This window comes from Sphingobacterium lactis, from assembly GCF_051951495.1.
GTDB classification, from domain to species: domain Bacteria; phylum Bacteroidota; class Bacteroidia; order Sphingobacteriales; family Sphingobacteriaceae; genus Sphingobacterium; species Sphingobacterium lactis_A.
In genome coordinates this window covers 1-57,671 of sequence record NZ_JBNHAS010000005.1, presented here as the reverse complement: position 1 = coordinate 57,671, position 57,671 = coordinate 1, and the positions used below count along the sequence as shown (strand labels likewise).

Here is a 57,671-nt window from a genome sequence, read left to right as displayed (position 1 = left end):
CACTAAGCTTCTGAAGATTATGTTTATGGTCTGTTGACATATACTAAAGTTAAGTGTTTCTTATAGTTAAAACGGTGCGAAATTACAGAATTTTATGGGACAACGTAATTTCCTGTTAAAAATTGTTAAAGGATATTGAATTTATCCTACAAAAATCGAAAAATAACTACATTTGTATTAGGTTTTAAATGAATAATGTTTACATTTGATTAAACCAAATCAAAGAAAAGAGGCTCTAAGTAATACCATGAAATTAGGATTTAGAAAATTAGCACAGTATATTCTAGTCAATATCGCCTTAGGGGCAACATTGCTGAGCTATACCTATGCTTCTCACGCTTCTAAATTTATCCTCGAAAATTCTCCAGTTAAGGATCTTGAAATTGTATCATCTACAGCTATTAACGTTGGAACTTCCAATTTATTGGCTGAGGAGAATGATAAAATTATCAATAACGTAAAAGTTTATTACAATCCGATCGCTGAACAGATCTCTGTGAACTTTAAATTGAGCAAAGATTATAACGTAGTGATCAAGGTAATGGATGCCCTAGGTAATGAAGTGTTAAACCTCCACAACGCTAACCTAGAATCTGGATTGCAAAACTTGAACTTCGATACCCAACAAAAACTTTCCGAAGGTTTCTACTTCGTACGTGTTGGCGCAGGTACTGAATCTGTCGTTAAACGCATTTCTGTCAGATAGTTTGATTAGTATTTAGTAGTTAGTATTTAGTATTTAGACGTATTGCGGCTAAATGGTATTGCTATTTACTACTCCGTGCGAAGCGAAGAGTCTTGCAACCATCACACCCTAGCCCGTCATCCCAAATCGAAGGTTTGGGAACTTTGAACTATACTGGAAATGTGATTAATTTATAACTATCTAATTTATTAATATTTTCAGATAACCGTAGGGTCGAAGCATGCTTCGACCGCATAACCTGTTCTATCTCATATCACATGTCTCCTATCTATCAGCGCAGCGTTCTATCAATAGCAACTATCTAGGTAGCACGTCTGGTAGGGGCGGTACTGAGTGAGTTTGAGGAAATGGGGTTTATCCCTGACGAAAACGAACGGTATGTCCGCCCGAATTTTTAAATAACTGATGATTGACATCAAACATCAGACACAGACCAATAAAGCAGAAAAGAATTGAGGTTATGCGGGCGATGCATGCATCGCCCATACAAACATCCGTGATTTTATTGTTTTTAAACCTCATAACCGTAGGGTCGAAGCGCGCTTCGACCGTTTAATATCTAATAAACTCTAATGCGCCAATAGGTCTTAATACTATCTACTAAATACTAAATACTCAAAAAAAACCTGCTTCGTTAAAAGCAGGTTTTTTTGTGTTCACTTATCTTTTGGAGATATCTACATAAGGTCTGTAGGTTTCGCCGATATAAACTTGTCTTGGACGGCCGATTGGCTCTTTGTTGTCGCGCATTTCTTTCCATTGAGCGATCCATCCTGGAAGACGTCCCAATGCAAATAATACGGTAAACATATCCGAATTAAATCCTAATGCACGGTAGATAATACCAGAGTAGAAATCTACGTTAGGGTATAATTTACGGTCGATGAAGTATTGATCGCTTAATGCTGCTTCTTCTAAGCGTTTTGCGATATCCAATACTGGATCATTCACACCTAATTTTTCTAACACATCGTCACATGCTTTTTTAATGATTTTAGCACGAGGGTCGAAGTTTTTGTATACACGGTGTCCAAATCCCATTAAACGGAAAGGATCGTTTTTATCTTTTGCTTTTGCTAAATATTTGTCGGCATCACCACCATCTTCTTTAATGGCTTCTAACATCTCGATAACCGCTTGGTTAGCTCCACCATGCAATGGTCCCCATAGGGCATTGATACCCGCAGAGATCGAAGCATATAAGTTGGCATTAGAAGATCCTACCATACGTACAGTAGAAGTAGAACAGTTCTGCTCGTGATCAGCATGAAGAATCAATAACTTGTGCATCGCATCGATAATCAATGGATCAAAAGTTTTCTCTTGATTTACTTCACCAAAAATCATGTTTAGGAAATTCTCGATGTAACCAAAGTTATTCTTTGGATAAACTACCGGATGTCCTAAAGATTTCTTTTGGATCCATGAAACGATTGTAGGCATTTTAGCCAATAAGTTGATAATCGTTTTGTTTTCTTCCTCTTCGGTTTGATTTGGATTTAAAGATTCTGGATAGAAGGATGACAATACACCAACTAAACAAGAAAGCTGACCCATTGGATGTGATTTGGACGGAAAACCAGTAAAGAAATTCTTCATGTCTTCGTGGATCATCATCTGGGCACGGATATCTGCACGGAATTTCTCTAAGACCTCTTTAGTTGGTAAATCACCATAGATTAATAAATAAGCAACTTCTAAAAAGGTAGACTTTTCCGCTAATTCTTCGATCGCATAACCTCGGTAGGTCAATACGCCCTTTTCGCCATCAAGGAAAGTAATCGCACTCTTAGTCGATCCTGTATTCTTGAAGCCAGGGTCCAATGTAATATATCCAGATTGGTCTCTTAATTTCGAAATATCTAGGGCTTTCTCATTCTCTGTCCCTGTGATAACAGGCATCTCAAAGGTAGATCCATTTAAGTTAATAGATGCAGTTTCAGACATAATAAAATTTCTAGTATTAAATGTTTTATAACAAACTCGTATTCTACAAATGTATAAAATTGATTTCTATTTTCAGATGCTAATTCCGAATAAAAATAACACGGAATCGTCATTTTAAGACAGTTTTACTCCCCATTTTGTACTTTAAACGTTTAGACAAGGACTTATCCTATTTTTGCACTTATTTAACCTATTTTTTTACTAAACCGCACATGTTTAGCCAGTTGCCCCGTCCCAATTATTAAAAAAATGTTAAATAGTATGGTATATCTACGAAAGTATCGTACATTAGTGAAAAGAAAGTAGCGCTATGGAAAAATTAACAATTCAGGAAGAGGAGGCTATGCTCTCCATTTGGCAATTAAACGGTGGTTTTATCCGTGAAATATTAGATAATATCAAAGGCTCCGAAATGCCTTATACTACATTGGCATCAACGATCCGAAACTTGGAACGTAAAGGCTATGTGAAGCCCGTAAAGTATGCTAATGCTAAACGTTACGAGCCTCTTATCAGTTCTGAAGAATACAAAGCGAAATTTATGAATTCCTTTGTAGGCGATTATTTTCGCAATTCTTATAAGGAGATGGTTTCCTTCTTTGTCAAAGAAGAAAAGCTTAGTCCGTCGGAATTAGAGGAGATAATGGATATGATCCAGAAAAACAAAAGCTAACACTATGGAAGCGATACTAACCTATATACTCCAAGTTAACCTCGTTATAGCTTTAGTCTTTCTAGGCTATCAATTGCTATTAAAAGGTCTGACCTTTTATAAATTAAATAGAGCCTATTTTGTTATCGGTGTCCTTTATGCTTTTGTCTATCCATTTTTGGATATCAAGGAGTGGTTTTCCAAGCAACTGGTTATTCCGACAGCAGAAGTCTTAACCTATTTGCCTTTTGATTTCCAAGAGAAACAAAACAGCTTCACCTTGACAGATCTGTTGTTAATTACAGCCCTGATTGGAGCAGCTATCTTTGCCGGGAAACTTGTCCTTCAATTAATCAGTTTATTTCGAATCCATTGGTATTCAAAGCCGGCCCAATGGCGCAATTTTTTATTCCGCAACGTGATATTTCCTATCACGCCGTTTTCTTTTTTCAATAAGGTCTATGTGCACCAGCAACAACATGAGGAGCTGGAGCTTAGCGATATCTTTAAACACGAATACATCCACGTGAAAGGCCAACACAGTGTAGATGTATTATTGTTTGAGTTGGTATTGATAACCTGTTGGTATAATCCTTTCGTATGGCTCATGCGCAGAGCAGTACGTCAAAACCTAGAATTCCTGACTGATCAACAGGTGCTAGATAAAGGAGTGGACCGACAGACTTATCAATATTCCCTACTGCATGTCAGCAAGCAAGGAGCGCATGTTGGTATCAGTAACCAGTTTAATTTTAAAACCCTAAAAAAGCGCATTATGATGATGAATAAGAAAAGGTCATCCAAATTGGAGTTGAGCAAGTATGCATTTATACTCCCTGTATTGATCATGGCAGGAATCACCCTTTCCGTAAACCAAGCGGAGGGTAAAATCGAAGATGCTGTCTACAACATCCAGAAAACAGATCTAACCCAATTGGTCCAAAAGGTGTCACCTATTGACCTGTCCTTGGAGGGGAATGCTGATACAGTCCGAGATACCATTAAAATAGTTAAAACTAAAAAGGCCATAGTAGTTGTCGATACTATAGGCAGCAATTCTGTTACTAGCAATAATCATGGTCAAGCATCTGAAAAGGAAGTCAAAAATGTTGTTATAGTAGCAACAAAAAACACTAGTTCCACTGATGAAGGTGGAAATAACGCGTCAACTCCAAAAGTGGATGTAATCAAAGGAAAAGGAATTGTAGTTGCTCGCGACACCATCATTAAGCCTAATGACCCAAATACGAAATCTGGTTTTTCTATAACTAAACTTGACGATAAAGGCACCCTTCAAAATATCATTCTTCGAGGTCATCCGGCCAAAGAAAAACCGTTGATGCTTTTGGATGGAAAAGAAATTGCCGATTTGTCAGTTATTAGCCCAAATGAGATTGAAAGTTTTGCAGTTTTGAAAGATAAAGCAGCCACAAGTCTTTATGGGGAAAAGGGAGCTAATGGCGTGGTTCTGATCACATCTAAAAAAAGGATTACCAATGTTACGGACAAATTAGTAGGTGAGGTTGTTGTAACTGGGTATAGGGCAACAGGCAAAAGCGATCCGATTAAGATTAATCGTAGAATCATCTATCCGGATGCGTATTCGAAATTCTTAGAAGATATGCCTAGCGTATCGGTTTATTTCCTGAATGGCAAAGCTGTAAAGGCAAGTAAAATTAGCGGATTAAGCCCTGATAAGATTAAGGAGATTGCTCATTTTCCGGACGATTCAGCTACGAAGATGTTTGGTAATGATGCAAAATTAGGTGCTATATCCGTTCTTTTAAAGTAGACTATTGCTGATTTTTTCATCTCGTATTTAGTGGAATTGATGAGCTATTCAACTGAAAGTCCTTCCACTAAATACGATTTGAACAATTAGACTATTTCAATTCTTTAAAAATCACGGGACTATTGCCATAGAGCGGCGTAGAACCGTCCCATTTTTCAATAAATTGTTGTTGTATTAAAAGCGGAGATAGGGTAGACTGTCTCAATTCATTGGCACGGGCTTCTGCCTCGGCCTGAACGATCATCTTTTTCGCATCGGCTTCCACCACCTTTAATTCATTTTCCGCCTGCTGTGCCTTTTGAATGGCCGCATTCTTGGCATTTATAGCTTGAGTAATAGCTTCTGGATATTGAATACCACTAGTGAGCTGTTCTAAATAAAATCCTTCTTTCTCTAAAAAGGCAATCATTTTCAATTGTACACCCTCTTCAAATTTTTCTCTTTTACTGATGATGGAGTCGGTGGTGTATTTATTGAACTCTATACGATACACATCCTTGATGTGGTTTACCAACGTGTTTGATAGGATCTCTTCAATTTGCTTACGGTATTTGATGAAAATCTTTGGCGTACTTCCGGGAGAAACTCGCAAAGAAATTGTCGGGTCAACAGTAAATACAGATCCATCTTTGGCATTCACTGTAAATTTATCGTAGTTAGCAGTCTGTACATAGGTCGGAAATTCATAAATGGATTCGGTAATTGGATTATACCATACCCGTCCGGTAACCAAACTTACATCTTGGACCCCTTTGTCGGAACCATATAATTTCACCTTAATTCCTTCATACCCCGCATCGATGCGTTCGGTACAACATACCCATACCATTAGGGCAACGAATAAGGTCGCACCTAAAGCAATCATGTTCTTCTTCATTTAATTGGTTTGTTAAAGATATATTCAAATAATTTATAGACTACTGCTATCAGTAGGATAACCAGGACCACACCTAGAAATACCCCAATATCCGATCGCTCACTTAACAATTGAAAAGCTTCTGTCGATCCTAGAATCAACAAGAATAAGACAACTGGAATGGCAATATATGGATTGATTTTCCCCATGGGTAATTTATTTGGAATGTTTTGAAAATATACGAAAAATTTGGCATATTTCAACTATAAAAAAAGGGTAAATTATTGCTAATTTCCCCCTTCAATAGTATTTTTTAAGAGTTTAGACCCTTTTATTTGGTGTTTAAATTAGTCATGGTCAATTCTATTCCAATATTGATGAAACTATGCACCATTTTGACGGAATGTTCAATCAGTGCTGGAAGTTCTTTTTGTTCTTCTGGGTCAAAAGGCCCTAAGACATAGTCTACCTGGCGACCTTTTTGATAATTATCGCTTATTCCAAAACGCAATCTCGGATAGGCCTGAGATCCTAAACTGGCTTCAATAGAACGTAAGCCATTATGGCCTGCTGCCGAGCCTTTAGGTTTAATGCGCAAAGAGCCAAAGGGGATAGCCAAATCATCAACAATGATTAAAACATTTTCTACAGGCACCTTCAATTCCTTCATCCAATAGTTAACCGCTTTACCGCTTAAGTTCATATAAGTCGTTGGCTTAATCACAAACACATTGTGACCACGCTGCTTAAACTCTGTATAATAAGCATGTTTTAAAGTTGACCAAAATGTGCCCGCTTGATTGGCTAACTCATCAGCAACCATAAAACCAATATTATGACGGGTATCCGCATATTCTTTGCCGATATTTCCTAATCCTACTATCAGATAATTCATGTCTGCAAAAATAGGGATTTGAAGCCATTTTGAACCATCCTTTCTCCTGAAAATCTATATTTTAATAAATCCTCTGTTGAAGGGGAGTTGACTGTAAGCCTTATTTTCTGAATATCTGCAATCTCATCTAAAAAAGTGACCAATGTTACTTTTTTATTCCTTAATAAAAGACAATTTTGTCTTAAATAGAAACATAACAATGAAAAAAATATTCTCGTATTCAGCAATCGCTCTAGCAGGTTTAATTATGGTATCCTGCGGTTCAGGAGATAAAAAAAGTGAAAGTACAATCGATCACAGTAACCACAATACAGAAGCTCCAGCCATGGAGAGTGCAACTACAGAAGCAGCACCAGCATCTGCTACTTCCAACACGGTTACAGTTGAAAGTAATGACCAGATGAAGTACAATGTCAGCGAATTAAAAGTTAAAGCTGGTGAGCCAGTGAGTTTGACATTGAAACATGTGGGTACCATGAAAAAGGAAGTGATGGGGCATAATCTAGTGGTTTTAAAAGCCGGAACAGATGTAGCGGCATTCACCGAATTGGCGCTTAAAGCAAAAGACAGTGAATACATCCCAACTTCTCAGGATATTATTGCTCATACCAAATTAATCGGTGGAGGAGAAGAGGATAAGATTGAATTTACATTAGAGCCAGGTACTTACAATTTCATCTGTACATTCCCTGGTCACTCTGCTATCATGAAGGGTAAGATCATTGCTGAATAAAAAAGGCTTTATGCCACAACATTGGTAATGAATTAAGGATAAGATTTAAGAATAAAGATTATGGAAACGTTAGAAAAGATTAAGATTGGCGATGTGGTTGCGAAGAACTTCAAGACTGCCGCTGTATTCTCTAAATATGGATTGGATTTTTGTTGTGGCGGTCAACGAAGCATCGAAGATGCTGCAGCAAAGAAGAACATTAAACTGGAGCCTTTGCTCATCGAATTGAATCAAGTGCTTAATGAGCCATCTTCTGAGCAGATTGATTTCAATTCATGGCCATCGGATCTTCTGGTTTCCTATATAGTGAAGACGCACCACCGTTATGTACGCGAGAAAACTCCAGTATTACTAGCCTACCTGAACAAAGTGGCTCGCGTGCATGGTGATCGTCATCCAGAGTTACATGAAATCAATAGACTCTTTGAAGAGTCGGCTGTGGATTTAGGTCATCACTTGCAAAAGGAAGAACAGATTTTATTCCCATTTATTGAACGTTTGGAGGAATCAAAATCAGAACAAGAAGTTCCTGCCGCACCAGCTTTCGGTACCGTGAAGAACCCGATCCAAATGATGCTTCATGAACATGAAGCAGAAGGTGATCGTTTCGAAAAAATTCGAGAACTAACCTCGAATTATACTGTACCTGCTGATGGCTGCAGTACTTATAAAGTAGCCTTTGAAATGCTGGAAGATTTTGAAAACGATCTGCACAAGCATATACACCTGGAAAACAATATTCTGTTTCCAAAATCCATTAAATTGGAAGAAACCTTGAATAATTAGGTTCCAGTCATGCGGTATAGCGCAGGGATTTACAACGATCAACGTTGAACATTTGTTTATATATTCTAATCGAGATGCAGGCGTCGGGAGATGTCTGCATTTTTTATTGGAATCTTTAGTAGAAGGCACAAAAAAAGAGGTATTGCTAACAATACCTCTTTTAATCTTTGGGTTAGAATTCCACTTTTGGAAAGTTTGCACTTTCCTACAAGCTTCTCTATCCTTATTTTTTACCGCCTTTAGCTGCTTTCGCTGCTTCTTGCTCTGCTTGACGTAATGCACGAGACATAACTACAGAAACGATAGTATCATCGCTGTTGTTCAATACTGTTGCATTCTCTAAGCTTACTTGTCTTACACGGTAAGATTTACCAACTTCTAGACCTTCCATCGGAATTTCGATTTCTTGAGGTAAGTTGTTAGGTAAAGCTTTAACACGAAGTTTACGTAATTTCTGAACTAGTTTACCCCCCATTTTAACACCTGGAGAAGTACCTACTAAAGCTACTGGAATGTTTACAGAAACTTCTTTGTCATCAAATAACTCCAAGAAGTCAACGTGTGTAACTACGTCAGTTAATGGGTGGAATTGAGCTTCTTGAACGATAGCTTTTGCTTTTTTGCCATCGATTTCCAATTCTACGAAAATCACTTCTGGAGTGTAAAGAACTGGTTTCAAATCAGCTGCGGATACCGAAAAATGCGTTTGCTCTTTACCTCCGTAAAGAACTGCAGGAACTTGTCCTTCGTAGCGCAATTCCTTCGATTCTCTTTTCCCTACGTTCTGTCTTGCAGAACCGCTAATAGCAATTGATTTCATTGTTTATGAATTTTAAAAATATGAGGTGCAAAGATATTGATTTGTTTTAATTAATTGAAGGATTTTTTGTAAATAATGTTTCCCCTTATTTCCTATCCCTCAGGTATTTCCTTGTTTTCTTACACCAACCACTATTTAAACCTTAAATGAAACGGAAATTACGCTATTTCCTTGTAATACGATAATGCTGAATTTATAACAAAGTCAAGTGCAAAAGTCACCAACAAACTAGTGTCACAATGTGAAACCTATGAAACAAGTGAATTCATATCCAAATTTTGCCTGTGTGAAGTAACTTTTTGGCTCAATACTAACTCCATATTGCCTCCATATTGCCTCCATATTGCTTCGATACTCTAAGGGAATTTCTTTGGATCTGATATGGATCTTGTTCGGATCTCGTTCGCTTCTAACCGAACGAGATCCGAAGGAGATCCGAACAAGTTCCGAAGGAGATCCGAAAGAGTGTCGAATCCAACCCCTAGCAAACCCCTAGCAAACCCCTAGCAAACCCTAAGGAAAGACGATGAGAATACAGACTAAAGACAACAGAAATAGATGGGAGATAGGAGACCGCTACGTATTAGATATGAGGCAAAAGGTGGTGAGATAACAGACAATAGACACCAGATTTTAGACCTATTGGCGGAAAAGAGAAATTGGATTTTGGATATCGGTCGAAGCATACTTCGACCCTACAGTTTTGGAAAGAATTGCCAATATTTTCACGATTGTTTGTAGGGGCGATGCATGCATCGCCCGCCATCTATTATACCCTCCGATCTGTTTTCTTTTGTCTGTTTTCTGTTGTCTAAAATTTAAAAAAACGGGCAGACATTCCGTTCGTTCTCGTCGAGGATAAATCCCCATCCTCAAACTCACTCAGTACTGCCCCTACCAGTCGTGCTAACTAGGTAGTTTCCTATTCTTCAAGTAGCTCGCCATGCGTAGGGGCAGCACTGAGCTCAGCGGAATGCCTAGGCCCTGCGGGCAGTAGTTAGTAGGGAGTATTTCGTAGATAGACCTATTGTCGGGATAGAGAAATTGGATTTTTGGATAACGGAACCACCTACCACAAAAAAAGCCATCTTATTAAGATGGCTTTTAGGGTTAAGAAATAGATCTTAAATATTATTTTACATCAAATAAGTCGGAAATCGATCCGTGCTCATTAACGTTTTTAATAGCACTTGCGAATAAATCAGCAGTAGAAAGCACTTTGATTTTGGTGCATTGAGCTGCTTTTTCAGCGTTTAATTGAATAGTATCAGTAACGATCATTTCAGATAGTACGGAGTTTTCAATGGTTTCATAGGCTTTACCAGAAAGTACTGCATGCGTACATACTGCACGAACAGATTTAGCACCATTTTCCATGATAAGGGCAGCAGCTTTAGAAAGTGTACCTGCAGTATCACAGATATCGTCAATTAAAACTACATCCTGTCCAGTAACATCACCAATGATGGACATGGATTCGATTTCATTAGCACGTTTTCTACGTTTATCACAGATTACAACTTCCGCATTAAAGAATTTTGCGAAGGTACGAGCGCGGTAAGAACCACCCATATCTGGAGAAGCAATCATTAAGTTCTCTAATTTCAAAGATTTGATATAAGGAACGAAAATGATAGCACCGTCCAAGTGATCTACCGGAATATCAAAGAATCCTTGGATTTGAGCTGCGTGTAAATCCATGGTCATGATACGGTGTGCACCCGCTGCAGTAATTAAATTAGCGATTAGTTTCGCGCCAATTGCAACACGTGGTTTATCCTTACGATCTTGACGCGCAAAACCGAAGTAAGGAACAACAGCTGTAATATAGTGTGCTGAAGCACGTTTCGCTGCATCGATCATCAATAGCATCTCCAACAAGTTGTCAGTAGGTTGATTGGTAGATTGAATAACGAAAACGTCACTTCCACGAACAGACTCGTTGTAGAATGGTTGAATTTCGCCATCGGAGAATTTAGACAAGGTCTTATCGCCAAGTGGCTTTCCGTAAGACTTAGAGATTTTTTCTGCAAGTTCTTGAGTGCCAGAACCTGCGAATAATTTTACGGTGTTGAATTGCAAAGGCATGGTGAAATGATTTATTTGGAGTTTTTGTTTTGATATTGTTTCCTGTCCTTAATCATATGTTAACGCGATTAGCTCTGTTAACTAATTGTAGCCGCAAAGTTATGTAAATGTTTTAAAATTTAAAATTACTTTGCTGAACCGTAGTTCTTTAATTTGAATTCCGCTTGGAAGTACTCATTTCTTTAATTCTTCTTAACAAAATGATAATCTTAAATTCTTATTCTTCTCCTTAAATTTGATTTCGTAAAGGTGTCAAGGTTTTTTAATTCCTATATCGTCATGAAAATTCCGATGTCAGAATTTATACCTCATCAAGACTATGTATATACCTAACTAAATTAATAAACGGTTAATTTTCAAGGCAAATTATTGATCGGAAATCTTTTTAAGTATATTAGAATCAGTTAGTTGTAGGAGATGATTTAGTTAAAGTTAAATTGACGTTTAAATTCGGAATAATGCGAGGGATCAATGCTATCAAACATGCGGAATTAATGCGATTAATACAGGAGGTTGAGGCAATTTATATAGAACATGATTTCAAAGATGACCTGGAGAAACTGAAGTTACAACATCATCATGTATTGGAATTATTTCAAGAATACCAAAGAACCTTAATCCGAATTGAGGACCTCATTCAACAGTACCAAAGCTGTGCTCACAATATCCGGAAGAATTGTGTATCACAACCTATTCGAAAACTCCGACTCGATCAGCATGACCCTGAACAACATCGCAAACTCATCCAAGGAATAAATGCTTCCTCCATGAAATAATCGAACCAGGATTATTTATTAGCTTTTGTTTTAATTCAATAAAAATTGTTTGGAATTTTCTCCTTGTTACAATTCCTTAGAATCCCTATCATGCTAAATGAAAACAAAAAATATAATTTATTTCTTTTGTTTATCAGAAAATGTTATTTCAATTAAAATATTGTCTCTTTAATGTCGTGTAAGTTTTCTGATATCCATAAAAATTATTTTCTGTCTACAAAATTAGCTTGGGAATAGATGTAATTCCTATTCGGTTTTTTGATCATAAAGTTGCTGTAGATGGCAATGAGTGAATTTTTTGTACAATTGTGTTGTCTATTTTATGATAACCAATAGATAAGCTAACACAGTATTATTCACAAAAAGTCAAACAAATGAAAAGAAGATTTTTACTTACTTTTTTCGGGGTGGCATTGTATGCATCCTGTTTGATGGCACAGCAAAAAGCGGTAACTGGAAAGGTTACTTCCGCCAATGGGGAAGTTCTTTCGAATGTTACTGTAATGGTTAAGGGGACCAATCGGGTTGTTCAAACGAATGCCGATGGTTCGTTTAGCATTCAAGCTGCGCCAGGCGAAACATTAATTTTTCGCCTGCTTGGTTCTGGGGAGAAGGACCAAGTGGTAGGTACAGGCAATGTCTACAACATTGTTCTACAAACTACCGATGAGAAGATTGATGAAGTCGTTGTCACCGCGATGGGAATCAAGCAACAGGCCAGAAGTCTGGGTTATGCCGCTCAGAATGTGAGCTCCAAAGAGATCACAGAAAGTAATCAGCCCAATTTAGTGAATACCTTACAGGGTAAGGTAGCAGGGGTTCAGGTCACGAATTCCGGAGGCTCGCCTGGTGCATCATCTAACATCTTAATTCGCGGAGGAAGTTCGTTGAGTTTAGAGAACCAACCGCTGATCGTAGTTGATGGTATACCTATTGACAATACGACCCCGGTATCTCAAGGGGGATTAACTGCTGGAACTGCACCGGCATCAAACCGCGGGATTGATATCAATCCGGAGGATATTGCTAGTATGTCCGTCTTGAAAGGTCCAGCAGCAGCTGCCTTATATGGATTGCGAGCAGGAAGTGGGGTTATTATCATTACCACTAAAAAAGGTGCTGGAAAAGGAAGAGTAACTTATGGCAATACCTTTTCTTTTGATAATGCCAATAAATTACCTGAATTGCAGTCTAAATTTAAGCAAGGGCGCTTGGGAGTATATGAAGACAATAGTTATCAATCATGGGGACCGGAATTTTCGAGTAATGAAACCATTTATGATAACTTAGGTCGATTCTTCCAAACGGGATTTGGTCAAAATCATGATGTATCCTTCAGTGGTGGATCAGATAAGACTACCTTTTACGCATCAGGAAATCTCCTTCAACAAGAGGGTATAGCGAAGAATACCGAATTTGGACGTCGTTCTTTTCGCATGAATGCCGATCATAAAGTTTTCGATAACCTAAAGATCGGAGCTAATATGACCTATATGAATACGGCAAGGACTTACTTCCCGCAAGGTTCTGAAAATGGTGTCATGGGTGCGATTTATTGGCCAAAGAATTTGGACATGACCAATTACCTGAATGACAATGGGACACAATTAGTAATATCTGAGGGTTCGGAAACCGCCATTGATAACCCATATTGGACCATTAACAAAAAACCAATCACTAGTAAGGTGAATCGGGCTATCGTTGTAGGTGATATTTCTTATGATCCGGTTGAATGGTTGAACCTAACCTATCGCTTAGGAACGGATTTCTATGGAGATACCTTCCAGAGTTTAACCACGCCGACTTCCATTACAGGTTTGACGGGATATTTAGCAACCGCAAAGACACAGAACCAAATTACGACGTCGACCTTCTTGGCTTCGGCAAAGAAATCAGCAGGCGATTTTAATTTCTCCCTTCTTTTGGGGAATAACCTAGAGTCTTCTTTCCGAGAAACAGAGACAGCAACAGCACGTAATTTTGTTGATCCGGATTTTGTGGGGATAAACAATACTGCACCTAAGGATCGTACAGTTGCCAATACCATTACGAGAAGAAGAATATTTGGTGTATTTGGTGATTTTACCGCAGATTGGAAAAACATTGTGTTCCTAAATTTCAAAGCTAGAAATGACTGGTCATCCACACTTCCAAAGGCAAACAATTCTTTCTTTTATCCAGCGATCAGTACCTCGGTCGTGCTGACTGATTTAATGAAGGAGTTATCTGGAAATGAAGATACCGGATTCTTAAGTTATGGTAAAATACGTGCAGCATGGGCACAAGTTGGAAAGGATGCACCAGCACACCGTTTGCAGACTACCTTGGGTACTTATATTAATGACTTCACCATCAATCCACGGGGTTTTATTGTCAACATGAATGATTTCTATGGTAACCCAGTTTTGAAGCCACAATTTGACAACTCATGGGAAGTAGGGGCAGACCTGCGCTTCTTAAATAGTCGAATAGGATTGGACGTAACATGGTATAAAAACGGTTCATCTGATCAGATTCTAGCGACACGTACGCCTCCATCATCTGGATCTTTCTTAGCCTTCTTGAATGGTGGTAGTATAGAAAACAAAGGATTTGAGGGGATTTTAAATGTGCAGCCTGTGAAGAAGCAAGATTTCTCATGGACATTTGATGTGAATTTCTCCACTAATAAATCGAAGGTAATTAGTTTACCAGGATTCTTGGATCGGGTTGAACTATCTGATGCGTGGGTAAAAGGAGATGCAGCACAAGGAGCAGCATTTTTGAATTCAACGTTATTTGGTATTAATGGTCGTGTTTGGAAAACAAACGATAAAGGGGAGTATCTATTGGATAACAATGGTAACCCACAAGTAGCTGCTAATTTAGAGATGATTGGTGATCGTAATCCAGACTGGATTGGCGGTATTACCAATAACTTCCAATATAAAAATTTAGGCTTATCCTTTATGTGGGATGTGCGTCAAGGGGGAGATGTATTCAATGCGACAGCCTATACCTTGGTGTTGTCTGGTTTAAGTCCAATGACTTTAGACCGTGGTACAGCCGTTATTCCAGGGGTAATCGAATCTTCAGGAGCTGTTAATGATAAAGCTATTCCAATGGGACAGGATTATTACCAAACTAAGTTTGCCAATAATTCTAGAAACTTTGTTGAAGATGGAAGTTGGGTTCGCTTGCGTTATGTGAGTCTGTCTTATAAAGCACCAGCGTCATTTACAGAGCGATTGAGGTTGTCTAATCTGCAATTTACATTGACCGGTCGTAATCTTTTGTTATTTACAGACTATTCAGGTGTTGATCCAGAGGTTTCAGGGTCAGGTGCAGGTGTTGGTGGTTCAGGATCCTTTGGTTTTGATAACCTAGGTGTACCAGCCACTCGCGGATTTGATTTAGGTTTAAAATTTTCATTTTAAGAGCCATGAAAAAGATTATAAGAAACAGTATATATACAGCACTAGCGGTTGCAGGGCTTAGCATGAGCTCATGTGACAAGTTTTTAGATGTTAATGATGATCCAAATAATCCTTCTAAAGTGGAGGCAGCGAGCCGTATTGCAGGGGCTATTTCAACGACTAGTGGTGCTGCACAGTGGCGTGCTACTCGTGAGCTCGCCGGAGTCATGCAATATGGTGGATTGCAAACCGCCTCTTCTGGAGGTTATGCAGCTGCCAATTGGCGATTTACAGCTAGTTATTTCGCTTGGCAAAATGCCTATGTAATCACAATGCCCAATGCGGTAGATTTGATCGTTTTAGGTGAAGAGGAGGGAAACCCACATTTTGTTGGTGTAGGTAAGACTTTATTAGCCTTAAACTTTGGGTTATTAACAGCGCAATATGGTGATATTGTGGTTGATGATTTTTACGATGGTAAAGGGATGATTTCCCTGGTGCCGAAGTTCAATACGCAAAAGGAGGTATATGAACGCCTTCAAAGTATGTTAGATGAAGCCATAGCTGCATTTGAGCGCACAGACAATAAGCGTGATCTTAATGTTAAGAATGGTGATATCATGTATCAGGGAGATGTTGCCAAGTGGAAGAAGTTTGCTTGGGCATTAAAGGCTAGGTATTATAACCATTTAAGTAAAAAGACAGGCTTATATGATGCAGATAAAGTAATCACGGCTTGTCAAAATGCCTTTAATGGCGATGGAATGGATGCAGAGTTCCCATACCTTGCAGATGGTTTATTGGTAGATCAAAACCCTTGGTCAAGTTGGGGAGGATTTGAATCGCTTACTAATCCACGTTATTTCGCCTGGACACAGTTCTTTGTGAATATGTTGACTTCCTTTCCGGTAACCAACAACCTATATCAGGATCCGAGGATTTCAAAAATCATGAAGCCAGCGGAATCTGATGGTCAATATAGAGGACCTGGTTCAGGAGCATTCATTAGCAATGGACAAGGTGTTTTAGCCAATGGAAGCCCTGGAGATGCTACGAAAACCAAACCGGAGGATTATGGACGTTTCAGTAAAAGTGGTTTTTACACCAATACAACTTCTCCATTCGGTTTTATCACCTATTCAGAAGTGAAATTGATTGAGGCAGAAGCACGTTTAAGAAAAGGGGATAAGCCGGGAGCATTAGCTGCTTATGAAGAAGGGGTAAAATCGAATATGCGTAAATTGGGCGTTTCAAGTGCAGACATCAATGCTTATTGGGCAGCCCAGGTAGCCGATAATTTATCAGGACACTTTGATCAGGTAAAGACAGGACTTTCACATATCATGCGTCAAAAGCATATTTCGCTATGTCTAAATCCAGAGACATGGATGGACATGCGTAGAATGGACTACAGCGCAGATATCTATGGGCCAAGTCTTAAAAGACCAGCAAACTTGAATACGACGATTTTTGATCCAGCGAACAACAGTCAATGGATTCAAGCAATGGTCTATGAAACAAATGAACAAAATAGAAATCCTGAAGCTGTAGGTGATAATACCGAGAAGTATAGGTTACTAACACCGCTGTGGATACATAAGCCGGAGTGATAGACAATAGATAATAGACAACAGACGATAGACTCGAGATAATAGATGAAAATTTCTAAGTCTAATGTCTGTTGTCTTATATCTAATTTCTCAACATAAAAAAAGCTCAGCAAAACATTTGCTGAGCTTTTTTTATGTTGCCCGACCAGGATTCGAACCTAGACAAACAGAACCAAAATCTGTCGTACTACCATTATACTATCGGGCAATCTTTCAATGATGTCTGGGGCGTTCCCCCTTTTGACGATGCAAATATACGTCGTCTTTTGGTTTATGCAAATAAAATATAGGTAATTTTTTTAGATATGCTGATTTTCAAGTGGATATTTTTTGCTTTTAAGGCTCATTAAGGGCAATTGAGGAGTAAAAACGGATTAAAGGTAGATTAAATTCTAAAGTAATTACCCGATTATTCATAGGAATCCTTATTTTCGAGCAGAAATATTAGATAACCTTCTGTTACAAGTATGAACTATAACAAGATTAATAACCTGTTGGGTTGGGCCTGTGGTATTATAGCAACCATCGTTTATCTCCTGACATTAGAAAAAACAACGAGCTGGTGGGATACAGGTGAGTTTATTGCTTCGGCTTATAAGATGCAAATTGTGCACCAACCGGGTGCTCCATTATTCCTAATGCTACAAAATGTTTTCTCCAATCTAGCCATGGGTGATAATACCAAAATCGCTTATTGGATGAACGTAGGTTCGGCCGTGTGTAGTGGATTAACAATTACCTTTTTATTTTGGACCATCTCCGCCTTGGCGAAGAAAGTATATGGACGAATCGTTAATAATGAAGGTCTTTCCAATACAGCAACCATCAATATTATGGGAGCAGCTGCTGTTGGAGCATTAGCTTATACGTTTTCAGATACATTTTGGTTTTCTGCTGTAGAATCTGAGGTTTATGCTATGTCCTCTTTATGTACTGCTGTGGTATTCTGGGCAATATTGAAATGGGATGCTCATGCAGATGAGCCTCATGCCAATAAATGGTTGGTATTAATCGCCTACGTCATGGGACTTTCCATTGGTGTCCATTTATTGAACTTATTGGCTATTCCAGCATTGGCATTAGTAATCTATTTCCGCAAGACTAATAAAGTAACGACTGCCGGTGTGGTGAAAACATTACTTTTAGGCGTCGTTATTTTAGGATTTGTCCTATGGGGTATCATTCAATACTTGATTAAATTTGCCGCACATTTCGATCGCTTTTTTGTAAACTCTTTAGGTTTAGGGTTTGGATCAGGTGTTACTTTCTTTGCGCTATTGGTATTAGGCGTTTTAGTTTGGGGTATTTGGTATTCGCATAAGAAGGTTAAACCAGTGATGAATATTGCCTTTATAAGTGTTGCTTTCATCATTTTAGGTTACAGTTCTTTCTCGATGATTTTAATTCGCGCGAAGGCTAACCCGACCTTAAATAACTCTGATCCTGATAATGCATTCTCATTCTTAAGTTACCTGAACCGTGAGCAGTATGGTGATGAGCCTTTGTTTAAAGGACGTTACTTTGATGCAAAGCCAACAGATATGTTTGAGACTGGGAAAGTGTACCGTAAGGATGCAGACCGTTATAATGTTGCTAGAAAGAAATACGATTATACATTTGATAAAACGACTTTATTCCCTCGTATTTATTCCGAGAAACATGAGTCCTTTTATCGCGACTATTTAAAACTTCCTCCGGGAACTTCGCCTACGATGGCTGATAACTTGAAGTTTTTCTTTGGTTACCAGATTGGCCATATGTATAGCCGTTATTTTATGTGGAATTTTGTTGGAAGACAAAACGATTCACAAGGTCAAGGCTCTTTAGTAGAAGGGAACTGGATTTCAGGAATCAAACCAATCGATAATTTATTAGTAGGTGGTCAATATGCATTACCAGAGTCTGAAAAAGAGAACGCTGGCCGCAACACCTATTTCTTCTTGCCTTTGATATTAGGTATTCTTGGTGCTGTATGGCACTTTAAAAAGGACCAGAAGGATGCTACTGTAGTGGCATTGTTATTCTTCTTCACCGGATTGGCGATTGTAATCTACTTAAACCAAACACCAATGCAACCCCGCGAGCGTGATTACGCGTTTGCAGGATCATTCTATGCTTTCTGTATTTGGGTTGGTATGGGTGCATTGTGGATTGCTGATTTCTTAAGTAAGAAAATCAATGCGAAAAATGCTGCTTTAGCAGGTACAGGTATTTCCCTTCTTTGTGGACCGGTATTATTAGCTAGTCAAAACTGGGATGATCATGACCGTTCGGAGAAATTCTTAGCACGTGATATGGCTAAGAACTATTTAGAGTCATGTGCTCCAAATGCCATCTTATTTACATACGGTGATAACGATACTTATCCGCTATGGTATGTTCAAGAAGTAGAAGGTTTCCGTACGGATGTTCGTGTAGTGAACTTAAGCTTATTGAGCTCTGATTGGTACATGAAACAAATGATGCAGAAGGTAAATAATGCCGATGCATTACCGATTAATATTGATCCAGAGTTGATTAAGGATGGTGTTCGTGATGTGATTTATTACCACGATTTACAACTTCCAGGTCATATTGATATTCAAGATTTGATGGGTTTGATGTTATCAGATGATCCTCAAGCAAAGATTCCTTTGCAAAGTGGAGAATCAGCAAACTTCCTACCTACGAAGAATATGCAATACAAGGTTGATAGACAAGCGGTTCTTGCGAATAAAGTTGTTCCAAAAGAGTGGGAAGATGCGATCGTAGATACCATGCAATGGACTTATGGTGGTAGCATTGTCAGTCGTGCGGATCTTTCCATTATGGCTATTTTAGCAAATAACAATTGGAAGCGTCCTGTTTACTTCACGACAACTACACCTGAAGAGAACTATATTGGTTTAGATAAATATTTGGTGTCAGAAGGTTTTGCACTTCGCTTAATGCCAGTAGCTATTCCTTCGGAAGGTGATGTGAATACACCAATCGCTGATGTGGAAGGTACCTACAATAATATAATGAACAAATTTACATGGGGTAATATTGCACATGCTAAATATTTAGATCCAGATTCTTACCGCTACATCAGTATGTATGCTGGAAGTATTTTTGGGGAAACTGCACAGGGTTTAATCGGTATTGGTAAATCTGCTGAAGCTAAGAAATTAGTAAATAATGCTTACGAAAACCTGCCTAAGCGTACCTATTTAATGTCGGAAGTATATGGCTATTCGAGCTTAATCGATGCGATGTATAAGACCGGTGAGAACACGAAAGCAAATGAGATTGTGAAGCGCAACTTGAAGTTTGTTCGTGAAAACATGGCTTACTACATGGCTGTTGCAGAGAGCAAGCCAAATCTGGAAGGTCGTAACATGCGATTCGCCATGGCTTCCTTACAGAACTACCAACGCATCTTAACAGATGCGAATCAGAAGGATCTGTTAGCAGAAACAAATCAAATCTTCAATTCCTATAAGGGATTATTTGAAGGAGGAAATTAAAAATATATTTTAAACAAGAAGAGCTACAACATTGTAGCTCTTCTTGTTTTGTAGAAATTAGCGCAAAGGGTGGGGTAATTTCAAGCTTAAGAAGTCCAAGTATTGGGGGAAAGGATTACGATTTTTGGAAAAAATGCCTTAAGTTTGCCTAAATAAATCCTTAGATGAAACAATCGATATTATTAGATGGTCCTAAGTTTCAGATAACACTGAAGCGATTGTCTCAGCAATTAATTGAAAATCATGGTGATTTCAGCAATGCAGTTATCATTGGTATTCAACCTCGAGGGACCTATTTAGCAGAACGTTTAGTAGAAGAGATCAAATCCATGACCGGGGTAGATGTACCTAAAGGTATTTTGGATATTACTTTTTATCGCGATGATTTCCGGATGAAGGGAGCTAGCCCATTGGCAGCAAACAGTACGGTAATCGACTTTATCATTGAGGGCAAAGATGTGATCCTAGTGGATGATGTGCTATGGACAGGAAGGACAATCCGTTCTGCCATGGATGCTATCCAAGCATTTGGACGTCCAAACCTCATCGAGTTGATGGTCTTAGTAGACCGTCGATTCTCTAGACAGATTCCTATTCAACCGGATTATATCGGTATTCAAGTCGATTCCATCGATTCCCAAAAGGTTATCGTCAGTTGGAAAGAAGTGGATGATCAAGACAGCATTGTTTTGATTACCGAGAAAAAATAATGATTATATTTTGTTTAACACATGTCAGCATCTGAACAACTTAGTACCCGTCATTTATTAGGCATAAAAGATTTAAATAGCAACGATATCCAATTGATCTTGGATACAGCTGCGAATTTTAAAGAGGTCCTTAATCGACCAATCAAGAAAGTGCCTTCCCTTCGGGATATTACCATTGCCAACGTATTCTTTGAAAATTCAACCCGTACCAGACTTTCTTTTGAATTAGCCGAGAAGCGTCTGTCTGCCGATATCGTTAATTTTGCAGCATCTTCTTCATCCGTAAGTAAAGGAGAGACCTTAATTGACACGGTAAACAACATCTTAGCCATGAAAGTGGATATGATCGTTATGCGACATCCCTATGCTGGAGCAGGTGTTTTCTTGAGTCGTCATGTCGATGCGCAAATTGTCAATGCTGGTGATGGTGCGCATGAGCACCCTACGCAAGCTTTGTTGGACTCTTTCTCCATTCGTGAAAGATTGGGTGATGTAGCTGGTAAAAAGGTGGCCATTATTGGTGATATCTTACATTCCCGTGTTGCCTTATCCAATATCCTGTGTTTACAAAAACAAGGAGCAGAGGTAATGGTTTGTGGACCAACAACCTTGATTCCAAAATACATTGCTTCCCTAGGAGTGAAGATTGAACATGATTTAATGAAGGCTTTAAATTGGTGTGATGTGGCAAATATGCTTCGTATTCAATTGGAGCGTCAGGATATCGCATATTTCCCTTCTCTACGAGAATATTCCATGTTATATGGTTTGAATAAACAAATCTTAGATTCCTTGGATAAGGAAATTGTCATCATGCACCCAGGACCGATAAATCGTGGAGTGGAAATTACATCGGATGTAGCAGATAGTGATCATTCCATTATCTTAGATCAGGTGGAAAATGGGGTGGCCGTGAGAATGGCAGTTTTATATCTCCTAGCTGGACAAAGAGGATAAAAATGAATAAAATATCATAAAGAGAACGAGATTGCTTAAAACAGTCTCGTTTTCTGCTTATATGGGTTCTTGTAAGAATTTTCTAGAACAAGATACGAGGGCGAAAATAATAGCGTTTTAAAAGCGGAAATATTTGATTTTAAATTCAGCGAATCAGCCTTAGGAATACATACTGTTAAATTACGTTAAAAAGGGGTGGTTATTAACAGGTGTTAACAACTTTTGCGGAAAACATTGAAGTTATCCATTAATTTCGTAAGTTGAAGTAAGTAGTGTTCCATTCCCAAAAAATGGGGTGAACACATATCATAGAAGAGCAATCAATAAAAGGAGTATTCGATCGTATGTATAAAAAAATTTACCAGGTAGGTGTGGCGATGAGCTTATTGAGTACACCAGCATTGGCACAACATTCAGCTTGGCAGGAGGTAAATAAGGCTTATAAAGAGGGCTTAGAATTATTTGAAAGAGGGAAATTTAGTTCTGCATCTAAGCAGTTTGATTTAGCAGAACAAATCCGTACCAAATCGACCTTACAACTGGATGAGACAGAAGAGTTAAGTTTATTAAAGGAGAATGTACGTTATTATCAAGCGGTTTGTGCGATTGAGTTAGGTGAATCTGATGCAGAAAATCAATTTCTGAAATTTATACGTGATTATCCGGCGAGTGCCAATTCTAAAGCTGCTTATTTCCAGATAGGGAAATCATATTATGCAAAAAAGGATTATCCAAAAGCGATTGAATGGTTTGAGAAAATCGACAGCAAGAACCTAGCAGGTGCTGAGAACTTAGAATACCGTTTTAAGTTAGCCTACGCTAAATTCATGACTGGTGATTATGAAGCCTCAAAACCAGTTTTTACAGAGCTTAAGGATCAACGTAGTCCTTATCAGGAAGCTTCTATTTACTATTATGCTTACTTAAGTTACTTAGATCAAGAGTACAAGACAGCTTTGAATGAGTTTGAACGCCTAGAAGGTTCTAAAACTTATGAGAACAGTTACCCATACTACATCACCGCGCTATATTTCTTAGATAAGCGTTATGACGATGTACTTAATTATGCACTTCCGAAATTAGCATCTACAAAACAAGAGAGCGAAACGGATATGTTCCGAATTGTTGCAGCTACTTATTTCATCAAGGGAGATTTAAACAAATCGAAAGAATATTACGATAAATTCCAAGCACAAGATCAAGGAAAGACGCAAAACAACCAAGATAGCTACCAGATTGGTTATATCAACTATAAGTTAGGTAATTACGAAAAGGCTATTGAGGAATTCAGTAAGCTGGAAGAACCAGATGCTTATTATCAAAGTGCGATGATAAGCTTAGGGGATGCTTATTTGAAAACGGGCAACAAACAAGGTGCTCGTAATGCTTTCTTTAAAGCTTCAAAATTGGAGTTTGATCCAGAATTAAAAGAAGAAGGTTTATTCAATTACGCTAAACTATCTTACGATTTAGAGTTCCACCAAGTTGCATTGGATGCGGTTCAAGAATATATCAAGACTTATCCGCGTACGAAACGTAATGAAGAGGCAAAGACTTTATTAGCTGAGGTATTATTAAGTACCAAGAACTACCGTGCTGCGGTGGATGTACTGGAAGACTTAAAGAATCGTGGTAAAGAAGCCAATGCAGCTTACCAAAAAGTAACTTATTATCGAGGTCTAGAATATTATAACGAGCGTGCATTTGAGAATGCGATCTCTATGTTTATGCGTTCAGAAAGTAATCGTTATGATGAGGAAATCTATGCCTTATCCGTTTACTGGAAAGCAGAAGCAATGTACGAGGTTCGTAAGTACAAAGAGGCTGTTGCTAACTTTAACAAGTTCTTAGCTTTACCAGCAGCTCGTAAAACAGATGTTTACAACTATGCGAACTATGCTTTAGCGTATGCAGCATTCCGTAATGATAATTACAGTACATCTGCCAATTACTTCGAGCGTTTCTTAGCTGGCGGTGGTTCAGATGGTATAGATTTGAATACGCGTAACGATGCTATGGCACGTGCGGCGGATTCGTATTTAGCGATCAAGAATTACAGTAAGGCAGCAAACTATTACGATAGATTAATTGCTTCTGGTGCGCAGAGTCAAGATTATGCGCTTTTCCAGAAAGGTATCCTATTAGGGTTACAAGGTGATAACAATGGTAAAGTCGCTACTTTGCAATCGGTTATGGTGAAATATCCAAAATCAAACTATGCAGATGATGTGGCGTTTGAAGTTCCATACACCTATTTCTTAATGGGGCAGCATGATCAAGCGATTGCAGGTTTACAGAAAATGGTGGAGCAATATCCAAGAAGTTCTTATGTTCCTAGAGCATTGGTGACTATTGGTTTGGTTCAATACAATAAAGATGAGAATGATGCTGCATTGAAAACCTTCCAACGTGTGGTTAATCAATATCCAACTACAGACGAAGCAAAACAAGCATTAGGATCTATTGAGAATATTTATTTGGATAAAGGAGATGCTTCAGGGTACATCCGTTATGCAACTAGTACAAATATTGGTGATTTGAGTACGGCTGAGCAGGATGCACATACTTTTGCAATTGCTCGTACTTTATTTGACCGTGGAAACTGGCAAGCAACAGTAGAGGCTGTGAATGCTTACTTTGATAAATTCCCTAAGCCAATTCAAGAGAAACACGCTCGTTTTATCCGTGCTGAGAGTAATGCTAACCTAAGTAAAGACAAGGAAGCTCTTCATGATTTCAATATCATCATGAACGACTGGACTTCAGCTTATACTGAACGTACTTTAATTTCTGTTTCTAAATTGCACCTACGCAATAAAGCTTATAACGAAGCGGTACAGGTATTGAAGAAATTGGAATTGACCTCTGAATACAAAGAAAACTACGGTTGGGCGATCAACAACTTACTAGAAAGTTATTTCAATATTGGTGATTATACAGAAACCTTAACCTATGCTAATATCATTAAGAAGTATGAAAAAGCTTCTGAGGAAGATATTGCAAAAGCACACTTATACGCAGCTAAAGCTTACTTAGCAACTAGTAGAGGTTCTGAAGGTATGAAAGAGTTGAACTTAGCAGCTTTGAAATCGAAAACAGAGACTGGTGCTGAAGCTCGCTATTTAGTGGCTGAACAACAAGTGAAGAATAAGAATTACGACGGAGCAATTAAGTCTGCGTTAGATATTTCCAACTCGTTCTCTTCCTATGATTATTGGGTTGCTAAAGGATTTATCTTGATGGCACAAGCATACGAAGGTAAAGGCGATAAGTTCCAAGCGAAATCTACTTTGGAAAGTATAATAGAAAACTATGAGACGAAGGATGATGGCATCCTTGACTCAGCGAATAAAATGTTGGAGAAATTAAAATAAGAATAGGAAAAGATGAAGTTGAATACAATTTTTAAACAATCTACCATATTAACCTGCTTATTGGGATTAGGCTTTGCAGCGCATGCACAAGAGCCTGACCGCCCAGTAACATTAGATTCTTTTGATATCGTTCGCGATTACCGCCCTATTCTTGCTGATGCAGTAAAAATTCGCCGTAGTCCTGATATGACCAATAAAAGAGAATACATGCCTAAGCTAAACTATGGCAATGTTCCTGATAAGAAATTGGATATCAATACTGGTCTTAAGGAATTGAAGATCATGGAAACTCCATTTTCTCAAATCTTCGACTTAAAAAGCAATTATGCCAAATTGGGTATTGGTAATTTTAATACCATCCTTGGTGAAGCTTATTTTGCAGTGGAAGATTATGAGGATATCCGTTACGGAGGTTATGCAAAACATTTAAGTCAAAAAGGAAACTTAGATGATCAGAAATTCTCAAGACAAGAGGTAGGTATATTTGGAAGACGTATTTTTCCAAGATTTACGGTTAATGGTTTAGTAGGTTATAACGGTTTTGGAACACGCTTTTACGGTATTCCTACTGATATTACAAACAAACCATTAAACCCTACTCGTGAAGCACAACGCTTCAATGACATCTTTCTTTCAGGAGAATTGACTAGTAATTTTGATCCAAATAATGAAGATGCATTCAGTTACTCTTTAAAAGCAGACGGGTATATCTATAAAGATAAATTCGATGCTAAAGAGAATTCTGTTGCATTGTCGGGTTATTTAAATAAGCGCTTAAAGGCGTTTAATGTTGGGGCAAATGTAGCAGTAGATATTAATTCAATCGCAGGTGCGAGTACTCCAGATGGAAAAATGAACAATTCATTGGCTCATCTAAACCCTTACATTCGTTTCAAAGGTGAAAACTACAACATTACCTTAGGTGCGAATATTGTTTCTGAATTTGGTGATAGCTCTCGTTTTAATATCTTCCCAGAAGCAGAGATTGATTTCGCTTTAGTTCCTGAATACTTCTACATTTTCGGGGGTGTTAAAGGTGGAGTTGATAAAGGCTCTTTCCGTAACTTCACGAAGATTAATCCTTATTTAGGTCCTGATTTTAATATTCAAAATACTGTAGAACGTATGAACATCTACGGTGGTATTAAAGGAAATGCTGGAGCTACATTTGGATATAAAGTAAAAGGTTTCTATAGAAAAATTGAAGGATTACCATTGTTCGTAAATAACATGGAGACACCTTTTACCTTTGACTTGGTATACGATGGTGATGGTGACAAGGCTGTTAAACACGTCGGTATTGAGGGAGAAATTAATATGCGCCTTTCAGCTTTGGTTAACTTAGGTGGTCGATTGAATATTGACAACTACACCATGGTGAAACAAGATGAAGCATGGCATATGCCTAAAATGCGTTTGGCTGCAAATGCTCGCTTCAACATTTCAGAGAAATTATATATTGATGCAGAAGCTTTATTCCATGGAGTAAGTTATGCAAGAGAATATGAATATTCCAATGCTACTACTCCAACAGCATATAGCAAATCAAATGTTGCTTCATTCTTTGATTTGAGTGGTGGTGCTGAATACAAAGCGACCAAACAATTGGGCATCTTTGTTAAAGCGAATAACATTTTGAATACAGATTACCAACGCTACTTATATTATCCTAAATTAGGCTTCAATATATTAGGTGGTATTAATTTTTCATTTTAAGGTCTACAAACTTTAAATTTGCACGGAAATAGGATTCATGGATTTAGGTAGATATATTTTTCAGGTATTAAAGCATAGAAATGAAGTATATGTGAAGGGTTTGGGTGTTTTCAAGCGAATTCACACGTCTTCAGTATATGATGAACAGAAAGCTGTATATCTGCCACCATTAACTTACTTGGAGTTTGACTCTAAAGCGGTTGATGGGGTTGACCTTGCAGATTATATACAACAGGCAAATCAGGTTTCGCGTACGGATGCTGAAGCATTGGTACAAGAGGCAGTTCTGAATCTATTTGATCAGATCAGAGATCATGGTCAAGCAAGCTTACATCATTTAGGCCACTTAATTCGTCATGGAAATTCTTTAGTCTTTAAAGCGGAGGATCTAAGTGGATTTCAATTGCAGCCTGTTGATGGTGGTGAGGTTCGCCCAACTGTAGAAGAAGAAGTTGTAGCACAGCAAGAGGAAGAACCAATTCAGCCAGAAGAGGTGATTGTACCTCCGGTAGAGACAGAACCTATTGTTGAATTGACAGAGGAAGAAAGTCCAGTAGTAGAGGAGGCGTCTGTTCCAGAAACTCCACAAACGGATGATGTTGCTCCAGTAATGGGTAATCCAGAAGAGGAAAATAATGCGGAGACAAGCTCAACGGAACAGGTAGAACCTTATTATTTCGAGGAAGAACCAGTTAAGTCAAGTAAAGCAATTTGGTATATCGCTGCGGCATTGATCGGTTTATTGATAGTAGGAGCTTTATATTATTTTAATCGTCCTGAGCAAGGAGAGGTATTGGACCTTACAAAAGATAAGAATAATCAACAGACGCTTCCGTTGGATTCGAATCAGGTAAAGATTGATTCCATAGCAGCGAATGATAGTACCTTGAAAAAACAAGACAGTATTCCTGCTGCTGATACCGTTGCAAAGGCACCAGCTAAAAAGTTATTGATCCCTGAAGGGCATCATTATTATATCATTATTGGTAAGCACAGTACACTAGCTAAAGCTTATGAGCAAGCAGAAGCATTTAATAAGGATGGAATACCATCAGTACGTGTTATTCCAAGTAAACTAGCTAAAAATAAGAAAACCGTAATTTGGGATTCTTATCCTACTAAGGCACAAGCTGATTCAGCAAACGCCATAGTGCAGAAAAGATATGTATCCGATGCATGGGTGCAGAAAATTAATTAAATCAATCAAAACAGCATAAACTTTTAATATCTATCATGTCATTAGTACAGAACCCAGGACTAGCAGATTCTTTAAATCAAGTTCAACAACAGACCGTAGCTTTAGCTACCCACGAAGATCTTAATTTACTTCAACTTTTAATGAAAGGTGGATGGATCATGATCCCCATCATTTTATTGTTTTTCTTAGGCTTAGTAATCTTCTTTGAAAGATACATTACCATCTCAAAAGCTGGTAAATCTGAAGGTGGATTATTGTCTCAGGTTAAAAGCAATGTATTAGCCGGTAAATTGGATGCTGCAATGGCCGTTTGTCGTTCTAGTAACTCCGCATTATCAAGAATGTTGCAGAAAGGATTGACTCGTGTTGGACGTCCGATTAAAGACATCGAAGGTGCGATTGAAAATCAAGGTAAATTAGAAGTTTCTCGCTTGGAGAAAAACATCAATATCTTAGGTATTATCGCTGGTATTGCACCAATGCTTGGTTTCGTAGGTACGATCTTTGGGGTAATCCAGATCTTCCGCGATGTGGAAATCGCTGGTGGTATTGATATTGGTTCTGTATCTGGAGGTCTTTATGTAAAAATGATTGCATCGGCTTCTGGTTTGACCATTGGTATCTTGGCCTATATTGGTTACCATATTTTAAATATGATGGTAGAGCGTTTGATTCTTCGTATCGAAACTGATGCCATCGAGTTTATCGATCTATTGGATGAGCCTAGCTTATAATAGGTATTCCATTAATCTTTAAATTTTAAACACATGAATTTACGTAATAGAAGAAATAAACCCTCCGCTGAAGTACATACCGCTGCGTTGAACGATATCATGTTCTTCTTGATGTTGTTTTTCCTATTGGCTTCTGCGGTTTCAAATCCACAAGTGGTAAAGCTGTTATTACCGAAGTCTTCTTCGGGAGAGCAGTCTGTGGCTAAAAAAACAATGACCATTTCCATAACAAGTGATTTGACTTATCATGTGGACAAACAAGCTGTTCCTTTGGAAAGCTTAGAGTCGATGATTCAATCCAATATGGCAACAGGTGAGGAGTTAACCATTATGTTATATTCTGATGGTACAGTTCCTGTTCAAAACATCTTGCAGGTCATGGATATTGCCAATAAATTAAAAATAAAATTAGTCCTGGCTACAGAGCCTAAAAAGGATTAATAATTGTTCGAATTAAACGATTGATAAAATAAATAGTCGTAAGTAAGAGGATTAGGATATGTATTATCATCAAATTCAGGAAGAAAATAATCTCCCAAAGGCATTAGGAATCTCATCAATAGTGATGGCCGCTTTAGCAGCCATTGGATTCTTTATTGTTTTTACCCAAGATATTCCAGAATACGGAATGGGTGGGATTATTGTCAATTATGGTACCTCAGCAGAAGGTATGGGTGACGATTATATGAGTGTGGATGAGCCTTCGATGGATGAGAATGCCAATAATGTGAAGCCTGATAAAATAGATCCTACCTCAACACCTGTTCCAACGCCTTCTCAGCAAGTAACGGATCAATCGGTGCAAACTCAAGATATGGATGATGCACCTGTTGTCAAAAAGAATGAGAAGCCTGTACAGGCGAATGCTGTAGAAGCAACGACAGAAAAGAAAAATGCTACCCCTGCTGTTAATCCAAATGCTTTGTACAAAGGCAAGAAGAATAATGCACAGGGTACTGGTGATGGTACAGGAAGTACACCTGGTAACCAAGGTTCAGAATTAGGTGATCCATTGGCATCAAACTATGGTGAAGGAGGTTCAGGATTTGGTAATACCATGCTGGACCTTAAGAATCGTCGTTTCGAAGTTCGTCCAAATGTTGAAGATAATGGACAACAAACGGGCGTTGTAAAAGTAGAATTTACGGTCGATAAGAGCGGTCGAATTATCTCAGCAAGACAGGCAAAAGGTACTACCATTGCCGATTATCGTCTTGTTGAAAAGTGCCTAAGTGCCGTTCGCCGAGCACGATTAAATTCCTTGGCTAATGCTCCGGACACCCAAACCGGACTTATTACCTTCAGATTTAGAGTAAGATAATCTTTTTCAGATATGAAAACATATGCAGCGGTAATCGAGTATTTATTTGCTCGATTACCAATGTTTACCCGCGATGGCGCTTCGGCTTTCAACCCAGATGTCGATAAAACACTTTTGCTTTGCGAAGCATTAGGAAACCCCCACAAAAAATTCAAGTCTATTCATATTGCCGGTACCAATGGTAAAGGCTCTAGCTCCCATATGTTGGCTTCTGTACTTGCCAATTCTGGTTATAAGACTGGATTATATACTTCGCCACATTTGGTGGATTTCAGAGAGCGTATTCGAATTGATGGAAACATGGTGCCGGAGCAACATGTGGTGGAATTTGTTAATACGCATCGGGAATTAATAGAAGATCTAAAACCATCCTTTTTTGAAGTAACCGTGGCAATGGCCTTTGATTATTTCGCGCAACAGCAAGTCGATATTGCCGTAATTGAAGTAGGACTTGGTGGAAGATTGGATAGTACCAATATCATCTCACCGGAACTTTGTCATATTACCAATATAGGCATGGATCATATGAATATTCTTGGTAATACCTTGGTTGAAATAGCCGGAGAAAAGGCAGGGATTATCAAACAAAATACACCTGTCGTCATATCTGAAAAACAAACAGAAATACAGCATGTGTTTGAAGATAAAGCAAAGAGCTTAAATGCGGAGCTTATGTATGCTACTGACCGCTATGCTGTGCTTTCCTCAGAAAGACTCGCAGAAGGGCTTAAAATAACGGTAGAATCAAAAGCTAATCATACTAAGGATACCTGGTTGTGCGATCTTACAGGTTCATATCAAACCAAGAATATCTTGGGTGTACTAACCTGTATAGATGAATTAGGAAAATTGGGTTTCCAACTTCCTAAGGAAAAAGTACAATATGCCATAAGTCATGTTCAAGAATTAACCGGCTTACGTGGTCGCTGGCAAACCTTACAAACAAATCCTTGGGTGATCTGTGATACTGGACACAATGAGGATGGAATAAAAGAGGTTCTAAAGAACCTAGCGAGCCTACAATTTAATCAATTGCATTTCATCTTTGGGGCTATGCGTGATAAGGATTTATCACATATACTGCCCTTACTGCCCAAGGATGCTAAATATTATTTTGCTGCTCCTGATATGCCAAGAGCAATGCCTGCCAATCAATTGACAGAACTAGCAAATAGCCATGGATTAAATGGTACTTATTATTCCAGCATAGAAGCTGCATTTGATGCAGCACAAGATCTATACAAAGATGGAGATCTTATCTTTGTTGGTGGCAGTACCTTCGTTGTTGCGGAGTTGTTGACTAATCGTTTTTAGTCAACTCTCCACGAATTGGTTGTTGAATCCAATAAGCAACTTCTTCTTGACTTTCGAATTCTCCCTGTAGGTACATTAGCTTCGTCACAGCGGTCTCAAAGGTCATATCATAACCATTGAGTATACCAATGGCTTGTAGGCCTTGTGATGTCTCATAACGACCTAATTCTACAGAACCCACCTTACATTGGGAAATGTCTAAGATATTCTTTCCAGATTTAATAGCATCAGCCAATAAATCCAAGAACCAAGCATCAGTCATGGTATTTCCTGAACCAAATGTTTCCATAACGATACTGCGTACATCGGAGTTTAGAACCGCTTGAATAGTTTCGGCACTTATTCCTGGAAATAACTTCAATACCCCAACACGGTTATCGATATGGTAATGACAGATAAAATCCTTATCGGTATTGTCTAATAATACTTCTTCATTATATCGGATATGTATTCCTGCTTCTGCCAATACTGGATAATTCGGTGAGCGGAACGCCTCGAATTTATCGGAGTTGTATTTAAAAGAACGGTTTCCACGGAACAACTTATTATCAAATAGAATACATACCTCCTGTACCAAAGAACGACCATCTTTCTTACCAGATGCAATTTCTAATGCAGTCATTAGATTTTCTCGTGCATCAGTACGTATTTCTCCAATTGGCAATTGTGATCCTGAAAACACTACAGGCTTCTGCAATCCTTCCAATAAAAAGCTTAACATGGATGCTGAATAAGCCATGGTATCCGAACCATGCAAAATGACAAATCCATCATAATGTGCATAGTTATCCCGAATGATTTGTGCCATCTCTAACCAAATGCTTGGACGCATATTGGATGAGTCGATAATTGGCTCAAAGGAATGCACGGTTAACTTGTAATTTAAGCGACTTAAATCTGGTAGATTCTTTTCGATTAATTCAAAGTCAAATGGGATAAAGGTGCCCGTCTCGGGGTCTTTTACCATGCCTATGGTACCACCAGTATAAATGATGAAGATGTTATACATGGATTATATATTAAATACTTTAATGGAATTATTGGTTGTTATTTCTGCTAATTTCTCCATGGAAATCTCATGTAAATCAGCTACTTTTTGTGCAATATGAAATAAGTAACTGCTCTCGTTTTCTTTTCCACGGTAGGGAACAGGGGCTAAATATGGCGCATCTGTTTCTAAAACCAAGTGTTCAAGCGGAACCTCTTTCACGACAGCATCTAAGCCGGCCTTTTTAAACGTTACGACTCCGCCTATACCTAATACAAAGTTTAAGGCGATAGCTCGTTTAGCCTGCTCTAAAGTGCCCGTAAAGCAATGGAAGATGCCAAATAGTCTTCCATCTTGTTCAGCATCCAAGATTTCAAATACCTCATCAAAAGCCTCACGACAGTGAATACTAATTGGAAGACCTAAATCCTTAGCCCAATTTATCTGCCTGCGGAATGCTTCCTGTTGCCATGCAAGCGTGCTTTTATCCCAATATAGATCAATTCCAATTTCCCCAATAGCATAGATTTTATGCTTTGGAATCTCTTGTTCAATGCTGTCCAAGACTTGCTTATAATCTTCACCTACACTGCAAGGGTGTAAACCTAGCATAGCAAAACAGTTTTCAGGATAAGCTTTAACCGTATCCATTACTTGAGGAATGGACTCTAAATCTACGTTTGGTAAGAAAAGTCGATTGACAGAATTTTCAAAACAACGATTCATCTGTTCCGCTAAATTTGGAGTTCCTGCTTGATAATAGATATGGGTATGAGTATCGGTTAAAGTAAAACTACCGATTACATTTTCTGCTTGCATGGTGCCAAAGTTAATATATTGTTAGTTAAACTACCTCTATAGAATGAAAAATCGCAGTTCTTTTAACAAAAACTGCGATTTATTATAAATATTGCAAAATTTTATTCTTTGTCCAATAGATTATGGAGTTGGAACTGGCATTGTAGGTTGTGCTGGAGTAGGTTCCTCTTTAGGACCTGCAATAACTTCTACAACATCAACATCAAATACTAAAGGTGCATAGGCTGGAATTAAATTTCCTTGCTGACGCTCGCCATATCCTAATGAAGAAGGAATAATGAAAGTAGCTTTAGAACCTTTTTTCAATAATTGAAGTCCTTCAGTCCACCCTTGAATTACTGGAGTATGACCAATACGTACGCGTAATGCTTCGTAAGGTCTCATTGGATTGAAAACATTATTTTTCTTAGCCACCTCAGGAAGGTTAGTATCAAATACTTTTCCATTAGTTAATGCACCAGTGTAGTTTAATACTACCGTATCACCAACTACTGGGTTGTTTCCTGTACCTTCGTTTTTAACTACATACTGTAAGCCAGAAGCAGTTTTCTTAGGTGTCAATTTGTTTTTCTCTACATAAGTAGCAATTTTACCATCTTCAGCTTTCTTCATGCCTTCCATTTCAGCCAAGTAGTATTTGTTTACTTGATCGTAAAGAGCTGAGTCAGTTAAATTACCTTTTTTGAAGTGTTTTTTGACTTTGATAGTAAATTGAATGTATTTATCAGCAAACTCTGGTTTTGGTTGACCAGTTTTTGCTGCCATTGTATCTAAGTTCAAACGGAAAACGGCACTATCGCCTTCTCCTAACATTTTCAAAATAGAGTTATTATCACCAGCATAACCACCTTGCATCATAGAATCAGGAATTACGGGTGCAATTTGCGACATACCTAAATCATAAGTACTAGCTAATAAAGAGTCGCGATCTGTTTCAACGATCATATCCATTGCTAAGATATCACCTCCAACAGCTTTGTCTGTTCCAGCGTCCTTGATGAATTTATATTCAAGGCCACCGTCACCTTTTTTAAAGTTTTGGCAAGATGCAAATACAAAACTTGCTAATGCCGTTAATACTAAAATCGATTTTTTCATTTTTCTATTTATAACGCTTAAAATATGCTATGTTAAATACGCTTTATATTCTGGAAGAATAGATTTAAAGCGGTTGACCACTTCACTCAATTCCTCTGTAGAATTGCCGCCGGCAGCATTTAAATGCCCACCACCATTGAAGTGTTTCTTGCAGATCTCATTACATGGAATATCTCCAATGGAACGCAAAGATAATTTAATTAATTCAGTTCTATCAACAAATAAACCTGCCAATCGAATACCTTTTATCGATAAAGCATAATTTACTAAGCCCTCTGTATCGCCAGTGGTCACATTAAACTTCGCCAAATCCTCTTTACTCAGTGAGAATAAGGCCGTATGATACTCTGGAATAACCTCTAAACAATTTAATAAGCTGTAACCTAAAAACTTTAAACGATTTTCCGTACTGCTATTGTATATCTGCTCATGGATTTCCCAGTTTCGTGCTCCAGCTTCTAATAATGCCGCAATGATGTGGTGAACCTCAGAAGTTGTTGATTTAAATCGGAAAGAACCAGTATCTGTCATGATACCCGTGTACAAACAAGTTGCTATCTTCTCGTCAATCGCTGCTTTATCTTCAAAGACCTCAGCAATAAATTTGAATACCAACTGTGCTGTCGCTGCAGCATTAGAGTCCCAATAACATACTTGTGCAAAATCTTCTGGCTCTAGGTGGTGATCAATCATCCACTTAGGCGCCTTTGCATCTCTGATAACAGGTTCTAAAATGTTGGTTCTGGAAAGCGCACTGTAATCCAAACAAAAGATGATGTCTGCAGTATCAAACAATCCTTGACAATAACTTGGATCTTGTGTATAGAATAACAATTCCTCACGACCCGGCATCCAATCTAAAAATGTAGGAAAATCAGACGATAATATCACATGTACATCATGACCTTTCTTCTTGAGCCAATAATATAGACCCAAAGATGAACCTAAGGCATCGCCATCAGGTTTATGGTGCGTGGTAATGATTATCTTTTTAGGTCTGGATAGTTCTACTAAATATTCTTCTCCTGTCAACATACGTCTTTTGTGATTGCAAACCTAATGAAAAAAAATCGGCAATGAAAACTTTTTTAAAGCCTCAAAAGCAATGATTTCTCCATTTATTTATCTGCTAAACTGATTGAATATGAAATGCTTAATATCTAAAGGCATAAAGTTTAAAGTCTCTACGTGTACAAATCAAGAAATTTCCTGAATTGTAATTGATTTTTCCGTCATAAAATAATGGCTGTGCCTCCACTGGATATCCATCAACTATACCTCCAGTCTCTGTAAACAAGTAGATCAAGTTGGTACCCTGAGGAGCTATCCCCATTTTACTCAAACCTGAACCTGCAGGGAAATAATATGGACTATTTTCTATCTTTTTGGTAAACGTATAATCGAATAAAGGCTTCACCGTATTGCCTAATTCCAATACTTGAAGGTAAGAACCATCCAAGATAATTAGCTCTGGACTGCTAGTGCCCGCTAAATTGACAAAGTCCGCATGATAATTCTTTTCCCATTTACCTTCGTAAATCACTTTGCTGGAACCATCTTTTTTAATTTCATAAACTTTTCCAGTGTCGTCTGTAGCATAAAATACAGTCTCTGTCTCTCGTTTTACAACAGCTATTGGACTCACAAATACTACATCACCGGGGATATCAATTTCCTTGGTTTTATTACCTCCCTGATCAAAGAAATAAACTCGACCATAGGTAGTGCCAACCACCAATTCATTATCTACTAATTGTAGCGGACCTGTGATTTCTCCTTCAAGATTTACATCGTCCCAACCATCAACTTTTCCTCCCTCCATGGTAAATGCCATAAGCTTATTCTTTCCAGGAACGATGATATGTTGCTCACTTCCCCAATCGATATAACTTGGCTCATAAATAGGTTCTGCAGACAAACCCGTTGAAAAACCTCGAACCATCTTACCTTGAGGATCGAAGCGATATAAACGTCTACGGTCAGTAGCCAATAATAAACTGCGGTCAGGCAATTGTTTTACTGATCCAACGATACGTCCAGAGAATACAGTTGACCATAATTTATTTCCACTAGGATGTATAGCATGTACCGTATGGTCTTGCTCTTGGGCTAAAATAAATTGTGCCGTGTCCGAATGTTCAAAGACATATGGACCATTAATCAATCGGCTTTCCATACTATAAGTCCAATCCGCATTGACACCTAAGCGATTTTTACTCTTGTAGATGGCATAAAAACGACTAAGAAAATTTCCGGAATTACCAGCTAATTGTAATGACCAGGAATAAAATTCCTGATAACCATATTCATCCTTATTACGGAAATTCCTGCTATAACTATTGTTCAGTGAGTTGATCAAAAAGTTACTTGCATTCTTGGTGTTGATGAAGAAAGTAACATTCGCTTCATTGCCTTGTATTTGCTCATAGTTTTTAAAGCCAATTCCTCCAATTAATAAATCCTTTCTTTTCCATTTTCTAATGTACTCCTGAATAGTGGACTGTTGGTTCGCTAGGACGATTAGATCATTGACACGGACAAAATAAGGTCGAGAGAATGCTTTTAAACCCTCACCATAAAAACGGTAAGGAATCTGCGCATAACGGAATCTATAAATGCTATCTCCTGCAGATTCTGCCATGGAATTTAACACAGAATCAAATCTGCTGCTGTCTTGAATGCTAATAAAACCTAAATAATCTGAATTTGTCTGTTCTACAACTGCAAAGTCAGATCCTAAAGCAGCCTGTATATCAGTTAACAACTGTGGCTTTTCTTTATTTATTACTTGCTCCTGATCACTTAACTGCTTTGCACCATCTTGTTTTGCATGCCATGTTTTCAAATCACTTGCCCAGGAGGCCTTATCTGAAAAGGAATATTCCACAAACATCATACTGCTTGACGGAAAATAATTGTACAAGCGTTGAACGGTCTTATGCTGCTTAGCAAAAATGGAGAGATACTCACTATCTGCATCCTCCAGTTCGCTTTCTCCCGAAAGCATCAAAGCATCTTGCTTATAATTGATATTCCAAACTGTTTGTCCCTTAAGATTGATAAACTGTTTTAAGAAATCACCAGCTTTGTTTTTCTTATAGTTGGAAACCATGCCATTTAAGTTCTGCTGTGGTAAGTAAACCGTAAATGGAGAGTTTCGATTAGAATGGTCGTTAAAATAACTGATCTGTTTTTCTTCTAGTTTAGGCTGCTTCTTATCCAATACTTGGAACATTAAACTTTTGGAATAACTACCAAAGAATATATTAGCCTGATAAGCAACATAAAAGATAGAATCCTTAGTTTCTGTATTAGCAGAATCAGTTTTCAAGGCCTTAAACGAATATAAGGCAGTACCAGCAGTATCTGTTTTCTGTACTTGTAAGGTAGAGGAAAGACTGGTTAGAACCTGATCCAGCTCTTCATTTTTCACCTTTTCCATTAATGGAATGCTGAAAAGCAATTGTGTTTCTTCCTTTCCGGGATGTAAGGATATAAAAATATCCGAACCAACTAAATAGCTGTTCAGGTTTTTATTCCTTAGAAGTTGTTGTTTCAGGTTGCGTAATTGATGGATTTCCTGATGACCAAGCATCGCTTCGAATATTTCGAAATCCTTAAATATATTATCTGTAGTTTCATCATTCACGAAGGAAGCGATCAGATAGGTATCCTTCGGCAAAAACGCTATAGGCTTGACAGATTCTTTCTTTTCTTGATCCAATCCACTAAAATAATAGACCGAAGCCACAATTACCGCCACTAATAGCAGGATGGAAACAATTATTGTATTTCTCATGTTAGAAAAACTTTTCGATTAAAAGTTTAAAACTCAATATATACAAATTTGCAAAAATAGGAGTGCTTTTTAAGAAGTTATTTTATACATTTATAATCGAAAAATAAACTATTCTTATTTTAAAGGCAAAAATGAACAAACAAATTATTCTAACAGCCTCGTTTTTCGGATTGTTAGCCGTCATTCTAGGTGCTTTTGGTGCACATGGATTGGAAGGTAAGATTTCCGATAAACAGTTGGAAACTTGGCATACAGCAAATCAATATCAATTTTATCATACCCTAGCTTTATTGTTCCTTTCAACATTTTCAAGAGCAAAAAGCCAATCAATTAAAGTATCCTACATCATGTTTACCCTAGGTATTCTTCTGTTCTCCGGATCATTATACCTGTTAAGCACCAGAAATCTCCTTGGTATTGAAAATCTCTCCCTCCTTGGACCAATTACCCCACTCGGTGGTGTCTGTTTCATAATTGGATGGATAGCTTTATTTATCGCAGCAATGAAAAATCGAGCCTAAAGCTCCGTATAAAAACAGAACAGCTCCAAATTGAAGATTTGGAGCTGTTTTGTTTTATGGTATTAAGACCGCTTCGCTGTTAGATAGGATTTCTAACACATTAAGAATTTGGTAATCCATAGGTCTTTCTACTAACTACTCAATACTATTTTAAAACGGACAGACATTCCGCTGCGCTTAGTGCTGCCCCTACGTGTGGCGTATTATTAATCGCCTAATAACCCATTATATAGGTAGCACGGTAGGTAGGGGCGGTACTGAGCGAGTTTGAGGAAGGGGATTAATCCCCAACGAAAACGAGCGGAATGTCCGCCCGATTTTTTGAAGATAACAGATAATAGACTTCAAACGTTTGAGGTTTTTAGATGTTGTAAATATAAGCGGTCGAAGCATGCTTCGACCCTACGTTTTGGGTGGTTAGGAACGATAAAAATCACGATTGTTTGTAGGGGCGATGCGTGCATCGCCTGCATTACAATATTCTTCCCACAGGTCCATTAATACAATTCTGATATTAGGACGTTTGGTTTCTTCGGCAAGCTTCAGATGACCCCAACTTATAGGGAGGAGAACTGAGACTCTTCGCTTCGCTCTGTGTTGGAAATAACGAATTTGGTAATCCACCAAAAGCTCTTTCTACTAAATCCTACCCACAGTTCTCATGCTCTCCTCTCAACTCTGGGCCGGAAAGGACTTAACCTCATATCTATCCGTCGCCCGCTACGTCTGTTGTCTGTTGTCTTTTGTCTGTCGTCTCAAAACTTACCCTTTATTTCCGTACTTTTGTTATATGTCTCAAGCAGAATTATTGCCCACTGATCGTAACACTTATTTTGTCGAGGTAATCTTACCATTAGCTATTGCTAAGAACTACACCTACCGTATACCATTAGAGCTTAATGCTAAAATAGGAATAGGTAAGCGTGTCATTGTTCAATTTGGTAAGAACAAGATTTACTCCGCCTTGATCAGCAGTATTGGAACGGAAGCCCCACTGCAATATGAAGCTAAATATATCCTGGATATTGTGGATGATGATCCCATCATATTTCCAAATCAATTGGAAATGTGGAATTGGATTTCTGAATATTACATGTGTTTTGTGGGGGATGTCATGCAAGCAGCATTACCTGCTGCACTGAAAATGGCTTCCGAAACCAAAATAATGGCAGCCAATGACCCTACACTTGATCGATCATTAGTGACTGATAAAGGGTATATGATTCTTGAGGCATTAGACCTTGCAGGTGAATTAACCGTCAATGATGTCATCAAAATACTAGGCCAAAAAACAGTATTCCCCTTATTAAGAAGTTTATTTGATAAAGGATACATCTTGATTTCTGAAGAAATAAAAGAACGTTATAAGCCGAAAACCAAAGCATTTCTTCGATTGGCATCCATGTTCAATGATCCGGATGGTAAACGAGATTTATTGGACTCCCTAAACCGTGCGCCTAAGCAACAAGATGCAGTATTGGCATTTATGCAATTGCAGAAAAGCAAATCTGATATCAGTCGGCAAGATGTGATGGAAGCATCTGGTTGTGGTACAGCAGCTATCACGGCTTTAATAGATAAAGGGGTATTTGATGTCAAGGAGAAAGTCGTAAACCGATTCGAAGGAACCGATGTATTATTATCACCAGATTTTAAATTCAGCCCTGCTCAGCAAACTGCATACGACCAGATTAAAGCAGAATTTGAACAAAAAGATGTTGTGCTCTTTCATGGAGTAACTGCTTCTGGGAAGACCCAATTGTATATTCGACTAATTGAGGAAGCATTAGCTCAAGGAAAGTCTGCTTTATACCTATTACCAGAAATTGCCTTAACAGCGCAAATTACAGAACGTCTAAAACTACACTTCGGAGATAAATTGGGCGTATATCACTCCCGATTCAATGATAATGAGCGTGCTGAAGTGTGGCATCGTGTCAGAAAGGGAGAGTTCCAAGTCGTTATTGGTGCTCGATCCTCTGTATTCTTGCCTTTCTTCGATCTTGGATTAATCATAGTAGATGAAGAACATGAAAATTCTTACAAGCAATATGATCCAGCTCCAAGATATCATGCCCGTGATACAGCCATTTATCTTGGACATCAACATCATGCGAAAGTATTATTAGGTTCTGCTACTCCTTCTGTAGAGAGTTATTATAATGCTAAGGCCGGTAAATACGGCTTGGTGGAACTCTTGGAACGTTATGGTGATGCAAAACTACCCGAAATAAAAATTATTGATATCGTAGAGGCGGCCCGCAAGGAAGAAATGTTCTCCTACTTTTCTGCTGAACTCCTTCAAGCTATTGCAACAACAATTAAGAATAAGGAACAAGTTATCCTTTTCCAAAACAGAAGAGGACATACACCTTTTCTGCAATGTGGTACTTGCGGCTATGTGGCGAAATGTGTCAATTGCGATGTGAGTATGACGTATCATAAAACCAGTAACCTCTTACATTGCCATTATTGTGGATTTTCCGAAGAGATGCCTCAAACATGTCCTGGTTGCGGTATGCCAAATCTCCAAAGTAAAGGTTTTGGAACAGAAAGGGTAGAAGAGGAACTGGAAATTCAACTACCTGATCTTCGTATCGGTCGACTGGATCTGGATTCCACAAAAGGAAAACATGGTTTCGACCGTGTAATTGCTGCTTTTGATAACCAGGAATTTGATGTCCTCATTGGAACCCAAATGGTTACCAAAGGCTTAGATTTCGGAAATGTCACCCTCATTGGTATTATCAATGCAGATGGTATGATTAATTTCCCTGACTTTAGAGCATATGAACGTGCCTTTTCTTTATTTTCCCAAGTTGCGGGACGTGCTGGTAGAAGACAAAATCCTGGAACTGTAATTGTCCAAACATACACCCCTAATCACCGTATCTTAGAGCAAGTCAAAGAACACGATTATAATGGGATGTTTATTACGGAAGTCACGGAGAGAAAGAACTACCAATACCCGCCATTCTATCGTTTAATAAAGTTAGATATAAAACATACGGATCAGGATTTGGTAAATGATGCAGCAAATCGATTAGCAAGCTTACTTCGTCAACAGTTAGGTGCTCGAGTTTTGGGGCCTGAACCACCATTGATTTCCCGTGTAAGAAATAATTTCATCCAGACCATTACCCTTAAAATTGAAAGGAAAAATATTTCTATCAGTAAAGTCAAAGATCTCATTAAGCAATCTATCTTACATTTCGATCTCGATAAGAAGAATAAAGGCGTGAAGATTCAAATTGATGTCGACCCTTATTAAAGACTTGGTAAAATTTAGAAATAATATTATAAATCTATTCTGTCCCCATGTGCCATGGGCTGAGAAATCACTATAAATTCCAAGTCTTCATTGGAAAGATTACTGATTCGGTGTTTTTCCAAAGGTTTTACATGGAATCCCTGCTTGGCTTTCACCTCATAGTGCTTGCCTTCTTTCTCGAATATGGCTTCACCTTTTAGGATATAGAAAAATTGTTCCGATTTTTCATGATAGTGAAGTCGTTCGGCTGTCTTGGCGGGCATTCGCTCCTCAATCACACTTAAACCCATGCTTTTGAGTAAATGCCATCCATCACATTGATCCCCCCAAGTATAATGTTCAACCAGGTTCTTACGAATTATGCTCATTTTGTTTAATTATGTATTTGATCGGACTGAATATCTGAACCCTACTCAAATATCCTTAATTCTTTAGGGATAAGCAATATGAGCCAATAAGTTCACAAAAACTTAATAAACAATAACTAATACAATTTTCTTCTAAACCTAGTTCCCCTGGAATATTACCAGGCTTGGTCGCCTACTAAAGGAACAAATCGAAAAGTATCCAATTCTATCCGCTCGAAATCATTTTCACCTACGCGTAAAATGGTCACCATCTTTTGGAATTTTTCATCGCCGACTGGAATAACCATTAATCCGCCTAGCTTTAATTGTTTGAGCATTTTTTCCGGTACAAAGGGTGCACCAGCAGTCACGATGATTCGATCATATGGAGCATGTTTGGGAATCCCCATTGAACCATCACCTAGATAGAAATGCGGCTTATAGCCCATGTATGGTAAGACTTGAATAGTACGCTGGTATAAATTCTCTTGTCTTTCGATGGTGAAAACTTCTGCACCCAATTCCAATAAGATGCAGGTCTGATAACCTGAACCTGTGCCTATTTCCAATACCTTATCTCCCTTGTTAATATGGAGTAATTGACTTTGATAAGCTACTGTATAGGGTTGTGAAATGGTTTGTCCATCACCAATCGGAAAAGCAATGTCACGATAAGCTTGATTCCAAAAAGTCTCATCGAAAAAGAAATGCCTTGGCACTTTCCCTATCGCTGCCAACACCCGCTTGTCCTCTATACCACGCTTCTCCAGGTGTCGAACCAACTGCTTTCTCGCTCCTTGTTCCCGATAATTATCAATGAATTTATACGCCATACCTTCCAAAAATACCCTTATTTTGCCATATATGTATGCCTAATTTGCAATTCATTCTGTCTCAATATCCTTGCATTTTTATTCGCCTTAACGCTTTCAAATGTCCCATTATTTAACTATCAGAACCGAATTTTAGCCTTTACCCATTATTCCTTTTTAAACTATATTAACTTAATTTTTCGTACTTTTAGTCTGATAATACAACATGCCTATAACTCTACTTTCTTCTTATTTGGAAGAATAGCCATGTAAATAATCACAGATTAAAAAATATTCGAAAAATGAAACAGATCAGCCTTCTTTTTTTCTTTATAACCTTGAATTTCCAATTGATCTTTGCACAGCAAGCATCTCCTAAGGATGATGATGTAACCAAAGTATTGGCAATAGGTAATAGCTTCTCAGAAGATGCTATTGAAAATTATTTATATGACCTAGCAAAAGCAGATGGTAAGAAAATGGTCATCGGTAATTTATATATCGGTGGGGCGCCCTTGGAATTACATTTAAAGAATGCTCATAACAATGTTGATGCGTATTCCTATAGAAAAGTAGGTGAGGATGGCGTCAAAACTACAACACCAAAGGTAAGCATTGAAAAAGCCTTAGCTGATGATAATTGGGATTATATCAGCTTACAACAGGCAAGCTCCTTTTCCGGTCAATATAATGTGGTGATGGCTTCCCTGACAGATTTATGGACCTATGTCTTCGCGCATATGAACCCAGATTCTAAAATGGTTTACCACCAAACTTGGGCTTACCAGCAAGATTCAAAACATGAAGGCTTTAAAATCTATGGTCAAAACCAACAAACCATGTATGATAGCATCATGAATGTCACCAAACATATTGATAAATCTGGTGACTTTGAATTTGTGGTACCTTCAGGTACAGCTGTTCAAAATGCTAGAACCAGTTCCATTGGCGACCATATGACACGTGACGGCTATCACCTGAACTTAGATTATGGCCGTTTCACAGCTGCTTGTGTGTGGTATGCCAAACTGTTTAATGCAGATCCTAGAAAGAACCCCTATAAACCAGAGAAACTAACTGATGAACAAGCGAAAATTGCAAAAGAAGCCGCTTGGAAAGCAGTGAAAAAACCTTTCAAAGTTTCTAAGGTTAAAAAATAACGAAACATCATTTTCATATACCACAAAAATAGCTCGGCATCACCGGGCTTTTTTATTTATTTTAGCGACATGAGTACTGCATTTTACCAAGCCAATGTAAAAAAGGCTAAAGAAAATATCCAAAAACTGGAAAAAACCATTAATCGTAATTCTTTACTTCGTCTTGCCATTATTCTAATTGGTGGAATCGTAATTTTTCAATTGTTTAAAATCAATAATGTTTTTGTGGTTCTCGGAACCATTATGTTGATTATGCTCCTATTCGTGTATTTGGTTTTTCGCCAAAGTAGAGTAGAAAGACAATTGCAAGAAGCCAGGATCTACCTGAAAGTAAATGAGAACGAAATAGCCATCAAAGAAGGTAATGCGAATATGTATGCCGATGGGGCAGAGTTTGATGATGGGAAACATCCTTATGTTTCCGATTTAGATATTTTTGGCAGCAACTCCTTATTTGCTTTAGTAAACCGTTGCTCCAGTAAAGACGCTGTGCTACAACTGAAGAATTGGTTTGCATCTCCTGCCAGCAAAAAAGATATCTTGGAAAGACAAGAAGCTATTCAAGAACTAAAAGAAGATCCAGAACATTTGCAAGCATTTCAAACAAAAATGCTCTTTAACCTGGGGTCTAAAATTAACCTGAGTTCCTACATAGCAAGTTATTTTCACGATCAGAGTTTCAAGTTTGGTAATGCCGCCTTGAAAGCCTATGTAAGCATCGTACCTTTTATCTTCTTAGCCGGAATCCTATTCTCCATTTTTGTACACAATATCGGTTCCTACTTGATTTTCCTTGCTATTGCGCATTTGTTGTGGACCATCGCTATGGCGGGTAGAATCTCTCAATTCTCCAATAAAATCGATAAAGTAGGTGCTTCCTTATTAGGATTTGCAGATGGTATTAAACTCATTGAGGATAAAACCTTCCAAGCCACACTGTCCAAGAATATCCAACAACAGATTAAAGTCGAAAAGCAAGATAAAAAGCTCTCCAGCATTATTGCTGAACTAGGCAAGCTTATTGACAAGTTGGATGCTCGTAATAATATGCTGGTTGGAGCCATCTTGAATATGCTATTTCTATGGGATTTCAAACAAGTCATGGCCATTGCGAAATGGAAAGATCAATATGAAGATTCTATCCTTAATGGATTTGAGGCCGTTTCTGTCTATGAATGTTTAATTTCCTTAAGTGTTCTTAGCTATAACAATCCTGAGTGGGCTACTCCTGTTATTCTGGACAACTACGCTACAGATAAAATCGTAACAGAGGCAATTGAGCATCCATTGATTAAAAAGGATCGTTCAGTAGCCAATGATTACAATGCTACCGATCACCAGATTGCTCTAATTACAGGTTCCAATATGGCTGGTAAAAGTACCTTCCTCAGAACTATTGGAATAAATGCTGTTCTGGCTTATACGGGCGCTGTGGTCTGTGCAAAATTCCTAAGGCTTCCTATCTACAGCTTGGTAAGCTATATGCGTATTAAAGATTCCCTAAATGAAAGTACATCGACATTTAAAGCCGAATTGGACCGTATGAAGTTTATTCTGGATCAAGTAAGCAATCAAAAAGATACTTTTTTCTTGATTGATGAAATGCTAAGAGGAACAAATTCAGTAGACAAATACTTAGGGTCTAAAGCAATCATAAAAAAATTAATTGGTTTAGATGGTCGTGGGATGTTAGCAACTCATGATTTGCAGTTAGCTGATTTGGCGCAACAATATCCACAAGTCATTAGAAATTACCATTTTGATATTCAAGTCCGCGCTTCAGAAATGCTTTTTGATTATAAACTAAAGGATGGAGCATGTACCATTTTTAATGCGTCAATGCTCTTAAAGGGCATTGGGGTAGTCGTTGAAAGCGAAAAAGATGCTTAACTTTGCGCCTTTATTACAACAATGACTATTCAAGAACGCATCGATCAAAGCGAAACTCGTATTACCATGACCGTGTTTCCTTTCCTCACCAATCACCACGACACCCTATTTGGCGGCAAAGCCATGGCGATGATGGATGAGGTTTCCTTTATGTGTGGTACTCGCTTCTGTAGAAAACAATTAGTAACTGTATCAACCGACAAAATCGACTTCCATAAGGCAATTCCATCAGGAAGTATTGTTGAAGCTGTCGCTCGAGTGGAAAGTGTAGGACGTACTAGCTTAAAAATATTCGTAGAAATATTCCTAGAAAGCATGTATAAAGATGGTCGTGAAATGGCTATTCAAGGTAGATTTACCTTTGTAGCATTGGACGACGACAAGAAACCTATTCCAGTATTGGAAGGTTTGGATGTAAATTAATACTTTGATTTTTTCCTATTGAGCTTTTGCTCTTTCATATTGAACTGGCCATGCAATGGGTACATCCAAATCTTTGGCCCATTGCAAGACCAGATGTGGATTCCTTAAGAAACTCCGTCCAATAAGGACAAAGTCTGCAGCGCCTTGTTCCAAGATCTCCTGCGCTTGTCCTGCATTCGTGATAAGCCCAACTGCGCCTGTTAAGATGCCCGTGGCTTTTTTTATAGCTGAAGCAAATGGTACTTGATACCCCGGACCTACATCTATTCGCTGTTCCCGAACAGCTCCCCCAGAGGAAATGTCCATCACTTCTACACCTAAGCTTTGTAACCTTTTTACGAGCTCAATACTTTGGTTTTCATCCCATCCTCCAGCTGCCCAATCAGTCGCCGAAATACGAACCCACAAAGAATGTGTATCCCCTAAAACGGCTTTTACCGAACTAACAATTTCTTCTAAAAACCGAATTCGATTATCAAAGGAACCTCCATAATCGTCCGTTCGGAAATTGCATAATGGCGATAGAAATTGATGAATGAGGTAACCATGAGCCGCATGCAACTCAATAATTTGAAAACCTGCTATTACGGCTCGTCGCGCCGCATCCTGAAAAGCTTGAACCAAATCTTTGATCTCAGCAATCGTTAATTCCTTCGGTGCATGTTCATCTGGATAGTAAGGAATAGGAGAAGGAGCGACTGTCTGCCAACCATGCTCCTCATTCGGTTTAAACTGTTTTTTACTAATCCATGGTTTATCCGTACTTGCCTTTCGACCAGCATGTGCTAATTGGATCCCCGGAATGGAACCCTGACTCTTAATAAAGGCAGTGATTGCTCTTAAGGGCTCTATTTGTCCATCTTCCCATAACCCCATATCGCCATAGCTTATTCTGCCCTCTGGTCGCACGGCTGTAGCTTCTTGGATCACAGCCCCTGCACGTCCTATCGCAAATTGTCCCAAATGGGCCAAATGCCAACTGTTCGCATAGCCATGCACTGCCGTATATTGACACATAGGTGAAACCACCATGCGGTTTGGAATAACGAAGTTCTTTAAGGGAAGTGGTTCAAATAACATAATGGATTTTTTATTTCTTTATCTACAAACGCTTTGACTATATAAATGGTTGGCGCTTAAATATACTGATGTTATAAATTTAAGGTTATTTCGACAATATTTACCCGAACATCAAAAGATACTGATAGATCCGTGACCAGTGATAATATACCTGTTGATGCTGTTCTTTAAATAGATTTAAATAAAAAAACCAGCCTATGGGAAAGACTGGTTTTATTTGCTTTATTTTTAAAATGAAGCTTATTTGGTAAAAAGATAAAATTGCTATCTCCGTAAGTAAACAGCTTTTTATTCGTTCCGAATGACTGGACTTAGATCCTGTCGTTCTTCGTCTGTAAATAATCGATAATGAATCTTAAAGGTTTTGCCTAATGGAGTCTCTAATGAAAATCCTCCTGGGCCAAAGCCATCCAACACGTCAAGCGTAAAGTGGGAGTACTGCCAATACTCGAATAAATCCCGGTCAACCCAAAATTCAAATCCTTCCACCAATCCGATCATGGCATCATTCATCCTTGGATAAAATCCGCCCTTCTCAAAACATTGGGGTTGAGTTCCCTCACAGCACCCACCTGCTTGATAGAACATCAAGTCCCCATGTTTTTCCACCAATTCTTTAATTAGTTCTCGGGCAGCATCTGTAACATCAATTCTTGAAACCATAGCTGTTTTGTTTTTATATGGGGCACACCGAAATATGCCCCAATGTTCTATTATATAGTGTTCCCTAGAAGAACCCTAATTTTTCTTTGCTATAGGAAATAAGCAAATTCTTTGCCTGACGGTAATGAGCCAACATCATTTTGTGGTTTTCACGTCCGATACCCGATTGCTTGAAACCACCAAATGGTGCTCCAGCTGGGTAGCTATGGTACTGATTTACCCATACACGACCGGCTTGTATAGCTCGAGGTACTTGATATAACTGATGTGCATCACGTGTCCACACACCTGCTCCTAAACCATACATGGTGTCATTGGCTATAGCAATAGCTTCCGCCTCATCCTTAAACGTGGTAACGGCTAGTACAGGGCCAAAGATCTCCTCCTGAAAGATACGCATCTTGTTATGGCCTTTAAATAGAGTTGGTTTAATGTAGTATCCTTCCTCTAATCCTGAACCTACAACATTCTCATCTCCTCCAGTTAATACTTCGGCACCTTCTTCTTTACCCAGTTTGATATAAGACATGATCTTATCTTTCTGAATTTTTGAGGCTTGAGCGCCCATCATAACCGTTGGGTCTAATGGATCACCTACTTTTATTTTATTGACACGGTCTATTACACGCTCAATAAATTTTTCATAAATATCCTCTTGTATCAGCAAACGGGATGGACAGGTACAGATCTCACCTTGATTTAAAGCAAACAATACCGCACCTTCGACTGCCTTGTCCAAGAAAGAATCATCGGCATCCATGACAGAGCTGAAGAATACATTTGGTGATTTACCGCCCAACTCTAAAGTAACTGGAATAATATTTTCCGTTGCATATTGCATCACCATTCTTCCTGTTGCGGTCGATCCAGTAAAGGCTGCCTTGGAAACTTTAGGATGGGTTACCAAATGGCGACCTAATTCCGATCCAAATCCATTCACCACATTGATCACACCTGCCGGAATCAGGTCACCAATAAGTTCCATAAGAACCATAATAGATGTAGGGGTACTCTCCGCTGGTTTTAAAACTACCGTACAACCTGCAGCTAGGGCAGGGGCTAATTTCCAAACAGCCATTAAAATCGGGAAATTCCAAGGGATAATCTGTGCAACTACACCAATTGGCTCATTGACAATCAAGGATACTGTATTACTATCCAGCTCCGATAAAGAGCCTTCCTCTGCTCGAATCACGCCCGCAAAATAACGGAAATGGTCAATCGCTAATGGAATATCCGCATTTAAGGTTTCTCGAACTGCTTTACCATTGTCGATAGTCTCTACGGCTGCAATCTTCTCCAAATTCTCCTCAATGCGGTCCGCAATTCGAAATAAAATATTGCTGCGCTCAGTCGCCGAAGTCTTACTCCAGGTTTCAAAAGCTTTCGCCGCTGCTTCTACCGCTAAATCAATGTCCTCTTTGGTCGAATGTGCAACCTTCGTAAATACTTTCCCGTCAATAGGTGAGATGTTATCAAAATAGTTTCCCTTGCTTGGTGCCACAAATGCACCGTTAATATAGTTGTCATATCGTTCGTTGAACGATGGTCTCGCAATTGTACTCATAGTCTGTAAAATTTGATCGTTAGAATTTATGAATTCGTTATTATTCAAATTTAATTAAGCACAAGTTGAAGATATAGCACTATTGTATCTTTGTGTAGCACAATATTTTCACACAAGGAATTTATTTTTAATCAGCCTTTTTCATATATTTGGTAAGCCACCGATTATAAATTAAAAGCATATGGAGAAAGTAAATTTGATCCGCGAGTTACCTTATGCGGCTGGAAAGGAGTTATCTACCCTCGTTGAAAATCGTAAAGCTTATACCCTCAATAATTTTGAACTAAATGTGTTTGAAACCTATGAGGTAAGCAATATGGTGCCTTTACAGTTTGATGATATCGTCATTATCAATATGCTGAAAGGGAAAAAGATTATGCATTTGGAAGATGTGCCTGCTTTTGACTATATGCCCGGTGAAACTTTAATTCTACCTGCTTCTAAACCCATGGAAATAGATTTCCCGGAGGCTCGAATGAAAGACCCTACACAATGTACTGCCCTCGTTATTTCCTCCGAAAAGATCAATGAAAGCTTAAATTTCCTGAACGATAATTATCCTAAAACAGAACATAAATTAAGTTGGGATTTTAGTTGGGATAAATTCCATATCTCAAACACCTCCGAATTAGCAACCATCACCAATAAACTCTTTGCTGCCATGATCAGTACCGATCCTTTTAAGGATGCGCTTTCTGACCTGCTTTTCAAAGAATTGCTCATACGTATCATTCAACATCAGCAGTTCGAAAGACTGAAAGAGCCTGAATCAGATAACTTAATTGGTCCAATGGGCCCAATTAAAAAATATATTAAAGATCATTTATCGGAAAAACTAACTGTTGAGGTGCTTTGTCAGCGAATGGACATGAGTAAGGCAAGCTTATTCCGATTATTTAAAGAGGAATATGGAATCAGTCCAATGGAATTGGTGATTCAAGAACGATTAGAAAAAGCAAAGGAATTGCTAAGAACTAATCTTTCTGTGAAAGAGGTATGCTATGCCTGTGGATTTAATGATGTGAATTATTTTGTGCGGTTGTTTCGAAATAGAACAGGCATTACACCTGGTCTATATCAAAAAGATGTTCAATTTAACGCTTCATAGCCCGATCCATCTCACGCTTGGAGTCGCGCTCCTTAATACTGTCACGCTTATCAAAGTCTTTTTTACCTTGCGCCAAAGCAATTTCTACTTTTGCATAGCCTCGCTCATTAATGAAAATGCGTAAAGGAACAATCGTAAAGCCTTTCTCTTCGCCTTTTTCCTTTAATTTCTTTAACTCTCGCTTCGTTAATAGCAGTTTTCGATCGCGCTTCGCTTCGTGGTTATAAAAGGAACCATAGGAATATTCCGCAATGTGCATGTTACGAATGTAAAGACCGTCCTCAAAAAAAGCACAGAAACTATCGTTGATATTCGCCTTCCCTTCCCGGATAGATTTGATCTCGGTACCCAATAACCCTAATCCCGCAACGTACTTATCCAGTAGTTGGTATTCAAAGCTTGCACGTTTATTTTTGATATTAACCGATGATGAAATCGCCATGTTTTATTCCCTTTTGAATCCACAAAGGTACTAATTCCTGATTTTTAGCAAAATCATATCTGTTTTTATCGTAAACTTTATGTTAATATTAATTTAATTTTATGATATTTATATGTCAAAGCACAAACAATTTGAACTTTAAGTTTTGTATGTTTGCATCGATTTTTTGTAAATAAAGGTAATTATTACGTTATTTATTGACGTGAATGGAAGTAGTTTTGTACCTTTGTAGGATTTTTGACGATTTTTGTTAAAAGTTCAAAAAGTAAATATTGTTGAGATTATAGATACCTGTCGAATGAGCAAGGGAAAATTAAATGAAAGAACTGCGCGGTTTTTAGATGGCGAGTTAGGAGATATTAAATCTAAAAACTTATATGCCTTTTTTAGGCCGATTCAATCCAAGCAAGATACCGAAGTGAAAATCGACGGTAAGCGTGTTTTGATGTTTGGTTCTAACTCCTATTTAGGATTAACCACCGACCCTCGTATTATTAAGGCCTCTCAGGATGCGCTTGAAAAGTACGGGACGGGATGTGCCGGTTCAAGATTCCTTAATGGAACCTTAGATATTCACGTTGAACTAGAGGAAAAACTTGCTGATTACGTTGGTAAAGAAGCAGCTATCCTTTTCTCAACCGGATTCCAGTCTAACCTTGGTCCGTTATCTTGCCTTACTGGTAGACATGATTACATCCTTTTGGACGAACGCGACCACGCTTCCATCATCGATGGTAGCCGATTGTCTTTCTCCAAAGTCATCAAATATGCCCACAATAACATAGACGATCTACGCGATAAAATGGCGCGCCTTCCTGAAGAAAGCTTCAAACTAATCGCTACTGATGGTATTTTCTCTATGGAAGGGGACATTGTTAAATTACCTGAACTTGTTCAAGTAGCTAACGAATTTGATGCAGCAATATTGTGTGATGATGCACACAGTTTAGGTGTTATCGGTGAAAAAGGCGCAGGAACAGCTAGCCATTTCGGATTAACTGATCAGGTTGATCTGATTATGGGAACTTTCTCCAAATCCCTAGCTTCCCTAGGTGGTTTCGTGGCTGCCGATAAAGACACCATTGAATTCTTAAAACACAGAGCACGCTCTTTAATGTTCAGTGCCTCTATGACCCCAGCTTCAGTAGCTTCTACCTTAAAAGCTTTGGAAATTATCCAAACTGAACCAGAACACATTGAAAAACTGTGGGCAAATACAAACTATGCGAAGAAATTATTGTTAGATAGTGGATTCGACTTAGGTGCAACGGAAAGCCCGATTCTACCGGTGTTTGTTCGTAATAACGAAAAAACATATATCGTGACCAAAATGTTGCAAGATGACGGTGTGTTTGTGAACCCTGTAGTGGCTCCTGCAGTCCCTACCGAGGAATCACTAATCCGCATCTCCCTAATGGCGACCCATACTTTTGACCAAATCGATGAAGCAGTCGAAAAAATGGCCAAAGTATTCAAATCGCTTGAGGTAGAAAGTTTTATTAGTTAATTCTTCAACTAAATTTTATTAAACGTGATAACGATTGTTCCAGTAGAGACGAAAAAGCAGCTCGCTGCATTCATTGACTTTCCTCATTACTTATATGCGAACGATCCGAATTATGTCCCAGAACTATTCCTGGGACAAGAGGATTTATTAAGTCCGAAAAAACACCCTTTCTACAAGCATTCCATTGCACAGCCTTTCTTGGCTTACAGGAATGGAGAAATCGTGGGGCGAATCGCTGCGATTTATAACAGAAATCATAATGCCTTCAACAATGTCAATGAAGGTCAATTCGGCTTCTTTGATTCCATTAATGATCAAGAAGTTGCTGATACGCTGTTCAAAACCGCTGAAGATTGGGTAAAAGATAAAGGTGCTAACTTAATTGTTGGTCCCATCAACTTGACAACAAATGATACCGTTGGACTATTGGTCGAAGGCTTCGACCGTCCACCAATGGCTATGATGCCTTATAATTCCCCTTATTATTTGGACCTCTTGACCAATGCTGGATATGCTAAAAAAGTAGACCTTCGCGCTTATTTGGTCAATAAAGCAAATGCCAATCACCGTTCTGTGCTTCTGCTTGATAAACTTGAAGCTCGCTTAGAACGTTCTGGTATCAAATTGCGCCATATTAATCTTAAGGATTTTAAAAACGAGGCAGAAAGAATTAAAAAGGTTTATAATAAAGCTTGGGATAAAAACCTCGGTTTTGTCCCGATGACGGATGATGAATTCAACCATACGGCAAAGGACTTGAAAATGATCGTCGACCCTAAATACTGCGTTCTTGCTGTAAAAGGAGATGAGGTTATTGGTTTTGCCCTGGGGATTCCAAATGTCAATGAAATACAAATCAATATTAAAAAGGGAAGATTATTCCCTACAGGTATTTTCAAATTACTCTTCGGTAAAAAGAAAATCAAATCCCTTCGTGTATTAATGTTAGGGGTTTTGGAGAATTACCGAAAGCTGGGTATTGAAGCTTGCCTTTATGGTCGTATCATTAAAGAAGCTCTCCCTTCGGGTATTGTCGAGGCTGAATGCTCTTGGATGTTAGATCATAATTACATGATGAATCACGCTATTGAACAAATCAACGCTGATTTTTACAAAAGATATCGTCTGTACGAAAAAGCAGTATGAAAAAGAAAATCTTCATTACGGGTGCTAGCGGATTTGTAGGTTCTCACCTGACTGAAGCTGCTCAATTACTAGGACTGGAAGTCCATGCTGCCGTTCGTAATTCCAGTAAGACAACTGATATAGAGCCCTTTGTCGATAAATTCGTGTACCCAAATCTAGGGAATACCGAAGACCTCCTAAAACTTTTTGATCAAGAGAAATACAGCTACATCATTCATGCAGCCGCGATGACCAAAACAAAAAGTGAGGAATTAATGAAGAGTGTCAATGTTGGATATACCGAAGCTTTACTGCAAGCGGCATTGAAGGCAGAAATGCCTTTGGAAAGAATTGTCTATGTCAGTAGCTTGGCGGCAATTGGACCTATTCCTTATGCGAATGAAGGTTTAATTGACGAATCTTTTCCATATCATCCGCTTACCGTTTATGGCCGAAGTAAAAAAGAGTCTGAATTAATGATTCAGGACAACTTCACCGATGAACGAATTTCTATTTTCCGCCCCACAGCAGTGTATGGCCCTCGTGAAAAGGATATCTTTATTCTTTTCGATACCATGCGCAGAGGTTTGGACCCTTATATTGGTACCAATCCGCAAAAACTAAGCTTTATCTATGTGAAAGATTTAGTGGATGTTCTTCTGAAAGGGGTGATGACTCCGCAAGAAGGAATGCAATTTTATAATATCAGCGATGGCCAAGTCTATTCCAGATATGCCATGGCCGAAATATATAAGGATATATTCCAAAAGAAACTATGGAGAATGCATGTTCCCCTAGGTTTAGTAAAAGGAATTGCACAAATATCACAGTTTCTATATAGAAACTCGCCCAAAACTCCTGTCATTTATCCCGAGCGTCTCGGTGAATTGACTGCCGAAAACTGGGGAGTGGATATCACACATGCCCAAACCCAATTGGGTTTCGACCCGAAATACCTGCTTGAGGATGGCCTCAAGGAAAGCCTCCTTTGGTACAAGGAAAATAAATGGCTATAATATTTTTTCAAGATCATGAGTGAACAAAAAATAAATAAAAAGCTTTTTCAAGACAGAAAGCGAACAAACATATTAAGTAATCCGGAGCAGAAATTTATTTCTTACTTAGTTCCTCGTATCCCAGAATGGATAACTTCTGATGGATTGACAGGGATCGGTTTCTTTGGATCTTTGATGATCCTAGCAAGTTTCTTGCTTGCCGAGTATGTCAGCATCTATTTCTTGTTGCTGGCTGTATTGGGCTTCTTTATTCAATGGTTTGGTGATTCTTTGGATGGACGTATTGCCTATTATCGTAATAAATCCAGAAAATGGTATGGCTTCGCCCTAGATATTGTAATGGACTGGGTGTCTACCGTTTTTATCGGTCTCGGGTATGTTTTCTATACCACTGGCGATTTTAAATACCTCGGCTTTACCCTCGTATCCTTGTACGGTTGGGCAATGATTATTTCCCAATTGAGATACCGTATTACCGATCAATACACCATCGATGCTGGATTATTGGGCCCTACGGAAATCCGCGTAATCATCTGTTTGGTGCTTATCCTGGAGGTTATCGTTCCTGGTTCCATCAACTACAGCGTATTATTAATCTGTATAGCCCTGTTCTTTATTAATATTGGCGATACCAAAAAATTGTTGGCAGTTGGCGATTTAAAAGATAAGGAAGAGAAAGCAGCTAAATTACAGAAGGAATCCAATCAACAACAAGCATAAGTAATGTCCTTTAAATGGAAAGAATTTTTTAAAGCGCAATTCTCTGCCTTTTTAGGTGGACTGGCAGATTTTGGAATCTATACTTTCTGTTATAAAATTCTGCTTTTTACAGCTCCGTTTTCCAATGTGGTCAGTGGTAGTCTAGGTGCCATTGTTAATTTTACCATAAACCGTTATTGGTCTTTTAATAATACGGCGGTACCTCTAGCAAGTCAACTCTGGAAGTTTATTCTTGTGGTGGCTGGAAGCATAACTTTAAAATCATTGGGAATTCACTTGCTAGTCGATATTTGGCATTGGCATTTCCTGCTATCCAAACTTATCCTCGAAATTGTAGTCTCCCTCGGATTTAATTTTACCCTTCAAAAATATTGGGTGTTCCGAAAATAGGGATATATTAACATAAAGAAGCGCGCCAACATGATCTCCATTTTGTTGGCGCGCTTCTTTATGTTAATTTGCCATGGCTCGCTCAAATTCGGCCATACTGCTGAAATGTTCCAATAAACCTTCAAATGTTGTTGACCATTCGTTGTTTAAGCCTGGATTATCTTCATCCTCTTGTGCATTTGTAACTTGGCGAATTAACCTGCAATACAAACTTTTTGGCTTGAGGTAAGAAATCATATGCGTTTGGGTTTCCGACCATACACCTCCCTTATTCATCCATGTAAAGATAAAGTTGTTTCCAAGAAACATCGATGCTTGCTTCTCAAAGCTGCTTGGTTCAAATTTATCGGTATCCTCATTGTACATATACCTCACCGTACTTCCCCCATTGATTTTTAATAAAACAGTGGATTTACTTCCCTGACTGTTTTTTAACACGCCTGCCCATACACCATCAAATGACCCTGCACCTGCGGTGTATTGCCCCATTGCCGTATTGATCATCCCGATCCATAGCAGCAACAATACTGTCTTTAAGGTTATTTTAGTTTTCATAATTGATTTTTTTGATAAAGTTAGCCCGCTTTTTTGCTCCCCGAAATACCTCAAATAGGGTATATTTCATCTAAACCCCCATTATTTACGATGATGATCTTCCTCATTATATAGATAAGATGGATTCTTTAGTCTTTACCTGTGGAAGAATTAGGTAGGTATATTTAGCTGTTGGGGCGTCATCTTTCAATTATTATAGACTATACCTTTTCGGAACACTATTTAATATGTTAAAGGAAGGGTTTTGCCTTTTCAATAATTATTTACAATCCGCCTTTCCTTGCTTTATTAATATCTACATTTTATTTTCTCGGTCTAGATAATATAATGACTCCAGTATGGTTCATGTTGAACTCGTATTTGACAGGGGTTGGATTCGAGAACGCTAGGGAATTTCCTCGGATCTGACAGGGATCTTGTTCGGATCTCGTTCGGTCGGAACCGAACGAGATCCGAAGGAGTTCCGAACGAGTTCCGAAGGAGATCCGAAGGGTTCTCGAAT

At 38.4% G+C, this 57,671-nt stretch carries 48 protein-coding genes and 1 tRNA gene (1 of these 49 running past the window's edge); 29 read left to right on the top strand and 20 right to left on the bottom strand.

The genetic code is table 11. The annotated features are described in order from the left end of the window. Positions 1–40, bottom strand: the start of a protein-coding gene (locus ACP6L2_RS15755) for a KUP/HAK/KT family potassium transporter (RefSeq protein ID WP_440510255.1). Its footprint begins 1,904 nt before the window's first position; 40 of the gene's 1,944 nt are visible here — the first part of the coding sequence; its start codon is at positions 38–40; the stop codon falls past the left edge of the window. A 207-nt stretch (positions 41–247) separates the two neighbouring features. On the opposite strand from ACP6L2_RS15755, the gene ACP6L2_RS15750 reads away from it, so the two are divergent. Continuing rightward, positions 248–706, top strand: a complete 459-nt coding sequence (locus ACP6L2_RS15750; protein WP_440510254.1) for a T9SS type A sorting domain-containing protein — start codon at positions 248–250, stop codon at positions 704–706. A gap of 660 nt (positions 707–1,366) precedes the next feature. Here the strand turns inward: ACP6L2_RS15750 and ACP6L2_RS15745 are convergent. Beyond that, entirely contained in the window at positions 1,367–2,653 is a 1,287-nt protein-coding gene (locus tag ACP6L2_RS15745) for a citrate synthase (RefSeq protein WP_440510253.1), read from the bottom strand. A 310-nt stretch (positions 2,654–2,963) separates the two neighbouring features. On the opposite strand from ACP6L2_RS15745, the gene ACP6L2_RS15740 reads away from it, so the two are divergent. Next, on the top strand, positions 2,964–3,326 hold the full coding sequence (locus ACP6L2_RS15740) for a BlaI/MecI/CopY family transcriptional regulator (protein ID WP_344674915.1): 363 nt from the start codon (positions 2,964–2,966) through the stop codon (positions 3,324–3,326). Positions 3,327–3,330: 4 nt separating this feature from the next. Continuing rightward, on the top strand, positions 3,331–5,097 hold the full coding sequence (locus ACP6L2_RS15735; protein ID WP_440510252.1) for a M56 family metallopeptidase: 1,767 nt from the start codon (positions 3,331–3,333) through the stop codon (positions 5,095–5,097). A 91-nt stretch (positions 5,098–5,188) separates the two neighbouring features. Here ACP6L2_RS15735 and ACP6L2_RS15730 read toward each other — a convergent pair whose 3' ends face one another. The 3 genes from ACP6L2_RS15730 to pth form a co-directional block, all read right to left on the bottom strand. Then, positions 5,189–5,974 carry a prohibitin family protein gene (locus tag ACP6L2_RS15730; protein ID WP_440510251.1) on the bottom strand — a complete coding sequence of 262 codons (786 nt, stop codon included), beginning with the start codon at positions 5,972–5,974 and terminating at the stop codon, positions 5,189–5,191. Beyond that, positions 5,971–6,162 (bottom strand): hypothetical protein, encoded by a 192-nt coding sequence (locus ACP6L2_RS15725; protein WP_440510250.1) that lies wholly within the window; start codon positions 6,160–6,162, stop codon positions 5,971–5,973. The genes ACP6L2_RS15730 and ACP6L2_RS15725 overlap by 4 nt, the downstream gene beginning before the upstream one ends. Before the next feature lie 122 nt (positions 6,163–6,284). Then, on the bottom strand, positions 6,285–6,848 hold the full coding sequence (gene pth, locus ACP6L2_RS15720) for an aminoacyl-tRNA hydrolase (RefSeq protein ID WP_440510249.1): 564 nt from the start codon (positions 6,846–6,848) through the stop codon (positions 6,285–6,287). Between the two features lie 199 nt (positions 6,849–7,047). Here pth and azu point away from each other — a divergent pair, with 199 nt between their 5' ends. Then, positions 7,048–7,581 (top strand): azurin, encoded by a 534-nt coding sequence (gene azu, locus ACP6L2_RS15715; protein WP_440510248.1) that lies wholly within the window; start codon positions 7,048–7,050, stop codon positions 7,579–7,581. Between the two features lie 60 nt (positions 7,582–7,641). After that, the gene (gene ric / locus ACP6L2_RS15710) at positions 7,642–8,367 is read left to right on the top strand and encodes an iron-sulfur cluster repair di-iron protein (protein ID WP_344674909.1); all 726 of its coding nucleotides are present in this window, start codon (positions 7,642–7,644) and stop codon (positions 8,365–8,367) included. 223 nt (positions 8,368–8,590) lie between these two features. Here the strand turns inward: ric and ACP6L2_RS15705 are convergent, their stop codons facing one another. Both ACP6L2_RS15705 and ACP6L2_RS15700 read right to left on the bottom strand, forming a co-directional pair. Continuing rightward, the gene (locus ACP6L2_RS15705) at positions 8,591–9,187 is read right to left on the bottom strand and encodes a 50S ribosomal protein L25/general stress protein Ctc (protein WP_344674908.1); all 597 of its coding nucleotides are present in this window, start codon (positions 9,185–9,187) and stop codon (positions 8,591–8,593) included. A 1,131-nt stretch (positions 9,188–10,318) separates the two neighbouring features. After that, the gene (locus ACP6L2_RS15700) at positions 10,319–11,275 is read right to left on the bottom strand and encodes a ribose-phosphate pyrophosphokinase (RefSeq protein WP_440510247.1); all 957 of its coding nucleotides are present in this window, start codon (positions 11,273–11,275) and stop codon (positions 10,319–10,321) included. 458 nt (positions 11,276–11,733) lie between these two features. Here ACP6L2_RS15700 and ACP6L2_RS15695 point away from each other — a divergent pair, with 458 nt between their 5' ends. The 3 genes from ACP6L2_RS15695 to ACP6L2_RS15685 all read left to right on the top strand — a co-directional run bounded on the left by ACP6L2_RS15695 (position 11,734) and on the right by ACP6L2_RS15685 (position 17,056). Beyond that, a complete protein-coding gene (locus ACP6L2_RS15695) occupies positions 11,734–12,051 on the top strand; it encodes a hypothetical protein (RefSeq protein ID WP_440510246.1) in 318 nt (105 codons plus the stop codon). A gap of 374 nt (positions 12,052–12,425) precedes the next feature. Beyond that, the gene (locus ACP6L2_RS15690) at positions 12,426–15,467 is read left to right on the top strand and encodes a SusC/RagA family TonB-linked outer membrane protein (RefSeq protein WP_440510245.1); all 3,042 of its coding nucleotides are present in this window, start codon (positions 12,426–12,428) and stop codon (positions 15,465–15,467) included. Positions 15,468–15,472: 5 nt separating this feature from the next. Further along, positions 15,473–17,056, top strand: a complete 1,584-nt coding sequence (locus ACP6L2_RS15685) for a SusD/RagB family nutrient-binding outer membrane lipoprotein (RefSeq protein ID WP_440510244.1) — start codon at positions 15,473–15,475, stop codon at positions 17,054–17,056. A gap of 137 nt (positions 17,057–17,193) precedes the next feature. On the opposite strand, the gene ACP6L2_RS15680 is transcribed toward ACP6L2_RS15685, so the two are convergent. Continuing rightward, a tRNA-Gln gene (locus ACP6L2_RS15680) sits at positions 17,194–17,264 on the bottom strand. A gap of 259 nt (positions 17,265–17,523) precedes the next feature. Between ACP6L2_RS15680 and ACP6L2_RS15675 the strand changes: the two genes are divergently transcribed. The 10 genes from ACP6L2_RS15675 (at position 17,524) to ACP6L2_RS15630 (ending at position 31,868) form a co-directional block, all read left to right on the top strand. After that, positions 17,524–20,544 (top strand): glycosyltransferase family 117 protein, encoded by a 3,021-nt coding sequence (locus ACP6L2_RS15675; protein ID WP_440510243.1) that lies wholly within the window; start codon positions 17,524–17,526, stop codon positions 20,542–20,544. A gap of 164 nt (positions 20,545–20,708) precedes the next feature. After that, positions 20,709–21,254: a bifunctional pyr operon transcriptional regulator/uracil phosphoribosyltransferase PyrR gene (gene pyrR / locus ACP6L2_RS15670; protein ID WP_344674901.1), complete on the top strand. Its 546-nt coding sequence runs from the start codon at positions 20,709–20,711 to the stop codon at positions 21,252–21,254. Positions 21,255–21,275: 21 nt separating this feature from the next. After that, entirely contained in the window at positions 21,276–22,211 is a 936-nt protein-coding gene (locus ACP6L2_RS15665; protein WP_344674900.1) for an aspartate carbamoyltransferase catalytic subunit, read from the top strand. A 344-nt stretch (positions 22,212–22,555) separates the two neighbouring features. Next, entirely contained in the window at positions 22,556–25,585 is a 3,030-nt protein-coding gene (locus ACP6L2_RS15660) for a tetratricopeptide repeat protein (RefSeq protein WP_440510242.1), read from the top strand. Between the two features lie 12 nt (positions 25,586–25,597). Then, a complete protein-coding gene (locus ACP6L2_RS15655; protein WP_440510241.1) occupies positions 25,598–27,301 on the top strand; it encodes a hypothetical protein in 1,704 nt (567 codons plus the stop codon). Positions 27,302–27,338: 37 nt separating this feature from the next. Next, the gene (locus ACP6L2_RS15650) at positions 27,339–28,499 is read left to right on the top strand and encodes a hypothetical protein (RefSeq protein WP_440510240.1); all 1,161 of its coding nucleotides are present in this window, start codon (positions 27,339–27,341) and stop codon (positions 28,497–28,499) included. A 35-nt stretch (positions 28,500–28,534) separates the two neighbouring features. After that, positions 28,535–29,233: a MotA/TolQ/ExbB proton channel family protein gene (locus tag ACP6L2_RS15645; protein ID WP_344674896.1), complete on the top strand. Its 699-nt coding sequence runs from the start codon at positions 28,535–28,537 to the stop codon at positions 29,231–29,233. Between the two features lie 33 nt (positions 29,234–29,266). Continuing rightward, positions 29,267–29,674 carry an ExbD/TolR family protein gene (locus ACP6L2_RS15640; protein ID WP_344674895.1) on the top strand — a complete coding sequence of 136 codons (408 nt, stop codon included), beginning with the start codon at positions 29,267–29,269 and terminating at the stop codon, positions 29,672–29,674. Positions 29,675–29,732: 58 nt separating this feature from the next. After that, on the top strand, positions 29,733–30,554 hold the full coding sequence (locus ACP6L2_RS15635) for an energy transducer TonB family protein (RefSeq protein ID WP_344674894.1): 822 nt from the start codon (positions 29,733–29,735) through the stop codon (positions 30,552–30,554). A 12-nt stretch (positions 30,555–30,566) separates the two neighbouring features. Beyond that, positions 30,567–31,868 carry a bifunctional folylpolyglutamate synthase/dihydrofolate synthase gene (locus tag ACP6L2_RS15630; RefSeq protein ID WP_440510239.1) on the top strand — a complete coding sequence of 434 codons (1,302 nt, stop codon included), beginning with the start codon at positions 30,567–30,569 and terminating at the stop codon, positions 31,866–31,868. Here the strand turns inward: ACP6L2_RS15630 and ACP6L2_RS15625 are convergent. From ACP6L2_RS15625 to ACP6L2_RS15605, 5 genes are all read right to left on the bottom strand, one after another. Continuing rightward, the gene (locus ACP6L2_RS15625; protein WP_440510238.1) at positions 31,855–32,877 is read right to left on the bottom strand and encodes an asparaginase; all 1,023 of its coding nucleotides are present in this window, start codon (positions 32,875–32,877) and stop codon (positions 31,855–31,857) included. The two genes, ACP6L2_RS15630 and ACP6L2_RS15625, sit on opposite strands and share 14 nt — an antisense overlap. A 3-nt stretch (positions 32,878–32,880) precedes the next feature. After that, a complete protein-coding gene (locus ACP6L2_RS15620) occupies positions 32,881–33,675 on the bottom strand; it encodes a TatD family hydrolase (protein WP_440510237.1) in 795 nt (264 codons plus the stop codon). A 120-nt stretch (positions 33,676–33,795) separates the two neighbouring features. Next, positions 33,796–34,773, bottom strand: coding sequence for an FKBP-type peptidyl-prolyl cis-trans isomerase (locus tag ACP6L2_RS15615; protein WP_440510236.1), 978 nt, complete (start codon positions 34,771–34,773; stop codon positions 33,796–33,798). A 27-nt stretch (positions 34,774–34,800) separates the two neighbouring features. Continuing rightward, positions 34,801–35,808 carry a DHH family phosphoesterase gene (locus ACP6L2_RS15610; protein WP_440510235.1) on the bottom strand — a complete coding sequence of 336 codons (1,008 nt, stop codon included), beginning with the start codon at positions 35,806–35,808 and terminating at the stop codon, positions 34,801–34,803. Positions 35,809–35,926: 118 nt separating this feature from the next. Beyond that, on the bottom strand, positions 35,927–38,572 hold the full coding sequence (locus ACP6L2_RS15605; RefSeq protein ID WP_440510234.1) for a hypothetical protein: 2,646 nt from the start codon (positions 38,570–38,572) through the stop codon (positions 35,927–35,929). Between the two features lie 131 nt (positions 38,573–38,703). On the opposite strand from ACP6L2_RS15605, the gene ACP6L2_RS15600 reads away from it, so the two are divergent. Together ACP6L2_RS15600 and priA are read left to right on the top strand one after the other, a co-directional pair. Further along, positions 38,704–39,093, top strand: a complete 390-nt coding sequence (locus ACP6L2_RS15600) for a DUF423 domain-containing protein (RefSeq protein WP_440510233.1) — start codon at positions 38,704–38,706, stop codon at positions 39,091–39,093. Between the two features lie 790 nt (positions 39,094–39,883). Next, on the top strand, positions 39,884–42,364 hold the full coding sequence (gene priA / locus ACP6L2_RS15595; protein WP_440510232.1) for a replication restart helicase PriA: 2,481 nt from the start codon (positions 39,884–39,886) through the stop codon (positions 42,362–42,364). Between the two features lie 26 nt (positions 42,365–42,390). On the opposite strand, the gene ACP6L2_RS15590 is transcribed toward priA, so the two are convergent. Continuing rightward, positions 42,391–42,732, bottom strand: coding sequence for a cupin domain-containing protein (locus ACP6L2_RS15590; protein WP_440510231.1), 342 nt, complete (start codon positions 42,730–42,732; stop codon positions 42,391–42,393). Between the two features lie 155 nt (positions 42,733–42,887). Further along, on the bottom strand, positions 42,888–43,544 hold the full coding sequence (locus tag ACP6L2_RS15585) for a protein-L-isoaspartate(D-aspartate) O-methyltransferase (protein WP_440510230.1): 657 nt from the start codon (positions 43,542–43,544) through the stop codon (positions 42,888–42,890). A 281-nt stretch (positions 43,545–43,825) separates the two neighbouring features. Between ACP6L2_RS15585 and ACP6L2_RS15580 the strand changes: the two genes are divergently transcribed. From ACP6L2_RS15580 to ACP6L2_RS15570, 3 genes are all read left to right on the top strand, one after another. After that, positions 43,826–44,683: a DUF4886 domain-containing protein gene (locus ACP6L2_RS15580; RefSeq protein ID WP_440510229.1), complete on the top strand. Its 858-nt coding sequence runs from the start codon at positions 43,826–43,828 to the stop codon at positions 44,681–44,683. 69 nt (positions 44,684–44,752) lie between these two features. Then, a complete protein-coding gene (locus tag ACP6L2_RS15575; protein ID WP_440510228.1) occupies positions 44,753–46,573 on the top strand; it encodes a MutS-related protein in 1,821 nt (606 codons plus the stop codon). A 21-nt stretch (positions 46,574–46,594) separates the two neighbouring features. Continuing rightward, positions 46,595–46,996, top strand: a complete 402-nt coding sequence (locus ACP6L2_RS15570) for an acyl-CoA thioesterase (RefSeq protein WP_440510227.1) — start codon at positions 46,595–46,597, stop codon at positions 46,994–46,996. A gap of 15 nt (positions 46,997–47,011) precedes the next feature. Here the strand turns inward: ACP6L2_RS15570 and ACP6L2_RS15565 are convergent, their stop codons facing one another. The 3 genes from ACP6L2_RS15565 to ACP6L2_RS15555 all read right to left on the bottom strand — a co-directional run bounded on the left by ACP6L2_RS15565 (position 47,012) and on the right by ACP6L2_RS15555 (position 50,306). Continuing rightward, complete coding sequence (locus ACP6L2_RS15565) at positions 47,012–48,076, bottom strand: NADH:flavin oxidoreductase/NADH oxidase (RefSeq protein ID WP_440510226.1); 1,065 nt, start codon at positions 48,074–48,076, stop codon at positions 47,012–47,014. A gap of 288 nt (positions 48,077–48,364) precedes the next feature. Next, the gene (locus ACP6L2_RS15560) at positions 48,365–48,739 is read right to left on the bottom strand and encodes a DUF779 domain-containing protein (protein ID WP_440510225.1); all 375 of its coding nucleotides are present in this window, start codon (positions 48,737–48,739) and stop codon (positions 48,365–48,367) included. 64 nt (positions 48,740–48,803) lie between these two features. Then, positions 48,804–50,306, bottom strand: a complete 1,503-nt coding sequence (locus ACP6L2_RS15555) for an aldehyde dehydrogenase family protein (RefSeq protein WP_440510224.1) — start codon at positions 50,304–50,306, stop codon at positions 48,804–48,806. Between the two features lie 181 nt (positions 50,307–50,487). Between ACP6L2_RS15555 and ACP6L2_RS15550 the strand changes: the two genes are divergently transcribed. After that, on the top strand, positions 50,488–51,414 hold the full coding sequence (locus ACP6L2_RS15550) for a helix-turn-helix domain-containing protein (protein ID WP_440510223.1): 927 nt from the start codon (positions 50,488–50,490) through the stop codon (positions 51,412–51,414). On the opposite strand, the gene smpB is transcribed toward ACP6L2_RS15550, so the two are convergent. Further along, positions 51,401–51,856 (bottom strand): SsrA-binding protein SmpB, encoded by a 456-nt coding sequence (gene smpB / locus ACP6L2_RS15545; RefSeq protein WP_344674875.1) that lies wholly within the window; start codon positions 51,854–51,856, stop codon positions 51,401–51,403. The two genes, ACP6L2_RS15550 and smpB, sit on opposite strands and share 14 nt — an antisense overlap. A gap of 298 nt (positions 51,857–52,154) precedes the next feature. On the opposite strand from smpB, the gene spt reads away from it, so the two are divergent. Genes spt through ACP6L2_RS15520 form a run of 5 tightly spaced genes read left to right on the top strand, consistent with a single transcriptional unit; the run spans position 52,155 to position 56,614 of the window. After that, positions 52,155–53,363 (top strand): serine palmitoyltransferase, encoded by a 1,209-nt coding sequence (spt, locus tag ACP6L2_RS15540; protein ID WP_344674874.1) that lies wholly within the window; start codon positions 52,155–52,157, stop codon positions 53,361–53,363. A gap of 24 nt (positions 53,364–53,387) precedes the next feature. After that, positions 53,388–54,509 (top strand): hypothetical protein, encoded by a 1,122-nt coding sequence (locus ACP6L2_RS15535; RefSeq protein WP_440510222.1) that lies wholly within the window; start codon positions 53,388–53,390, stop codon positions 54,507–54,509. Then, a complete protein-coding gene (locus ACP6L2_RS15530) occupies positions 54,506–55,504 on the top strand; it encodes an NAD-dependent epimerase/dehydratase family protein (protein ID WP_440510221.1) in 999 nt (332 codons plus the stop codon). Before ACP6L2_RS15535 ends, ACP6L2_RS15530 begins: the two co-directional genes overlap by 4 nt. Before the next feature lie 15 nt (positions 55,505–55,519). Continuing rightward, positions 55,520–56,224: a CDP-alcohol phosphatidyltransferase family protein gene (locus tag ACP6L2_RS15525; protein WP_440510220.1), complete on the top strand. Its 705-nt coding sequence runs from the start codon at positions 55,520–55,522 to the stop codon at positions 56,222–56,224. Positions 56,225–56,227: 3 nt separating this feature from the next. Then, positions 56,228–56,614, top strand: coding sequence for a GtrA family protein (locus ACP6L2_RS15520; RefSeq protein ID WP_440510219.1), 387 nt, complete (start codon positions 56,228–56,230; stop codon positions 56,612–56,614). Positions 56,615–56,677: 63 nt separating this feature from the next. Here ACP6L2_RS15520 and ACP6L2_RS15515 read toward each other — a convergent pair whose 3' ends face one another. Beyond that, positions 56,678–57,169 carry a hypothetical protein gene (locus ACP6L2_RS15515; RefSeq protein WP_440510218.1) on the bottom strand — a complete coding sequence of 164 codons (492 nt, stop codon included), beginning with the start codon at positions 57,167–57,169 and terminating at the stop codon, positions 56,678–56,680. Between the last annotated feature and the right edge of the window lie 502 nt (positions 57,170–57,671).

Coding starts and splice junctions, on each gene's coding strand:
- ACP6L2_RS15635 (WP_344674894.1), top strand. CDS start 29,733: ATGTATTATCATCAAATTCAGGAAGAAAATAATCTCCCAAAGGCATTA.
- ACP6L2_RS15625 (WP_440510238.1), bottom strand. CDS start 32,877: ATGTATAACATCTTCATCATTTATACTGGTGGTACCATAGGCATGGTA.
- ACP6L2_RS15740 (WP_344674915.1), top strand. CDS start 2,964: ATGGAAAAATTAACAATTCAGGAAGAGGAGGCTATGCTCTCCATTTGG.
- ACP6L2_RS15630 (WP_440510239.1), top strand. CDS start 30,567: ATGAAAACATATGCAGCGGTAATCGAGTATTTATTTGCTCGATTACCA.
- pyrR (WP_344674901.1), top strand. CDS start 20,709: ATGAAACAATCGATATTATTAGATGGTCCTAAGTTTCAGATAACACTG.
- ACP6L2_RS15725 (WP_440510250.1), bottom strand. CDS start 6,162: ATGGGGAAAATCAATCCATATATTGCCATTCCAGTTGTCTTATTCTTG.
- smpB (WP_344674875.1), bottom strand. CDS start 51,856: ATGGCGATTTCATCATCGGTTAATATCAAAAATAAACGTGCAAGCTTT.
- ACP6L2_RS15615 (WP_440510236.1), bottom strand. CDS start 34,773: ATGAAAAAATCGATTTTAGTATTAACGGCATTAGCAAGTTTTGTATTT.
- ACP6L2_RS15660 (WP_440510242.1), top strand. CDS start 22,556: ATGTATAAAAAAATTTACCAGGTAGGTGTGGCGATGAGCTTATTGAGT.
- ACP6L2_RS15650 (WP_440510240.1), top strand. CDS start 27,339: ATGGATTTAGGTAGATATATTTTTCAGGTATTAAAGCATAGAAATGAA.
- ACP6L2_RS15640 (WP_344674895.1), top strand. CDS start 29,267: ATGAATTTACGTAATAGAAGAAATAAACCCTCCGCTGAAGTACATACC.
- ACP6L2_RS15550 (WP_440510223.1), top strand. CDS start 50,488: ATGGAGAAAGTAAATTTGATCCGCGAGTTACCTTATGCGGCTGGAAAG.
- ACP6L2_RS15700 (WP_440510247.1), bottom strand. CDS start 11,275: ATGCCTTTGCAATTCAACACCGTAAAATTATTCGCAGGTTCTGGCACT.
- ACP6L2_RS15580 (WP_440510229.1), top strand. CDS start 43,826: ATGAAACAGATCAGCCTTCTTTTTTTCTTTATAACCTTGAATTTCCAA.
- ACP6L2_RS15705 (WP_344674908.1), bottom strand. CDS start 9,187: ATGAAATCAATTGCTATTAGCGGTTCTGCAAGACAGAACGTAGGGAAA.
- ACP6L2_RS15560 (WP_440510225.1), bottom strand. CDS start 48,739: ATGGTTTCAAGAATTGATGTTACAGATGCTGCCCGAGAACTAATTAAA.
- ACP6L2_RS15750 (WP_440510254.1), top strand. CDS start 248: ATGAAATTAGGATTTAGAAAATTAGCACAGTATATTCTAGTCAATATC.
- azu (WP_440510248.1), top strand. CDS start 7,048: ATGAAAAAAATATTCTCGTATTCAGCAATCGCTCTAGCAGGTTTAATT.
- ACP6L2_RS15610 (WP_440510235.1), bottom strand. CDS start 35,808: ATGTTGACAGGAGAAGAATATTTAGTAGAACTATCCAGACCTAAAAAG.
- ACP6L2_RS15575 (WP_440510228.1), top strand. CDS start 44,753: ATGAGTACTGCATTTTACCAAGCCAATGTAAAAAAGGCTAAAGAAAAT.
- spt (WP_344674874.1), top strand. CDS start 52,155: ATGAGCAAGGGAAAATTAAATGAAAGAACTGCGCGGTTTTTAGATGGC.
- ACP6L2_RS15675 (WP_440510243.1), top strand. CDS start 17,524: ATGAACTATAACAAGATTAATAACCTGTTGGGTTGGGCCTGTGGTATT.
- ACP6L2_RS15515 (WP_440510218.1), bottom strand. CDS start 57,169: ATGAAAACTAAAATAACCTTAAAGACAGTATTGTTGCTGCTATGGATC.
- ACP6L2_RS15525 (WP_440510220.1), top strand. CDS start 55,520: ATGAGTGAACAAAAAATAAATAAAAAGCTTTTTCAAGACAGAAAGCGA.
- ACP6L2_RS15530 (WP_440510221.1), top strand. CDS start 54,506: ATGAAAAAGAAAATCTTCATTACGGGTGCTAGCGGATTTGTAGGTTCT.
- ACP6L2_RS15735 (WP_440510252.1), top strand. CDS start 3,331: ATGGAAGCGATACTAACCTATATACTCCAAGTTAACCTCGTTATAGCT.
- ACP6L2_RS15730 (WP_440510251.1), bottom strand. CDS start 5,974: ATGAAGAAGAACATGATTGCTTTAGGTGCGACCTTATTCGTTGCCCTA.
- ACP6L2_RS15555 (WP_440510224.1), bottom strand. CDS start 50,306: ATGAGTACAATTGCGAGACCATCGTTCAACGAACGATATGACAACTAT.
- ACP6L2_RS15605 (WP_440510234.1), bottom strand. CDS start 38,572: ATGAGAAATACAATAATTGTTTCCATCCTGCTATTAGTGGCGGTAATT.
- ACP6L2_RS15590 (WP_440510231.1), bottom strand. CDS start 42,732: ATGAGCATAATTCGTAAGAACCTGGTTGAACATTATACTTGGGGGGAT.
- ACP6L2_RS15600 (WP_440510233.1), top strand. CDS start 38,704: ATGAACAAACAAATTATTCTAACAGCCTCGTTTTTCGGATTGTTAGCC.
- ACP6L2_RS15565 (WP_440510226.1), bottom strand. CDS start 48,076: ATGTTATTTGAACCACTTCCCTTAAAGAACTTCGTTATTCCAAACCGC.
- ACP6L2_RS15655 (WP_440510241.1), top strand. CDS start 25,598: ATGAAGTTGAATACAATTTTTAAACAATCTACCATATTAACCTGCTTA.
- ACP6L2_RS15520 (WP_440510219.1), top strand. CDS start 56,228: ATGTCCTTTAAATGGAAAGAATTTTTTAAAGCGCAATTCTCTGCCTTT.
- priA (WP_440510232.1), top strand. CDS start 39,884: ATGTCTCAAGCAGAATTATTGCCCACTGATCGTAACACTTATTTTGTC.
- ACP6L2_RS15645 (WP_344674896.1), top strand. CDS start 28,535: ATGTCATTAGTACAGAACCCAGGACTAGCAGATTCTTTAAATCAAGTT.
- ACP6L2_RS15665 (WP_344674900.1), top strand. CDS start 21,276: ATGTCAGCATCTGAACAACTTAGTACCCGTCATTTATTAGGCATAAAA.
- ACP6L2_RS15690 (WP_440510245.1), top strand. CDS start 12,426: ATGAAAAGAAGATTTTTACTTACTTTTTTCGGGGTGGCATTGTATGCA.
- ACP6L2_RS15695 (WP_440510246.1), top strand. CDS start 11,734: ATGCGAGGGATCAATGCTATCAAACATGCGGAATTAATGCGATTAATA.
- ric (WP_344674909.1), top strand. CDS start 7,642: ATGGAAACGTTAGAAAAGATTAAGATTGGCGATGTGGTTGCGAAGAAC.
- pth (WP_440510249.1), bottom strand. CDS start 6,848: ATGAATTATCTGATAGTAGGATTAGGAAATATCGGCAAAGAATATGCG.
- ACP6L2_RS15585 (WP_440510230.1), bottom strand. CDS start 43,544: ATGGCGTATAAATTCATTGATAATTATCGGGAACAAGGAGCGAGAAAG.
- ACP6L2_RS15685 (WP_440510244.1), top strand. CDS start 15,473: ATGAAAAAGATTATAAGAAACAGTATATATACAGCACTAGCGGTTGCA.
- ACP6L2_RS15570 (WP_440510227.1), top strand. CDS start 46,595: ATGACTATTCAAGAACGCATCGATCAAAGCGAAACTCGTATTACCATG.
- ACP6L2_RS15620 (WP_440510237.1), bottom strand. CDS start 33,675: ATGCAAGCAGAAAATGTAATCGGTAGTTTTACTTTAACCGATACTCAT.
- ACP6L2_RS15745 (WP_440510253.1), bottom strand. CDS start 2,653: ATGTCTGAAACTGCATCTATTAACTTAAATGGATCTACCTTTGAGATG.